Genomic DNA, 57,671 nt, shown 5'->3' with positions numbered 1-57,671 from the left:
ACAATTCGATTTTCATGGCCGGTGACGGCGACAGCGAGTGTCCGGTTCTGGACGACGTCATTGCGGACGACCAAGTCCAGGTCACGGCGACATCTCTTGGATCATTCACCTACGACACTCAAATTGGCGGATCGACCACCGTGCCGATGTTCCAGGTCGAACGGATTGCCGTGGTCGAGTAGCGGCGCCACTGAGACCCGACACGCTAGCGTGATCGCATGGAGCGGCACCAGCAACGGAATGCTATCGGGACCGGTGCAGCACCTGCGGAGCCCGACGCGCACTCCAGCCTGTCCTGGGAGGGTGCCGTCAACGCGCACCACGTCGCCGGCGGACTGTACCGGATGGGCCGCAGCGAGTGGCTCACCCCGGCCGGGTGGCAGCAGATGCAGGATGACGGCGTCCGGACGGTCCTCGACCTCCGCAATCCGGGGGAGCGCTCGCGCCGTCCCACCGACCCCGAGCTGCCGGAGGGCTGGGAGCCTCGGATCGCCGTCGTCAACTGTCCGACCGAGGACCAGACCAATGCGGAGTTCATGGCCCAGGTGGGCGCGTACCTGAGCGACCCCGCCTACTACGCCGCCAACGTCCGGCTGTTCCCCGACAGGATCGCCGACGTCTTCCGGCACGTCGGCGCGGCGGCGGAGCGCGGTGCGGTGGTGATCCACTGCTCCGCCGGCCGCGACCGGACCGGGCTCATCGTCAGCCTCGCGCTGCAGCTGGCGGGACGGACGGATCTGATCGAGGAGCAGTACGCCGTGGCGCTGCGCGGCATCAACGCGTGGCACGCGGTCAGCTCGGTCAAGCACCCCTACGAATCGCACTTGGAACCCGCCGAGCTGGCCCGGATCCTGGATGCCAAACTCGGACGGCTGCGCGAGTTCCTCGACGCCATGGATGTGGAGGCCCTGCTGCGCCGGCCCGGTGGGGATCCCGCCGCCGGGCTCGGGGACGCCGAGATCGAGGCCGTCCGGCGCCTCCTCGGCTGAGGACGCCGTCGGCCCCTTCGATCCACCACCCTCTCGGGCTACCCGTCCCGTGCGGCCCGCGACCAGGCGCCCGTGGACAGGAAGTCGTCGATGACGCCGTCGAACGGCTCTGGATCGATGCCCCTGCCGGCCAGCCAGGCGGGGTCGCGGTAGCTGCGGAGGTAGCGGTTCCCGCTGTCGCAGAGCAGGGTGACGACGCTGCCGCGTTCGCCCCGCTGCAGCATGTCGGCGATTAACTGCCAGGTCAGCCACAGGTTGGTGCCCGTCGACGGGCCGGCGCTCAGGCCGAACCGCCGCTCCAGATGGCGCATCGCGGCCACCGACGCGCCGTCCGGCACGCGGGTCACGACGTCGATCACCGACGGGACGAAGCTCGGCTCGGGCCGGGCCCGCCCGATGCCCTCGATCCGGCTCGGCGAGCCGACGACGGCGGCCGGGTCGTCGCCGTCGTGCCAGGCCTCCCACGCCGGCAGGAACGCCGATCCCTCCGGATCGGCCACCGCCAGCCGGCTGCTGTGGCGGTGGTACCGGGCGTAGCGGCCGATCGTGGCGCTGGTGCCCCCGGTGCCGGCGCCGACGACGATCCAGGCCGGCACGGGGTGCCGCTCGGCGGAGAGCTGCTCGTAGATGGACTCGGCAATGTTGTTGTTGCCGCGCCAGTCGGTGGCCCGCTCCGCGTAGGTGAACTGGTCCATGTAATGGCCGCCGGTCTCCGCGGCGATGCGCTCGGCGACCGAGTAGACGGCGCCGGGATCGTCCACCAGCTGGCAGCGGCCGCCGAACTGCTCGATGAGCTCGATCTTCTCCGCGCTCGTGCTGGCGGCCATCACGGCGACGAAGTCCAGCCCGAGCAGCTGGGCGAAGTACGCCTCGGAGACGGCCGTGCTGCCGCTGGAGGCCTCGACGATCGTGGTGCCCTCCGTGATCCAGCCGTTGACCAAGCCGTAGAGGAACAGCGAGCGGGCGAGCCGGTGCTTGAGGCTGCCGGTGCGGTGGGTCGATTCGTCCTTGAGGTAGAGGTCGATACCCCACGACGCCGGGAGACTGAGCCGGTGCAGGTGCGTGTCGGCGCTGCGGGTCGCGTCGGCCTCGATCTCCTGGACGGCGGCGTCGACCCAGGTGCTCCTGGACTGAGAACGTGGAAAGCCAGTCTTCATCCGTCCAGCTTATGGGTCGACCGCGGCCCTCGCGTGGCGGGCCCGGAGACCCCGCGCCCGGGACGCGGGCCTCTGTCCTGGGACAACGGGTCCCGCGTCCCTCCGCGCCACCTATGATGAGGCATCTGATGCACGAGGCCTGGGGGAGAGATGACCGCTGAAACAGGGATCGCCGGGGCTGTCCGGACCGTCCGAGTGGAACCGCTCGGACCGCTGCAGACGAGCTTGATCTTCGGCGTGGGTGCCCGAGACGAGAGCTGCGTGACCGCAGGGATCACCCACGTCATCGAGCACCTGGCCCTGGACGGGCTGCCCGAGCCGGTGTACCCGACTAACGGCTGCGTCGAGTCGCGCACCACGAGGTTCGAGTTCTCCGGACCGGGCGACGTCGTCGGGGAGAGCCTGACCGGACTGGCCGGGTCGCTGCGGAGGATCGCCGACGGCCGGGTCTCGGCCGCGGAGCTGGCCAGCGCGGTGGCCGTGATCCGGGCCGAGGGCGAGGCGTCCCCGGTCCACCCCGTCGCCGCGGAGGCCGCGATGAACTCGATGGGTCTCCGGGGCGCCGGCCTGAACAGCGCTGACTCGGACTGGCTCGAGCTGCTGACCGTCGAGGAGATCGCCCGGTACGCGAGCACCTACTTCGTGCGGGAGAACGCCGTCCTGCTCTGGGCCGGGGAACCGCCCCTGACGGCAGACCTCTCCGCGCTCCCGTCCGGCGACCGGAACCTGCCCCCGGTCGCAGCGCCGGTGGTCGTAGAGGGCCCGTGCGAGTATCTCTCGGGCGGGCGCCAGGCGAGTCTGTCCTTCAGGACGGTCAGCGCGTCCAGCGGACTCGACGCCCTGGTGAGCGGCGTCCTGATGTGTCTGGAGCGCCGGCTGATCCGGGAACTGAGGCGGCGGGCCGCGCTGATCTATGGCGCCGAGACCCACCGTCTCCAGCTCGCACGCGAGACCGATCTCGTGACGATCGCGTTCGACGCCCGTCCCGCGCACGCCGTCGAGATCGCGCAGACGGCACTCCGTCTCCTGCGCGAGACCCGGGACCGGGGACTGCCGCCGCAGGACGTCGACGCGGTTCTGGCGGCCCTAGCCCACGAGCGCCTCGAGCCGGGACTCCGGATCGAGTACGGCTACGCGCAGGTGAACTCGCTGCTGTTCGACGAGCCGCCAGCCGGGCCGGAGGCCGTGGAGGCGGCCCTGACCGGTGCGACGCCGGAGGACGTCCGCCGCTGCCTCGAGTCCCTGGAGTCGACGCTGCTGGTCGGTCTCCCCGAGGACGCGCTCGACGAGTCTGTGGATCCGGCCGTCGGCCATGTCGCCCCGGTCCGCCGCCCCCGGCCGGCACCGCCGATCGACGGCAGGGCCTTCGGCCGCTCGATGCTGGCGACGGTCACCCGGGAGCCCCGCTCGACGCGCCTCGTCATCGGCGACGACGGATTCCGGGCGACGCTGGACGACGAATCGATCCTCGTCCGGTGGACCGATATCGTCGCCCTGGAGGCGTACGACGACGATGTGCTCGACGGCGTGTCCGTCCAGACCGCGGACGGTTTCGAGATCCCGCTGCTCGCCGCGACGTTCCGAAAGGGCGAGGAGGCCATCCGCCTGATCCGCGAGCGGGTCCCGGCCCGCCTCCAAGTCCCCGCCGGCTACTCAGAGGGCTGACCGTCACCGAGGACAGGCGTGATCAGCCCGTGATCGGGTTCTTCAGGGTCCCCGCGTAGATGAGTCCGCCCGCCTGGTCGCCGAGGTCCAGCATCTGCCGGTTGTTCCGCAGCTGGAGCCGGTTGAGGCAGGACAGGGCGAACTCGTCGGCGAAGAGACCCAGCTCGTCGAACCGTGCGGCCAGGTCGGGGTTACGCTCGCGGTAGGCGCGGAGGCGCTCGCCGACTACACGCCAGAACTCGTGCTCGCCGATCAGGCCCTCCTCGGCCAGCAGGGGCGCGAGGAACCGGAAGAAGCAGTCGAACACGTCCGTGAAGATGGACAGCACGTGCTGGTCCGCCGGGACCTCGGCGCGGATCCGCGCGACCTCCTCCGGGAGGTCCACCCGCGTCTCGCTGCCGGCGTCGACGACGGCGACCTCCTCCGCCAGGTCCTTCATCAGCATGCGGTTCGGCACGCCGTCGCGCAGCACCAGGATGACGTTCTCACCGTGCGGCATGAACACCAGGTTGTACTTCACCAGGCAGTGGACCAGCGGGACCAGGTAGGCGTCGAAATAGCACTCGAGCCAGGAGGCGGCGTCCAGCCCGGACCGGCGGATCAGGGCCGCGGCCAGCGAGCGGCCCTGCCCGTCGACGTGCAGCAGCGCGGCCATGGTGGCCGGGCGCTCGCCGTCGCCCAGCCGCGCCACCGGCGACTCGCGCCACAGCGCGGCGAGCATCTTCCGGTGAGCCGACGTCTCGTCGGTCGCCGCCGTGTAGAGCGGGCTCGTGTAGCCGACGGCGGCGACCTCCCGCAGCAGCTCCACGCGCCGCTCGTGCAGCTCGGCGTCCGCGCCCACCAGCTCCTCGAGCCACTCGTTGATCGCCGGGGTCGACTCCATGTACTTGGCGCTCAGGCCGCGCAGGAAGCCCATGTTCACTACGGACAGGGCCGTCTTGACATAGTGCCGGTCCGGGCGGGAGCGGTTGAAGAACGTCCGGATGGACTGCTGCGGCTGGTAGAGGTCCTCGCTGCTGCCCAGGTGCACCATGTGCCGGGTGGCGACGTCCGGCGCGAAGGTCACGGCGAGCCGGTGCTCCCACTGCCACGGGTGCACCGGCAGGTAGAGGAATTCGGCCGCGTCCAGGCCGGTCCCGGCGACGGCGGTGGCCACCGCGGCGTCGAACCGCGCCAGCGTCGCCGCGCCGAGCTCGTCGCGGAGCAGCGTGCGGTGGTCCAGCCCTGCCACGGCGGAGTACTTGGCCCGGCTGGCGTGCAGGGCCACCCACTCGAGCGAGGCGGCGGCCCCGGTCTCCGGGGCGTACTCCAGGTAGTCCTGCGCACCGAGGCCGAGCCGCCCGTTGTTGGCGACGAAGCACGGGTGGCCCTCGGTCATCGCGGCCTCGAGGCGCTGGAAGTCCGCGATCGCGTCCCCGGTCCCGGCCGCGAGCTCCGCCGCGGTGGCATCCGAGTGCAGCTGCTTGTAGCAGTGGCTCGCGAGCGTGGAACCGAGCTCCTCGATGTAGACGGGCAGCTGCGCGGCGCTCAGGCCCAGCGGCTCGCGGAAGGCCACCACGAATTCCTGGGCGTCCACGCCGGCCGGCTCGCCGTCCGCGAGATGCTCCAGCGAGTCCGGGTCCACCCGCCAGTGGTTGAGCAGGTGCCGCGTCGCGGCGAAGCGGTACTCGTGCGCGACGCCGTCGCTCACCGCCCGGACGCCGTACACGGCGGACTCGGGGTCGGGCTGCTGGGAGTCGGCCCGGCCCGGCGCGATGGGCTCGGGGGCGATGTGCTCCGGCTCGAGCAGGCGCTCGTGCGCGAACTCGCCGAGGGCCTTCGCCAGCACGTGCCGGTGCGCGGCCTTCCAGCGGACCGGGTCCAGGTGGGCCGCGATGCTGCTGGGGCGCCCGGTGGCCCGTGCGAAGTCCTTCCGCTCCAAGAAGGACAGCAGTGCGCGCTTGGCGGGCTCGCCGTCGTGCTCGGGGAGATCCACCCGCCCGGCCGGGCGGAACCCGACGCGCGAGTTGAGCGCGTGCACCGCGGTGTTGCGGGCGTCGGGCTCCACGACGATCCGTGCCGCCGCCGGGTCCGCGAAGACGTGGTCCACCGCGGCCTCCATGGCGGCCTGGCTGAAGCCGGGCACCGGGGCGCCCTCGGGCTCCGGCAGGAGCAGGTGCAGCCCGGCGTCCCCGGGGCGCCAGGCGTACTGCCCGGCGAGCTGCGAGTGCCGGGGGTCGTAGACCTCGAGGAGGAAAGCGGGGCCGGTCTCGGTCTCGGCGATCAGGGCGTGGTGGTGCGGGGAGCCGCCCAGCCGCGCGTACTCGGCGCGGACCTCCTCCGGTGTGGCGTCCGGCATGCCCCAGAAACGGGCGTGCTCGGTGGCGATCCAGCGCTGCAGGGTCTGCGCGTCGGCCCCCGCGTCCACGGGCCGGAAGGAGAAGGTCCGGCCGGGCACCGCGGAGGTCGCGCCGGCGTCGTGCACGGTGGGGCCGGCGTCGGGCGCGGCCTCCGGACCCGCGGTGGTGGCGAGTGCGGCGGAGAGCGCGGCGGCGGGCGTTCCGGCAGCGGTGTCGAGGGTCTCGGTGGTCATCGGGCGGCCTCCTGGAGGGTGTGGGCGGGGGTGGGGGCGGGCTGGGGCGTGCCGAACTCCTGGAACGCGATGCGGCGCTCCACCGGGTAGACCTCGCGGCCGGCCAGGCGGTTGACGATCACGGAGTTCCGGTAGGCGCCCATGCCGAGGTCGGGGGCCGTGAAGCCATGGGTGTGCAGCTCGGCGTTCTGCACCAGGATGTCGCCGTGGACGCCGGCGGAGTACTCGCGGTCGACGTCGAGTCGGCCGTCCGGCAGTCGGCGGATCCGCTCGGCGACGCCGGCGAGGAAGTCGGGCTCGGCGTAGCGGTACCCGGTGGCGAGCACGACGGCGTCGGTGTCCAGCCGGTGCGCGCCGCCGTCCTCCTCGTGGGAGAGCAGCAGACCGACCCGGCCTCCGGTGGTGGTCTCCGCGGCCTCCAGCGCGGTGGAGGTCAGGAGCCGCACGCGGTCCGGCGACCACCCCGGCTCGAGGCTGCGCTGGTACAGCAGCTCGTGCAGGTGGTCGATCAGGTCGGCGTTGATGCCCTTGTAGAGGCCCTTCTGCTCCGCCGAGAGGCGGTCCCGCGCGGACTGGGGCAGGCCGTGGAAGTGGTCGATGTAGTCCGGCGACGTCATCTCGAGGGTCAGCTTGGTGTACTCGAGCGGGAAGAACCGTGGGGAGCGGGTGGCCCACACGAGCTCCTGCTCCGTGCCGTCCGGCAGGGTGCCCAGGTTCTCTAGCAGGTCCGCGACCACTTCGGCCGCGGACTGCCCGCTGCCGATGACGGCGATCCGCCGCGGCGGCGTCGCGGCCTGCGGTCCGGCCGCCGCCGCGGCGCTCGCTGCACCGGCCCCACCGGCGAGCAGCTCCGGCCGCCGGCGCGTGTACTCGCTGGTGTGGAAGACGGCTCCGGAGGCCAGCGCCACCGGATCCACGGTGTCCGGCACGTACGGCTGCGTCCCTGTGCCGAGCACCAGGTGCCGGGCGCGCACGGTGAGCGGGCCCTCGGGCGAGCGGACGGTCAGGACGTAGGCGTCGCCGTCGTGCCGGCAGTCCGTGACCGCGTGGCCGAACCGGACGGACGGCAGCTGCTCCGCCGCCCAGGAGAGGTACGCGTTGTACTCGGCGCGGAGGGCGTAGAAGTCCTCGCGGATGTAGAACGGGTAGATCCGGCCGTGGCGCTTGAGATAGTTCAGGAAGGAGAGCGGGTGCGTGGGGTCCGCCAGGGTGACGAGGTCGGCCATGAAGGGCACCTGCAGGTGCGTGCCCGGCAGCATCATGCCGGGGTGCCAGGCGAAGGACTCGTTCGCGTCGAACACGGCGACGTCCAGCCCGGTGCTCTGCGCCAGGGCCGCGAAGCCGAGGTTGAAGGGCCCGGCGCCGACGCCCACGGCGTCGTAGACGACGTCGGACGGGCGGGATGCGGGGGTGTGACGGGCGGGCTGCACCGCGGTCATCGGGCGCCTCCTTCGGCTCGGGCGGGCTCGCTGGCAGCGGGCTCGCCGGGAGTGGGCTGGCTGGGAACGGGCTGGCTGGGAACGGGCTGGTGGGGCACCCCGGTGGCGAGCAGGCGTTCGCCGTGGCGCACGACGGCGGCGAGCACCTGCTCCACGTCGGCCAGGGTGGTGCGCGGGTTGAGCAGGGTGAGCTTGAGGTGGCGGGCCCCGTGGCCGGCCGCTGCCTCGGTGCCGGCGGCCGCGGAGGCGGTGGCGGTGGCGCCGCGGACCGTGGTCGCGGCGACCATCGCCCGGCCGGAGGCGTACAGCTCCGCGCGGATGGCGTCCTGCAGGGCGTCCAGGCGGGCGGAGTCCAGCTTCGCGTGCCGGGGGACGTAGCGGAACACCACGGTGCTCAGCTGCACCTCGGCGGCGAGCTCGAGGTCCGGGTGCCGACGGACGGAGTCGCCCGCGGCGGTGGCCAGGTCGATCAGCTCGTCGAACATCGCGCCGATCGCGTCGGCCCCCATCGAGCGCAGCGTGACCCACAGCTTCAGGGCGTCGAAGCGGCGCGTGGTCTGGAGGGACTTGTCCACCTGGTTCGGGACGGTGCCGGCCTGCGCCGCCGGGTTGAGGTAGTCCGCGTAGTGCGTGACGTGGCCGAACAGCCCGCCGTCGCGCAGGAGCAGGGCGCTGGAGCCGATGGGCTGGAAGAAGGATTTGTGGAAGTCGACCGTCACCGAGTCAGCGTGCTCGATCCCGTCCAGCAGGCCCCGGTGGCCGGGGGAGACCAGCAGGCCGCAGCCGTACGCGGCGTCGACGTGGAACCAGGCGCCGTACCGGTCGGCGAGGCGGCGCAGCCCCGGCAGCGGGTCGATCGCCCCGAAGTCGGTGGTGCCGGCGGTGGCGACGATCGCCATCGGGCGGGTCCCGGCGGCGGCGCCCTCGGCGAGCCGGGCGGCGAGGGCGTCGGCGTCCAGTCGGTGGGCGGCATCCGTGGCGACGGGGACGACGGCGTCCTTGCCCAGCCCCAGCATCGCCGCGGCGTTGGCGATGCTGAAGTGGGACTCGGTGCTCGCGTAGATCCGCAGGTCGGCGAGCCGGGAGGGCAGCGGCCCCGGGCGCCCGGCCACCGCGTGATTGCGGGCGATGAGCATCGCCTGCAGGTTGGACTGCGTTCCGCCGGAGGTGAAGATGCCGTCCGGGGAGGTGCCGGCGCCGGTCCCGGCGCGGGCGCCGGGACGGTCGCCGTCGACCGCGGCGGGGCCGGCTCCCGGGAACCCGATCAGCCCGGCCGTCCACTCCACCAGCCGGCGCTCGATCAGCGTGGCACCGGCGCTCTGGTCCCACGTGTCCAGGGAGCTGTTCACGCTCGTCACCAGGGCCTCGGCGGCGACGGCCGGGATGGCGACCGGGCAGTTCAGGTGGGCCATGTAGCCGGGGTGGTGGAAATACACCGCGTCCCGCAGGTACAGGTCCGCCGCCTCGGCGAGGGCCGCCTCGGTGCTGCCGAGCGGGGAGGACAGGTCGACGGCGTCGACCCGGCCGGCCAGTTCCGCGACCCGCGGCCCGGTGCTGGGCCCGGACGCCGTCGCGACCGCGTTGGCGGCCACGAGGGTGGCGGCGCCGGCCTCGGCGACGAAGCGTTGGACGGTCTCGCCGGCGAGCAGCTGGTCGGCGGCCGTGAGCGAGTGCGGGCCGACGGCGTCGGCGAGCGTCGGGGTACCCAGAGGCGGCATCGATGTCTCCTGATCTGTGAGTGCGGTCTGCACTTGAGCCCTAAAGTAAGGCTCACCTAATGCGAGGACATTAACGACATACGAGTGGTGCGGAATTCAAGTCCTCGATGCGACACGCCAGGTCAGCAGTCCTTGGGGAAACGGCGGCGGGCCCGGAACTCCGGGGACGCGGCGGGTCATTGTGATGTAGAACACCTTCGTGAATCGGTCCGCGCAGCGGGCGAGATGTGGGGAAGGAAACGTTCTACGCAATGTAGAAGTGGAGTATTCTACTGAGCGTAGATGTAGTTCTACGACGCGTAGAACTATCCCCCGCAACCCCCTCAGGTTGGAGCGGCAATGGATTTCCTGGCCTCGGTCCTCGATGCGGACCCGCTGATCATCGCCCGGTGGCAGTTCGGCATCACCACGGTCTACCACTTCCTCATGGTGCCGCTGACGATCGGCCTCGGCCTGTTGGTCGCGGTCTTCCAGACGATCTGGGTACGCACGGGGCGGGAGCACTGGCTGCGCATGACCAAGTTCTGGGGCAAGCTCTTCCTGATCAACTTCATCATGGGCGTCGCCACCGGCATCGTGCAGGAATTCCAGTTCGGCATGGCCTGGAGCGAGTACAGCCGATTCGTCGGCGATGTCTTCGGCGCCCCGCTCGCGATGGAGGCGCTGCTGGCCTTCTTCGTCGAGTCGACCTTCCTGGGCCTGTGGATCTTCGGCTGGGACCGCCTGCCGCAGCGGATCCACCTCGCCACCATCTGGTGCGCGTCCCTAGCCACCATCCTCTCCGCCTACTTCATCCTGGTGGCCAACTCCTGGATGCAGCACCCCGTCGGCACCGAGATCGTCGACGGGCGCGCCGTCATGACGGACGTCTGGGCCGTCTTCACGAACAACACCGCGCTCGTCACCTTCCCGCACACCATCGCCGGCGCCTTCGCCGTCGCGGGCGGGTTCCTGCTGGGCATCTCCTGGTACCACCTGCACAAGCGGCGCGCCGCCGGGATCGACACGGTGGACGACGCCGGGCGCGTCGTCGTCGGCGAGGACCCGTCCCACGGCCGCGGCCGGGACCGGACCGACTACCGGGTCTGGATCACGTCGCTGCGCGTCGGTGCGGCCGTCGCCGTCGTCGCGTTCCTGGGCACCGCGTTCACGGGCCACGAGCAGGCCCAGCTGATGTTCGAGCAGCAGCCCATGAAGATGGCCGCCGCCGAGGCGGCCTGCCACGACGGGACGGGCTTCTCGGTCCTCTCGGTCGGCGACCTCTCCAGTGACGGGGCCACCACGTGCGACGACGTCGTGGGCGTCTACGAGCTGCCCGGCCTGCTGTCCTACCTGGCCAACGGCGACTTCACCACGGAGATCAAGGGCGTCAACACGCTGCTGCCCGAGTACCAGGAGAAGTACGGGACTCACCTGCCGGACGATCCGATGTACGGCGACCGTGCCGGCCAGGAGATCAACTACCTCCCGCTCATGGAGGTCACCTACTGGGGCTTCCGCCTGATGATCACCTTCGGCGGCATGGCGGCGTTCGCCGCGGCGGTCGCGCTCTGGCTCACGCGGAAGGGCACGGTGCCGGGCGGGAAGTGGGTCTCCCGGCTCGCGGTGCTCGGCATCGCCGCGCCGTTCGCGGCGAACTCGGCCGGGTGGATCTTCACGGAGATGGGCCGTCAGCCGTTCGTGGTGGCGCCGAACCCGGACTTCGACGGCGTCGACCAGGTCTTCATGTTCACCGCAGCCGCCGTGTCGCCGGGCGTGGGGGCAGGCGAGCTGCTGTTCTCGACCATCGCGCTGACCAGCGTCTACGCGGTCCTCGCCGTGGTCGAGGTGGTCCTGCTGACCCGGTTCGTCAACGGCGGCGTCGGGTCCGCGATGCCGGAGCTGGGCCCGGAGCCGGACCCGGCCGCTGGGCGATCGGACGGCCACGGGCCCGGGGGCGATCGCCCCCACGGCGACCCCGGCTCGCCGGGCGCGGGGAACGACGACGTCCTCGCGTTCGCCTACTGACGGCCCCGGCCGACTGATCCCTGCTCTCCTGACGAAAGACGGACACCATGGAATTCCTCCCGACGCTCTGGTTCATCCTGATCGCGGTCCTCTGGGCGGGCTACCTCTTCCTCGAGGGATTCGACCTCGGCGTCGGCATGCTCCTGCGCGGTTTCGCCCGCCGCGAGGACCAGCGCCGCGTCCTCATCAACACGATCGGCCCCGTCTGGGACGGCAACGAGGTCTGGCTGCTCACGGCCGGCGGCGCGACGTTCGCCGCCTTCCCGTACTGGTACGCCTCGCTCTTCTCCGCGCTGTACGTGCCGCTGGTGCTGGTCCTGCTGGCCCTCATCTTCCGCGCCGTGGCGTTAGAGTACCGCGGCAAGGCGCACACGGATCTTGCCCGCAGCCTCTGGACCTGGGCACTCTGCGCCGGCAGCTACGTCGCCGCGTTCGGCATCGGCGCGATGCTGACCCTGACGACGACGGGTCTGCCGCTGAACGCCAACGGCGACCGGGTGGGCGGCGCGTTCGCGTGGTTCAACGGCTACGCCGTCCTGGGCGGTCTCGGCGCCGTCGGCTTCTGCCTGGTCCACGCGCTCGCGTTCCTGTCCCTGAAGACCGACGGCGACATCCGCCGCCGCACCGGGCGCGTCCTGCGGCGTGCGCTGCCCGCCTTCGCGGTGCCCCTGGCCGCCTGGGCCGCCGTCGTGGTCGCCGGGCACGGCAAGCCGGTCGGCTGGGCGCTGCTCGCGACGGCCGTCGTCGTCCTGGCCGGCGCCTGGGCCGCCGCCCGGGCCGGGCGGGAGGGCTGGACGTTCATCGGCCTCGGCGCGTTCCTGCTCTCCGGCATCGCCGCGATCTTCGTCTCCGCGTACCCGGTGGTGCTGCCGTCGACGCTGGACCCGGCCTTCGACCTGACCGTGCAGAACGCGTCCTCCACGCCCTACACGCTCGGGGTGATGAGCGTGGTCGCGGCGTTCGGGATCCCCCTGGTGCTGGCCTACCAGGCGTGGACGTACTGGGTGTTCCGCCGGCGGCTGAGCGAGCGGCACATCCCGGCGCCGCACCCGGTGCGGACGATCGTCCGATGAGGCCCGAGCTGCCGGACGCGCCGGGGACGCGGCGCGTCCTCGCCGGTCTGGCGGGCCTGGCGGCGCTCAAGGCGATCGGGCTGATCCTCATCGCCGAGGCGGTCGCGGGCGGGATCGCCGCGCTGGCCGCCGGGGGAGGGCTGGACGTGCCCCGCACGCTGTGGCTCGGGCTGGTCGGCGCGGTGCTGCGGGCAGGAGCCGTCTGGGCGGGCCAGGCCCTCGCCGGCCGGGCCGGTCTCGGCGCCAAGGAGCGGCTGCGCGCCGACCTGCTGGCCGTCGGCCTGCGCGGCGGGACCGCCGCGGGCCGGGGCCCCGCTGCTGGCGTCTCCGCTGCCCGCACCCCGGCTGGCAGCGGCTCCGGTAGGGCCCCCGGTCCCGCAGATTCCACCCAGCTCCCGTCTACCCAGCTCCCATCCGGCGAGCTCGCTGGCCTGGCCACGCGCGGGCTCGACGGGCTCGACGGCTACTACGCCAAGTTCCTCCCGGCCCTGGCGGCGGCGCCGGTGGTCCCGCTGGTCGTCGGCATCCGGATTCTCTTCGCCGACTGGGTCTCGGCGCTCGTGATCGTCCTGACCATCCCGCTCATCCCGGTCTTCATGATCCTCATCGGGCTGCACACCCAGGACCGCATCGCCACGGCCGCCGACGGCCTGGCCCGGCTCAGCGCCCACCTGCTGGAGCTGGCCCAGGGCCTGCCGGCGCTCATCGGCCTCCGCCGCGCCTCCGGCCGCGGCGGCGCGCTCGGGAAGGTCTCCGACGACTACCGCCGCGCCACCCTCGGCACCCTGCGCACCGCGTTCCTCTCCGGCCTTGCGCTGGAGCTCATCGCCACGCTCTCCGTGGCCCTCGTCGCCGTGTTCATCGGCGTCCGCCTCGTCCACGGCGACATGGCACTCGAGGCCGGCCTGCTCGCGCTGATCCTCGCACCCGAGTGCTACCTGCCGCTGCGCGAGGTCGGCAACGCCTTCCACGCATCCGAGGACGGCGCGGAGGCCCTGCGCCGGGCCAGGGTGCTCGTGGACGCCTCCGGCCCGGGCACCGGCAGGGAGACCGGCACGCCCTCCGGCGCAGGCCCCGCCATCGTGCCGGGCCGTTCCGGCGATGCAGCCGCCCCCGGTGGCGGGGCGGCCACGCACGGCGGTCCCGTGGACGCCGTCGTGCTCTCGGGACTGGAGATCCGGTACGACGGCGGCGCCACCGTCGCCGCACCCGACCTGCGCCTGCGCGCCGGCGACGTGCGCGTGCTGGACTCGGCCAGCGGGTCGGGGAAGTCCACGATCCTGAAGGCCGTCCTGGGGCTGCTGCCGCCCGGCGCCGCGATGGCCGGGGTACTCGAGCGCTCCGTGCCCGCGGCCTACATCCCGCAGCACCCGCGCTTCACCGAGCCGACCGTGGCGGCCGAGCTCGAGCTCGCTGCCGGCCGCCCGCTGGAGCCCGGGCCGGCGGCCCGGCTGCTGGAGCGCGTCCGGCTGGAGGGGTACGGCGAGCGGGCGCCGCAGACCATGAGTCCGGGGGAGCTGCGCCGGCTGGCGGTGGCCCGGGCGCTGGCCCGGATCGAGTGGGCCCGCACCGACGCGGAGAAGGGCACGGCGAGCCTCGTCGGGCGGGGCTCCGGCGAGAGTGACACCGCCGAGGGATCCAGGCCGGGGAGGCCCTCCGGGGCGGACGCATGGCTCTTGGTTGCCGACGAGCCAACGGCGCATCTCGATGCCGAGTCGGCCCGGGCCGTCCGCGCCGCGCTCGCCGGTCTGGCCGCGCCGCCCGCCGGCTCGACCGCGGGGCCCACCGGACGCACCGTCGTGTCCCCGGGCAGGCGTCCACGGGTCGCCCTCCTGGTCGCGACGCACGACCGCACCCTCGCAGCGCAGCTGCGCGACCGGCGCGCCGGGGCCGACGATCCCGGGAGCGCAGCGGCGCCCAGGGTCGAGCCGACGGGCACACCCGACGCAGAGCCGACGGGTGTGCCCGCGGTCGAGTACGTGTCGGCTGCGGCGGACGATCCCGAGGCATCCTTCGTCGTCACGCTCTCCGGCACCCGTGACATGCCGCGCCAGCACGGGCCCGTACGCGAGGTTTCACATCAACACCGCTTGATGCGCGAGATGTCGATTCAGCACGAGCCCGTGCGCGAGGTTCCACTCCAGCACGAGGCCGACCCCGTTCCAGGTGCTCAGTTGGCATCTCGCGGCGGCGACCGTGCTCGAATGACCCCTGGCGGCCGCGACGGTGCTCGACCGACACCTCGCGAGGCCGCCGCTACCGGAGCAGCGCGCCGCAGGCCTCGCCCGTGGCGGACCGTGCTGCGGGGGCTCCCGTGGCTCGGCCGCTGGGGCATGGCCACTGGCCTCCTCTACGCCGCCGCGGCGGTCGCCTTCGGGGCGGCGCTCAGCGGCGTCTCCGGCTGGCTGATCGTCAACGCGAGCTACCAGCCGCCGATGCTTCACCTGATGGTCGCCGTGGTCGGTGTGCGGTTCTTCGGCATCGGCCGGGCGCTGCTGCACTACCTGGAGCAGCTCGCCGTTCACGACGCCCTCCTGGGGTGGGCCGGCCGGCTGCGCGAACGCCTCTGGGAGGCGCTCGCCGCCGACCCGCGCTGGTGGGGGCCGATCACCCGCGGCGGCGGCGCCCTCGCCCTGCTGGTCCAGCGGGTCGACGACGTGCGCGACTCCCTGCCGCGCGTCGTCGTGCCGCCCGTCGCCGCCGTGGTCACCTGGCTGCTGGCCTGCGGTGCCTTCGCGCTCTGGGTGCCCTCCGCCCTCGGCGTCGCGCTGGCCCTGGGCATCGTGGGCTTCGTCGTCCTGCCGCTGGCCGTCGTGGCGTCCGAGCGCAGCACCGGGTCCCGCATCGCCGCGCATCAGGCGTGGCTGGGGGACCGCGTGCCGCGCCTGCTGCGGGCCGCCGACGACCTCGCCGGGAACGCCACGCGGGAGCGCGCCATCGCCGACTTCGCTGAGCTGGATCGCCGGCAGACGCTCCGGCTCCGCGCCTCCGCCCGCACCGGCGGGCTCGCCGTCGGCGGTGCGGCCCTGATCAGTTCTACGGCGGCCGTCCTGGCGCTCGTGCTCCCGGCTCTCGGCGGGGCGCCCTCCACCGGCGAGCAGGCCGCCATCGCCGCCCTCCTGCTGCTTGCCCTCGGCGAGCCCATCGCTCAAGCGGCCTCCTCCGCGCAGCGGGCCCGTCAGCTCGGCGACGGCCTCGACCGGCTGGGCGACGTCCTCGCCGGCTCGTCCGCCCGCTCCGAAGCGCCGGTCCGGTCGGTCGGGCCATGTACCGGAACCGGCTCCGAAAGCGAGGCCGACGCGGAGCGGCTCGGAGGCCTCCGCCTCCGCGGCGCGACCCTCGGCTGGGAGCCCGGGACCGCCGTCGTCGAGGACCTCGACCTCCAGGCGACGCCCGGGCGGTGGGCCGTCCTGCAGGGGCCCTCGGGATCCGGGAAGTCGACGGTGCTCGCCGCGCTCCTCGGCGCCCTCCCGCTGTGGTCCGGCCAGCTCGAGGTGAGCGAGCCCGATGCCGGCTGGCGGGCGGCCACGCCGGAGGACCTGGACCGGGTCGCGTGGTGCCCCCAGGAGGCACACCTCTTCGACTCCACCGTGCGCCGGAACCTCGGTCTGGGCCGCGATCTCCGCGACCAGCCCACCGCTGCGGAGCTGACGGAGGTGCTGGACCGGGTCGGTCTGGGGGAGTGGCTCAGCGCGCAGCCCGCCGGCCTCGACGCGACCATCGGCTCGGGCGGCCACCGGCTCTCCGGCGGGCAGCGCCAGCGCCTCGCCGTGGCCCGGGCGCTGCTGGCACGGGCCGACGTCGTGCTCCTCGACGAGCCCACCGCGCACCTCGGCCAGGACGAGGCATCCGAGCTGATCCGCGATCTGGAGACGGCGCTCGCCGACCGGGCGGTCGTCCTGGTCACGCACGTCGCCGGCGTCCTCACCGCGGCGACGCGCGCCCCGCTGCGCGTGGGCTGAGCGCGGCCCCGGCCCGGGGAGCGCCTCGCGATTCACCCATTGACATATCCCAATGACTCGAATGATACTGGTCCGGACCTGTCCCCGACGTGAGGAACCGAAAGTGGATCCTGCCCGCTCCCTCCGCTGAGCGCCACGGAACCCCGATGGCGCATCTTCTTCCCTCAGGAGCGCCATGCAGAATCCACGCCACACCTCCGTCCACACCTCCGTCCACGACGCCGTCCCACACCGCGCCGTCCCACACCGCGCCGGCCCGCCGCGATCGGCCGGGCCTGCCGTCGTCCTGAACCGGCTGTCCTTCGGCTGGCCCGACGGTCGGCGGCTCTTCGACCAGATCACCGCCACCCTGACCGGCCGCGTCGGGATCGTCGGCCCCAACGGCACCGGCAAGACCGCACTGCTGCGCCTGATCGTCGGCGAGCTCCGCCCCAGCGGCGGGCATATCGCCCGCTCGGACGCGCCCGGCGAGACCGGACGCGCCGACGGCTCGAGCCCAGCGCTCTACCTCCCGCAGTCCCTGACACTGGACACCGGCCGGACCGTCGCCTCGTTGCTGGGCATCGAGCGTCGGCTGACCGCGCTGCGGGCCGTCCTCGCCGGACGGGAGGAGCGGCTCGCTGAGAACCTGGAGACGATCGGCGACGACTGGGACCTCGAGGAGCGCGCCGGTGCGTTCCTCGCCGGATACGGGCTGCCCGCCGACGCGCCGGCCTTCCTCGACCGCACCGTCGGGACCCTCTCCGGTGGCGAGGCCATGATCGTCGGGCTGGCCGGCATCGAGTTCGGGGCCGGCCCGGACGCGCTCGCCGTCGTGGATGAGCCGACCAACAATCTGGACCGCGTCGCCCGCCACCGTTTCCACGAGGCCGTGGACCGTTGGCCGGGCACACTGCTGGTGGTGAGCTACGACGTCGCGCTCCTCCGGCGTGTCGACGCCATCGCCGAGCTCCGGGCCGTCGAGGTCCGTGGCGGGACTGCGGGCCGGGCCGATCTGCGCCTCCACGGTGGGGCATGGGACGGCTATGCCGCCGCGGTCGAGGCGGAGCGCGCTCTCGCCGAGCGGAGGGTCCGCGAGGCGGCGGCGCGGGCGTCCGCCGAGAGGCGTCAGCGCATCGAGGACCAGACCAAGCTCGCCCGGCGCGCCCGTCAGGGCCGCGCTGCCGCCGACTCGATGCCGAAGATCCTCGCGAACCACCTCCGCAACCGGGCCGAGGAGAACGCGGGTCGGCAGCGGAGCCAGCGCGCCGCGCGGGAGGTGACCGCCCGCGAGCGGCTCGAGGACGCCCGTGAGTCTCTCCCCGCGGACCTGGCCATCGCCATCGATCTCCCCGGCACCGAGGTCCCGGCCGGCCGGACGCTGGTCGAGCTTTCGCCGCGGCTGCCGGCCGGGATCGTCGTGCACGACGACGGGGTGCCGGTGGGGCCTGCGGATCTCCCGGCCGGAACAGCCGGGGCTGCGGAGCAGGTGTCCGAATCGAGCGTGTCGATCCGCGGCCCGGAGCGGATCGCGGTCGCCGGTCGCAACGGGTCGGGCAAGACGACGCTGCTGCATCAGGTCGCCGACGCCGCCGTCGTCCCCGTGGGGTACCTGCACCAGCGCCTGACGGGTGAGCGGGGCGACGGGGCTGGAATTGAGAGGGCTGGATCCGAGTGGGTGGGATCCGGTGGGGCGGGTTCCGACGGGGTGGCGCTCGACGAGGCGGCCACCGTGCTCGAGAACGTGCGGTCCGCGGCGCCCGGGGCGGCGCCCGGCGCCGTCCGCGCGGGTCTGGCCCGTTTCCACTTCCGCGGGGGACGGGCGGACCAGCCGGTGGGGCAGCTCTCCGGCGGGGAGCGCTTCCGGGTGGCCCTGGCCCGCATCCTGCTGGCCGACCCGGCCCCGCGGCTGCTGCTGCTCGACGAGCCCACCAACAACCTCGACCTGGAGTCGGTGGACCAGCTCATCGGGGCGCTGGAGGCCTACGCGGGCGGGCTGGTGGTGGTCAGCCACGACGACGACTTCCTCGCGAGGCTGCGGACCACGCGATCCTGGGAGCTGGCGCACCGGACGCCGGGCGCCCGGCCCTGACGCACGGAAGTCCCCGCGTGCCGGGGCGCGCGGGGACTTCTGTGAGCGGTCGGTCGCCCTTCCGCGGGGCCGCCGCCGGGCCCGGTGACGGACTCGCTGGCGGCCCCTGGACCGCTAGGAGAGGGCAGCGGTCAGTGCGGCCTGGACGTCCGCGACGACCTCGAGATCGATGTCGGTGTCGAGGTCCGCGTCGGCGGTCGCCGCCGCATCGACGTCGGCCTCGACGCCCGACTCGAGATTGGCTTCCACCGCGGCGTCGACGCTGGCATCGGCGACGAGCTCGGCGTAGACCGTGGATTCGACGTCGGCTGCCGCGTCCGCGGCGATGTCCGCGGCCGCAGCGGCGTCCAGCACATCGGAGTCGACGAGGGCATCGAGCTGTGCCGTGACGTCCGCCTGGGCCTCCGCGGCGACCGTGGCGGCCACCTCGGCTGCCACCTCGGTGTCCACCGAGGTGTTCAGCGTGGTGGCCGCGGCGCCGGTGGCGCCCGCCAGGGACAGGGAGGCGACGGCCGCGAGGGCTGCCGCGTTGCGGGTGATGTTCTTCATGGGAGTGATCAGGTTCTTCACGTTTCGTACTCCTTCGCGATCCACCCGGCGCCGTCCGCCGGGTGGATTTCCCACGCTAAGAGTTACTGACTAGTAGGAATACGCTTCCAAGCAGGGCGTCAGGAAGAGTTAGCCCACGATTAAGGTTAACGAACCACAAGTATCGTAATTGTGACCCGCGGTGCACTTTGCCCAGTCGCTGGTCAGTCCGGGGTCAGTGTCGCGAGGGCCCCCGGCCGGGCGCCGAGGACCCGCTCCACGAGTTCGCCGAGGACGGCCGGGCGCGAGGCGGGACGCCAGTGGACGAGCGTCTGGGCACTGAGGCCGTCGATGAGGCCAAGCAGGTGCCAGGCCGCTTCGTTCGGCGCGGTGACCCGGAAGTCGCCGGACTCCGCGCCGGCGGCGACAATGTCGCTCAGCGTGGCATGCCAGGCGTCCATCACCTCGCGGACGCTCGCGGCCAGTGCCTCGTTGGCCCGTCCCAGGGTCCAGGCCTCGACCCAGACCAGCGAGACGTCCTCGCGCTCGCCGTCGAACACGGTGGCGAGGAGTTCGGCGAGGCTTCCGGCCGGCGTCGAGGCAGCCAGGACGATCTCCCGGACCTCCTCCAGCTCCGCGCGCGTGATCCGCTCGAAGGCGGTCGCGACTAGCGCGTCCATGCTCGGGACGTAGTGGGCGACGAGGCCGGGTGCCACGGCCGCAGCCGCTGCGACCGAGCGTAGCTTGACCGCTGACAGCCCCTCCCGCCGGGCCAGCGCGACGGCGGCGTCGACGATCTCGGCGGAGCGCTCGGCGGGGGATTTGCGGACGGTCGTGGCGCGCGAGGATCTTGACATGGTCCCCCCAGTGTAGTTACGGTCACATTCGTTGTTGATCAAGCGATCAATAAGTCGACGACGGCTGAGGACATCCCATGACCGAGCAGGCAGCACCGCCCCGGACCGACGCCGCGAGCGCCAACGCGCCTGGCCATGTCGAGCGCCACGGCATCGACTTCATCGCCCCCGAGGAGCGGGGCGGCTCCTCGTTCTCGCTCTTCTGGATCTGGATGAGCGCGAACGTCCTGTACCTGTACTTCGTGATCGGCGGGGGCCTGGTCCTCCTGGGCCTCTCGGTGGTCGAGGCCCTCGCCGTCACCGTGGTGGGCAACCTCTGGTGGGCCGTCGTCGGCTGGCTCGCCGTGAGCGGCCCGTCCGCCGGCGCTCCGAGCGTGACGATCATGCGCGCCATGTTCGGCATCCGCGGCAACCGCATCTTCGGCGGCGCCCTCGGCGTGCTGATCGGCCTCTTCTACGAGATCATCAACATTGCCGTCGGCACGTTCGCCGCCCTCGCCCTCCTGCCGCACCTCGGCGTCGAGCTCGGCATGGCCGGCGAATGGAGCGTCCTGCTCGTCGTGGCCTTCCTGAGCTTCGTCTTCAGCGTCTACGGGCACGGGACCATCATGGCGCTCTCCCCGTACTTCTCGGGGGCGTTGGCACTCGCCTTCGTGGTCCTCGGCTACTTCGTGCTCACGGCCGCCGACTTCGGCTACACCGCTCCGGAGCTGCCCACCGGCGAGCGCTGGGCGATGATCGCCCTCGGCTACGCGATCGTGGCCTCCGGACCGCTGTCCTGGGGGACCGGTGCGGACTACTCCCGGTACCTCCCGGAGCGGACGCCACGGCGCGGCATCATCTGGTGGACCGCCCTGGGCGGATTCATCCCCGCCGTCCTCATCGGCGGCCTCGGCGTCCTGGCAGCGACCGCCATCGACATGACGGACCCACAGCAGACGATCGGCGAGATCGTCCCGGCCTGGTTCACGCCCGTCTTCCTCTTCGTCGTCTTCCTCGGGACGGTCACCAACAACGTCCTGGTCGCGTACTCCACGGGCCTCTACGCCCAGGGCCTCGGCATCCGACTCCCCCGCGCCACCACGGTGGTCGTCACCGGGACGGTCGCCACCGTGCTCGGCGGCTGGCTGGTCTTCGGCGCCCCCAGCTTCCTCGACACGCTGAACGCGGCGCTCGAGCTGAGCGTCTGCATCCTCGGGCCCCTCGTCGCGATCTACGCCGTGGACATCGTCCTGCGCCGCAACCGCTACGACGGGCGCGCGCTCAACGACGAGCGGCCCGGCAGCGAGTTCTGGTACCGCCACGGCTACTTCGCCCCGGGCGTCGTGGCGATGGTGGTCGGCGCCGTCGTCTCGCTGCTCTTCGTGAACTCGACCCTCTTCGTGGGACCGGTGGCCGCGGCCCTGGGCGGCGCGGACCTCTCGGCGCTGCTGGCCCCGGTGGTCGGCGGCCTGGTCTACGCGATCCTGTGGCGCTACACCGCCCCCTACAACGACCCCGCACGCCGCCCCGGCGCGACCGCGCCGCGGCCAGAACGAATGGAGACCGCCGCATGAGCTGGCGCATGCCCGCAGAGACCATCGAGCACGAGCGCACCTGGATGGCGTTCCCCCGGCCGGGCGTCACGCTCGGCGACGACGCCGCCTCGGCCGACGAGGCGTACGCCGCCTGGACCGCCGTCGCGCACGCCGTCGCGGAGTTCGAGCCCGTGACCATGGTGGTCGACCCGTGCGAGACGGCACGGGCCCGGAACCTCCTCGGCAGCGGCATCGAGCTCCTGGAGGCTCCCCTGGACGAGTTCTGGATGCGCGATGTCGGACCGACGTTCGTGGTCGACGACGAGCGGCCCGGCGTTCTCGGCGCCGTCGACTGGATCTTCAACGGCTGGGGCGCCCCCGCTTGGGCCGAGTGGGACAAGTCGGCGCGGATCGGCGCGTTCGTCGCGGAGGCGTCCGGCGCGGAGCGGATCCCGTCGCTGCTGGTCAACGAGGGCGGGGCCATCCACGTCGACGGCGCCGGCACGGTGCTCGTCACGGAGACCGTCCAGTTGGACGCGGGCCGCAACCCCTACGCGACCCGCGAGCTGGTCGAGGCCGAGCTGGCCCGCACGCTCGGGACCACCAACACGATATGGTTCCCGCGCGGGCTGACCCGCGACTACGAGGACTTCGGGACGCGCGGCCACGTAGACATGATCGCCACGCTGCCTCAGCCGGGCCGGATCCTCCTGCACCACCAGACGAACCCCGAGCACCCCGACTTCGAGGTCTCGCGCCAGCTGCGCGAATTCCTCGCCGGGCAGACGGACGCCTCCGGGAGGCCGTTCGAGATCGTCGACGTCCCGGCGCCGGCGACCCTGCGCGACGACGACGGCTTCGTGGACTGGTCCTACGTCAACCACCTGGTGGTCAACGGCGGCGTGATCGCCTGCGGGTACGACGACGAGCGCGCCGACGCCGTGGCCGCCGAGATCCTGGCGGACGCCTACCCCGGCCGGCGCGTCGTCACCGTGCCCGTCCGGCCCGTCATCGACCGCGGCGGAGCGATCCACTGCATCACCCAGCAGCAGCCGCGCGTGGGCGCCTGACCAGCGGCGCCGCAGGAGGAGAACCATGAGCCATTATCCCGTCGTCGAGGCGTCCATCGCCCGGCTGCGCGCAGATCTGGAGGCCGGCGTCGTCACCTCGGTGGGCCTGGTCGAGGCCTATCTGGCCCGCATCGACGCGTACGACGCCGCCGGACCCCGGCTGAACGCCGTCGTCGTCCGCAACGACCGGGCGCTCGAGGAGGCGGCCGCCTCCGACGAGCGCCGCACCCGCGGCGAGACGCTCGGTCCGCTGGACGGCATCCCGTACACCGCCAAGGACTCCTACATGGCCCGGGGTCTCACCGTCGCCTCGGGCTCCCCGGCCTTCGAGCACCTCGTCGCGCAGCGGGACGCATTCACGATCGGGCGCCTGCGCGCCGGAGGCGCGATCCTCCTCGGGCTGACCAACATGCCGCCGATGGCCAATGGCGGCATGCAGCGCGGCGTGTACGGCCGGGCCGAGAGCCCCTACAGCGCCGACTGGCTGACCTCCGCGTTCGGCTCCGGATCCTCCAACGGGTCCGGCACGGCGACGGCGGCGAGCCTCGCCGCGTTCGGGCTCGGGGAGGAGACCTGGTCCTCCGGCCGGGCGCCGGCGTCCAACAACGCGCTCTGCGCCTACACGCCCTCCCGCGGCGTCATCTCGATGCGCGGGAACTGGCCGCTCGTGCCCACCATGGACGTCGTCGTGCCGCACACCCGCACCATGGCGGATCTGCTGGAGGTGCTCGACGTGATCGTCGCGGACGACGCCGAGACGCGCGGCGACTTCTGGCGGTGCCAGCCGTGGGTCGAGATCCCCGCCGCCTCCGCCGTCCGGCCGGCCTCCTATCCGGGCCTCGCGGCCGGCGCGGCGACAGGATCGAGGAAGGGGCACGACGGCGGCGCGTACACCGGGTCGGTCTCGCCCCTGGCGGACGGCGGCGCGTCCACCGGGTCGGTCTCGCCCCTGGCGGGCCGGACCATCGGCGTGCCCGCCATGTACATCAACCAGGACGACGCCGCCGGGACGGGTCCGCTGTTCCGCGGCCTCGAAGGGGTGCGCGGCATCGGCGGCTCCACCGGCCAGCCGATCGAGACCCGGCAGAGCATCATCGACCTCTGGGAGGCCGCGCGCGCGGATCTGGAGGCGGCGGGTGCGACCGTCGTCGTCGTGGACTTCCCGGCCGTCACGAACTACGAGGGCGACCGGCCCGGCGCGCCGAACATCGCCACGCGCGGACTCGTCGGCGCGGAGTACCTCCGGCGGGAGATCGTCGACCTGTCCGTCTTCGCGTGGGACGACTTCCTGCGCGCTAACGGCGACCCGGCTCTGAACCGCCTGGCGGACGTGGACGGAGAGCGCATCTTCCCGCATCCCGCCGGCGCCCTGCCGGACCGTTACACCGGGTTCGACGACGACATCGCCGCCTACCCGCGGCACGCCGCCGAGCACCCGGTGGCGGACCTGACCGAGATCCCGGAGCTGGAGGCGGGGGTGCGGGGCCTCGAGGAGACCCGGCGCCGCGACCTGGAGGAGTGGATGGACGCCCGCGGGCTGGACGCCGTGGTGTTCCCGGCCGTCGCCGACGTGGGGCCGGCGGACATGGATGTGAACCCGGCATCCGCCGACGCGGGCTGGCGCAACGGGGTGTGGGTCGCGAACGGCAACCTGGTTCCGCGGCACCTGGGCATCCCCACGGTGACCGTGCCGATGGGGACGATGGCCGACACCGGCATGCCCGTCGGCCTGACGTTCGCGGGCCGCGCCTACGACGACAACGAACTGCTGACGCTGGCGGCGGCCTTCGAGGCGACGGGGGAGCGGCGCACCGTCCCGCCGCGCACGCCCGAACTCGGCTGAGTCCCGGCCGGGCTGGGTCCCGGCCGGACTGGGTCCGGGTCCGCCGGGGACGACATCAGGGGAGGCCGCCAGCACGCGCTGGCGGCCTTCCCTTCTCGTCTCCGGTGTCGAGCGGACCGCCCCGCCGATCAGGTCTCGTGGCGAACTAGACCCCGGCACGCTCCGCCGTGTGGACCTCGCGGCCGTCCACGAAGGTCGCGGCTACGCCCGTGTCCAGCAGGGCCTCCGGACCGTCGGCGAACGGGTCGTCGGCGAGGACGGCGAAGTCGGCCGCGTATCCGGGGGCGAGCCGGCCGCGGGTCGCGCCGTCGCCCACGGAGGCGGCGGCGTCGCGGGTGGCGTGGCCGATGGCGCTGCCCAGGGAGAGGGCGAACTGCGGCTCCACCGCGGCCAGCGACCGGTCCAGCGCCGACCGCCGCGTGGTGGCCACGTACATGTTCGCCAGCGCCTCGTGCGGGGCCGTGGGTGCGTCGGTGGAGAAGGCCAGGAGCGCGCCGGCGGCCTCGTACTCCGGCCAGGCGAATCCACGGGCGGCGCGATCGGCGCCGAGCATCGCGTCCCAGTTCGCCCGGACGGCGGGATCGGTGTGGACGGGCTGCATCGAAGCCGTCAGCCCCAGCGCCGCGAGCCGTTCCGCGGTGCCCTCCGCGGCGTACTCCAGGTGCTCGATTCGGTGCCGGCGGTCCCACGAGGGGTTCCCGGCGGCGGCCGCCTCCAGCGCGTCGAGGGCGTTGGAGCTGGCCGCGTCGCCGATGGCGTGGATCGCGATCTGCAGCCGCAGCCGGTCCGCCTCCAGCACCGCTGGCCGCAGATCGTCCGCCGGCCAGATCGGGTCGGCGTTGGACCCGTCCGTGTACGGCGCTCCGAGCGCGGCGGTGCAGGCGTCGATGACGCCGTCGGAGATGAACTTGACCCCGACCACGCGGAACGAGCCGCCGAAGTCCCGTCCGGCGAGTTCGGCGGCCCGCCGGAGCTGGGTGCTGTTCTGCTCCGCGTCGCCGTGGTTGTCGATGAGCCAGTGCGCGGCGAGCCGGATCGGGAGCCGGCCGCCGTGCCGGTCGATCGCGCGCTCGACGGCGGCGAGGTCGGCCTCGCCGAACGCCATGTCCACCGCGCCGGTGACCCCGGCGGCGAGGTAGGCCTCGAAGGCCCGCTCGAGTGCGGCGTCGCGGTCCTCGTCGGTGGTGCGGGACTCCAGCAGCGGCCAGACGGTCTGCGTGGCGGCGGTCTCCAGGAGCAGGCCGGTCGCGTGCCCGTCGGCGTCGCGGACGATCCGGCCACCGAGGGGGTCGGGTGTCTCGTCCGTGATGCCCAGCTCCGCCAGCGCGGCGCTGTTGACCCAGCACGAGTGGAGGTCGTTCGCGTCCAGGTAGACCGGCACGTCCGGTACGGCGGCGTCGAGCATCGCCGCGGTGGGCGCCCCGCCCGGGATCGAGTCGAAGAGCCATCCCCGGCCGAGCAGGCGCTCCGCCGACGGGTGCTCCCCGCGGGCCGCGGCCAGGCGGCGCTGGATCTCCTCCACGGTGCGCGCCGAGGTCAATTCCACCTTGCCCAGAGCCTCGCCCATCATCATGAGGTGCGTGTGGGCGTCGACGAAGCCGGGGACCACCACGCGTCCGCCGAGGTCGATGGTCCGGGTGGGGGCTCCGGTGCCGGCACGCCCGGCGATCGCCGCCTCAGCGCCGACGGCCACGATGCGGCCGTCCTGGACCAACATGGCATCCGCCGTCGGACGGTCGGCCCCTGGCTCGGCGGTGAAGATCCTGGCATTGCGGTAGAGGGTCGGTTCCATCGTTTCCTTTCGGATGGGTGCCCCCGGGGAGGCTCCCGTGGGCCGGGAGCGTCTGCGGTCGGGCGGCTCGGCGCGGCGGCTACGGGGTGGCACGGGTGGGACGGGATAGGTGGGTAGTGCGGGTAGGGGACAGTAGGGAGAAGTAGGTGGGGAGGTCTCGGGTGGGCGGGTCGATCGACGGCGTCGCGTGCAACGGTCGTCGAGCGGACCGAGCGCCGGCCGGCCGGAGGCCGGACCCTTCAGACGGTCGGGTTGGCGGGGACCCGCTCCGGTTCGACGGCCGGGACCGGTGCCTCATCGGCTCGGCGGCGATCGCCCCGGGTCGAGCGGTGGGCCACGGCGACGGTGGGCACCGCCAGGACGAGGCTGGTCAGACCGAGGACGGTCGTGAATCCCTGCGGGCCGAGCTGCTCGAGGAGGAAGGCGCCGATCACCGGCGTGAGAGCGGAGCCGACGAGGTAGGTCGCCAGCAGCGGTCCCGACCAGCGGCCGTCGGAGGACAGGGCGGCGGCGACCGCGACGAAGTACATGAACGTCAACGCGTAGACCGTGTTCCAGGCGATGAAGACGACGATGAAGGCGGTCGGCGTCGCAACGAGGGCCGTGGCGACCTTCAGCGCGCTGCCCACCACGAGGAGGACGGCCAGTGGCACTGCCCGGCCCAGACGGTCGCCGATGATCATCAGGGCGATCGAGCCGAGGAGGCCGCCGGCCGTGGCCCCGCTCAGGGCGATGCCGAGCCCGGCCGGGCCGAGCCCGGTCTGCATCTCGCCGACGGCGCCGGCCATGGCCCACAGCGAGTCCTCGCTGACGGCCCAGAGTGTGAAGACGACGAGCAGCAGCAGGCCCGAGGCGAGGAGCCGGCGGTCGGCGGCCGTGGCGGGGCCGCGCCGGCGCAGGGGCACGGCCTCGGCGACGCCCGAGCCGGCCGAGGCCGCCGGAGCGGGTGCATCGGGCAGCCTCGGCACCAGGGCGAGCCCGATGAGGCAGAAGAGGGCGAGGGAGCCGAAGACGTTGATCGGCGCGACGCCGAGGACCGGGATGACCGCAAGCACGACCGTGATGACGCCGCGGTTCGCGAGCCCGTTGAGCCCCGCGATCCGATCCGGGTCGCGGAACGCTGCGAAGGCCGCGCCGGAGGCCGCGACCGCGCAGCCGACTCCGGCGCCGCCGACCAGCAGCCCCGCGACGATCACCACGCCGTTCGGGACGACGGCGGCCGCCCCGAACGTGACGAGGCCGACGGATAGGCCGCTGACCGCCACGGCGCGGCGACGCGGGCCGGCGCAGAGCGGCGCCACGGCCAGCCCGACGAAGGCCGTCGCCAGTAGGACCCCGGTGACGACCCACCCCGCGGACAGGAAAGGCAGGCCGGTGGCGTCCTGCAGGGCCGAGATCATGTAGGGCGAGAGATTGACGCCGAGGTAGCCGGCGATGCCGATGAGAAAGGTCGCCGAGGTGGTGCCGAGGCGCAGCGGCAGGCGCGTGTCGGTGGATGGGGTGATCATGGCTTCTCCGTAACTAATACCGTTAGTTTATGCGAGTATGACGCACCTCACCAAAAATGGGAAGCATTCATTTTGCCGGCGAGGGGTCGTGGTCGCCGCCGGTCGTCGAGTCGGTAGCCTAGGAGGCGCGCAGGGAGGGCCTGCGATGGACCCACGGAGGAGGCTGCATGGCCAGGGCCGAGAGGTCGCGACTCTCGCCGCGGACGATCGCCGACGCCGCGATCGATCTCATCGATTCGGGTGAGCCGTTCGGCCTCAATGCCGTGGCCCGGCGGCTCGGAGTCAAGCCGCCCTCGCTCTACAACCACGTGAACGGCCTGGACGGGATCATCGAACTGGTCCGCGGCCGCCTGTGGGCGCAGTACCAGGAGGAGATCGACGACGACGCCCCGTGGGACGCGGAGATCGAGGCCATGATGCGCGCGGAGCGGCGCATGTACACGGGGCATCCCCATGCCGTGCCGCTCATCGCGACCAGCACGGTGCGCGACGAGGGGGTCATCGGGTCCTACGACCGCAAGGCCACGATCCTCGTCCGCGCCGGCTTCCCCGAGGACGAGGTTCTCGTGCTGGTCCAGCTGCTCGACGCCTTCGCGCTCGGCTCAGGGCTCGACTACGCCGCGCCGGACGCGATCTGGGAGCCCACCGGGCCCACCGAGACGCTCGGGCGCCTGCTCGAGGCCGGCCCCGCGGGGCGGGTCCGCAACGAGCGGGCGTTCGAGCTGGGCCTCGCCCTCGTGATGGACGGCCTCCGCGAACGACTCTCCCGCACCCGCGTCTGAGCCCGCGGGCTCCCCGGCCCCGGCAGCGCCCGAGGGGGCCGTCGCCGGGACCGGCGGTCGCCTCCGGCCCGCCGGTGGTCCAGGACGTCTGGCGCGACTGACGGCGTCCGGCGCGCGTCGGGCACCGAGGAGAGGACGGAGGCCCCGCCGAGGGATCGGCGGGGCCTCCGTGATGCCGGCCGGCTGAGCGCTACGCGCCGGGCGCCGCGCTGCCGACGAGGACGCCGGCACCCGAGAGGACCTCCGTGGCCGCGAGCCGGCCCTGGCGGAGCGCGCCGTCGACGTGCTGGTAGCCTTCGGCCGCGAGGTCCGAGCAGGCCCAGCGGATCGGGCCCACGGGAGTGCGCTGGTGCGCCCCGTAGCGGTGCAGGCCGCCGAGGTCGTAGCTGGCGGCGTAGGCGCCCCGGGTCCACTCCTCGGATCCGAAGTCGGACTCGTAGTAGACCACCGGGGAGAGGGCCTCGTCGCCCAGGTAGTGGGCCAGCGACTCGAGGATCAGACGACGGCGCTCCTCGGCCGGGAGCGCGAAGACCGCGTCGGCCTTCTCGTCGGAGACAAACGCCACCAGGGTGCCGCGGGTGTCGCCGTGGTTCGTGTTGTCGTAGACCTCCTGGCACAGTTCCTGGGCCCCGAAGCCGGTGCCGGAGAGGCCGGCCTCGCGCCAGAACGGCGTCTCGTAGACCGCGTGGACCTTGATGACCAGGCCGAGGGACTGGTGCTGGTGCATCTGGTGCTGCAGCCGCGGCAGCGGCGGCTCGAACGAGATCCGCGAGTACAGGTTCGGCGGCACGGCCACCACCACGTCCTGCGCCACCACCGTCACGCGGTCGGACCAGACGGTCACCGGCGTGCCCGGCACGTACTCCGCGTACGTGTCCTCGGGCCCGCCCCAGCGGATCGTCCGCACCGGGGTGTTCAGGAAGACGACGTCGTCGCCCAGCTCCGCGGCCATGGCCTCGGACACGGACTGCATGCCGCCGACCACCCGGCGGTCGAGGATGAAGTCCTCGTCCACGAGGTTGGAGAACGAGCCCGCCGAGGCGGCCATCAGCACGGCCTGCAGGGTCGAGAACGAGTGCGCCGGCTTGGTCAGCATGCCGCCGGCGACGAAGATGCCGATGTTGTTGCAGGCGTCCTCGTCGGAGGACTGCTGGCGGAGCCAGTGGTGGAAGGAGACGGTGTCCAGTTCGCGCGCCTTCGGGTGGGCCCACGGCTCCGACGCGCCGATCTCCGCGACCAGGCCGTCGAGGATCCCGATCAGGCGTTCCATCTCCGCCACGGTTCCGGTATCCGCGGGGAACATGGACCCGGTGTAGGTCTGGCGCTGCCCGTCGGCGCCGATGTAGACGGACTCGCCCTCGCGGTAGCGCGGGTAGGTGTCCTTGCCGAGCTCCTCCAGCAGGCCCAGCAGCTCCGTCTGGTCCGGCGAGACCCACTGGCCTCCGATCTCCAGGAACGCGCCGTCGACGTCGCGCGACCAGGTGCGTCCGCCCACGCGGTCGCGGGCCTCCAGCACGGCGACGGACTTGCCGGCGGCCTTCAGCGTGCGCGCGGCCATCAGGCCCGCGGGTCCAGCGCCCACCACGACGACGTCGCGCTCGAGCGCCGTCTCGCTGCCGAGCTTCCGCTGGGAAGCCGTCGGTGCGCCTGCCGGCTGCGCGGCGCTCGACTGGTCGGGGTCGCTGGGGTTCGATGTGGCCGGTCCGGTCATGGGTTCTCCTCGAAAGTAAAATGAACTACATTCATTAGGCGACATGGCGAGGCGTTCCGTCAAGACCGGAACGTGGTCGGGTTCCCTCTAGACTCGACTGGACACGCCGCCAGCCCGGGCGCGAGCCGAATGGAGGCCCGCCCGGACGCCGACCGACCAGGAGGCCGACATGCCGTCCGCCCGCACCGCCCCTCGCCGTCGCGGACGCCCCTCCGAGCCGATCCTCTCCACCGAACGCATCACGGAGACGGCGATCGGCATCATCAGCTCCCGCGGATTCTCGGACCTGACCATGACGGCGCTGGCCCGCGAGCTGGGCGTCTCCGCCTCCGCGCTCTACAACCACATGCCGTCCAAGCGCGAGGTCCTCATCCGGGTCCAGGACCGGATCAACCAGGAGATCGACTGCTCGGCCTTCGCTCGCCTGCCGTGGGACCAGGCGCTGGAGCACTGGGCGCGCTCCTACCGGGACTGCTACGCGGAGCTGACGGCCCTGATCCCGGTGGTCGCCGTGCTCTCGGTCGCGGACTCGCCGCACACGCTGCGGATGTACGAGACGGTCGCGCGCAGCCTGAGCGCCGCCGGATGGGAGGGGGCGGAGGTCGTCGAGGTCATCGTCGCCGTCGAGTCCCTCGTCTTCGGCGCGGCCTACGACGCCACCGCCCCGGCCGACATCTTCGACGCCGGCGAGCACGCCGCCCTGGCCCCGACCTTCACCGCCGCGGTGGCGGCGCGCCCCGCGGAGGCCGGGGCCGCCGCGGACGCCGCCTTCGACGTCGCGCTCTCCGCCATGCTGGACGGGCTGCGGGCGCGGCTGACCGCCACGCGGGGCCGGCCGTGATCACCCTCGGCCGGATCCTCGCGCTCGAGCGGCTGTCGCTCGAGCCCGTGGTCCGCGGCGACGAGGGCCGCGCCGTCAGCTGGGTGGTCACCAGCGAGCTGCGGGACCCCACGCCCTACCTCAACGGAGGCGAAGTCGTCCTCTTCACCGGCGTCAACAGCCCCGGCGACGATCCCGCGGACGCGCCCGCGTGGGGGGAGTACGTCCAGCGCCTGGCCGACCGCGGCGTCGTCGCCCTCGGCCTGGGCATCGGCGAGCGGCTGAGCTGGCAGCGCGTCCCTGCCGCGCTGGTCGCCGCGGTGCGGGGCACCGGGCTGAGCCTGTTCGCCGTGCCGGAGCAGACGCCGTTCCTCGGCGTCATCCAGGTCGTGGCCGAGCACCGGGCCGCGGAGGAGCGCACCGAGCTCGAGGCCACGCTCGCCCACCAGCGCGCGCTCACCCGGGCGGCGACCGCCGTCGAGGGCACCGCGGAGATCCTGCGCACGCTCGGGGGGCTCCTCGGCGACGCGTGGGCCGGGATCTGCACCGACGACGGCGAGATCCTGGAGGCCTCCACGCGCCGGAGGCCGCCCCTGCCGGCCGGGCGCGGGCTCGGCGAGCTCGTCGACCGGCTCCGCCGGGCCGGGCTGCGCGGCTCCCTCGGCGAGTCGGGGCCGTGGGGCACCGTGGTGGTGCACCCCCTCGGCGTGCACGGCTCGCCGCACGGTTATCTCGTCGTATTCCTGCCCGGGCCCGCGGACCGGCAGTACACGGGCGCCATCGCGACGGCGGTCGCGCTCCTCTCGCTCCACGTCGAGCGGACGGCCGAGCAGGAGCTGTCCCGACGCCGGCTGCGCGCCAGCGCCGTCGATCTGGTGCTGGAGGGGCAGGGCCGGGCGGCCGAGGCGGTCCTCGGTGTCGCCGGCGGGCCCGGCTGGCTGCGGTCCGACGCGCGGGTCCGCGTGGTGCGGCTCCGGGGCGAGCCCGCAGGGGTGCGGCAGGCGCTCCGCCGCATCGAGGCGCATGCGGGGCGCTCGGGGCGTCCGCTGCTGCCCGCGTCCCCGGCGACCGCGGAGCCCGGCGCGCCGCGGGGAACCGCACAGGCTGGCAGCCCGGCCGACCAGGGGGCGGCGACGAGCGATCGGGGGGCGGCGACGGGCGATCGTCCGCAGGGCGAGGACGAGACCGCCGTGCTGATCCGCGACGACGAGCCGACCCTCGCGATCCTGCGGGAGATCGTCGAGGCGACCGGCGTCCGGGCCGGCGTCGGCGGCGCGGCGGCGCTCGGGGACGCTCCCGCCAGTCATCGCGAGGCCCGCGAGGCGCTCGAGCGCGCGAGCGCGTACCGGCCCGTCGAGTCGCGGGACGAGCTGGCCGCAGGCGGCGTCGCAGGCCTCCTCCCGCCGGACTCCGGGCGGGCGTGGGCTCGAGAGCTGCTGGAGCCGCTCGCCGGGAGGGGAGCGGAGGGGGCCCGTCTCCTCGGCACGCTGCGGACCTTCCTCGGGTACAACGGGAACCGCCGGCAGACGGCGGCCGAGCTCTCGGTCCACCGGAACACCCTGCTGCACCAGTTGCGGACCATCGAGGAGGCGCTCGGCGGCTCGCTCGACGACCCGCAGCTGCGCGCGGATCTCTGGATCGCCCTGCGGCTGGTGGGGGACACCGCCCGGGACTGAGCGCCGGGGAGCGCCCGTGTCCAGAGTGCACACCGCGACCCGGAAGTCTGTGCAACGTGTCGCGTGCGGCGGCGTTACCGTCGTATCAGCACACCGCGGCATCCCGCGGCCGGTACGGACCCGCTCCGTACGTCGAACTCGTACCGACGAAAGGAAGGCAGTCATGGCGCCCTCCCTCACCTCCTCCTCCGCACTCCCGGACCTCGAGACGCGGCTGCCCCAGCAGCGCAAGCTGGTCACCGAGGTCCCCGGCCCGCGCTCGCGCGAGCTCCAGCAGCGCCGTGCCGCCGTCGTCGCCGGCGGCGTCGGCTCCAGCATGCCCGTCTACGCCGCGGATGCCGACGGCGGCATCATCAACGACGTCGACGGCAACGCCTTCATCGACCTGGGCTCCGGCATCGCCGTGACCAACGTGGGCGCCTCCTCGCCCGCCGTCGCCGCCGCCGTGAGCGAGCAGGCCACGCACTTCACCCACACCTGCTTCATGGTCACCCCCTACGAGGGCTACATCCAGGTCGCCGAGGAACTGGCGCGCCTGACGCCGGGCGACCACGAGAAGCGCACCGTGCTGTTCAACTCGGGCGCCGAGGCCGTCGAGAACGCCGTCAAGGTTGCGCGCCTGGCCACCGGCCGCCAGGGCGTCGTGGTCTTCGACCATGCCTACCACGGCCGCACCAACCTCACGATGGGCCTGACGGCGAAGACCATGCCGTACAAGTCCAACTTCGGCCCGTTCGCGCCGGAGATCTACCGGGTGCCGATGAGCTACCCGTACCGCGAGGAGAACCCGCAGATCACCGGCGAGCAGGCGGCCCGCCGCGCGATCAGCCAGATCGAGAAGCAGCTCGGCGCCGAGTCCACGGCCGCCATCCTCATCGAGCCGATCCAGGGCGAGGGCGGCTTCATCGTCCCGGCGGAGGGCTTCCTGCCGACGCTCGCCGCCTGGGCGCGCGAGAACGGCGTCGTCTTCATCGCCGACGAGGTCCAGTCCGGCTTCTGCCGGACCGGCGCCTGGTTCGCCAGCGAGCACGAGGGCGTGGTGCCGGACCTGATCACCATGGCCAAGGGCATCGCCGGCGGCATGCCGCTCTCGGCCGTCACCGGCCGCGCCGACCTGCTCGACGCCGTCCACCCGGGCGGTCTCGGCGGCACGTATGGCGGCAACCCGGTGGCCTGCGCCGCGGCCATCGCCACGCTGGACGTGATGCGCGAGCTCGACCTGGCCGGCCGCGCCCGCGCCATCGAGGGCGTCGTCGTGCCGCGCCTGCGCGCGCTGGCCGAGGAGCTCGGCGGCTCCGAGGGCCCGATCGGCGACATCCGCGGCCGCGGTGCCATGCTCGCCGTCGAACTGGTCAAGCCGGGCACCACCGAGCCGGACCCGGAGGCCACCAAGGCGATCGCCGCCGCGTGCCTCGCCGAGGGCGTCCTGATCCTCACCTGCGGCACCTACGGCAACATCATCCGCCTGCTGCCGCCGCTGGTCATCGGCGAGCAGCTGCTCGACGACGCGCTGACCGTGCTCGAGAACGCGATCCGCGCCGCCCGCTGACGCGGCTCGACCCGACGCCCCTGTGGCTGGCCCCCGCGGCCGAACCGGCACCGTCCGGTCCGGCCGCGGGGGCCTCTCGCTGTCCGGGCACCTCTGGGCCGGTCCTGTGATCCCTGCTACTGTGGTCATGATTACTGACCGATCGTTCAGGAAGGACTCGCCGAGGATGACAACACAGACGGCCGCCGCGCCGGAGACCACGGGAGCAGCGCCGATCGTGCCCAGCTACGTCCGGGACGCGTGGTGGACACCCGCGGACGACGTCGCCGGCACGGAGGTGCGGGACGCCAACACCGGCGAGGTCCTCGCCCGCGTCAGCACGGAGGGCCTGGACCTCCCCGCCGTCGTCGAGCACGCCCGCACGGTCGGCCAGCGCGAGCTCTCCCGGCTCACCCTCCACGAGCGGGCCCTGAAGCTGAAGGAGCTGGCGCAGTTCCTCAACGCCCGCCGCGAGGAGCTCTACGCAATCTCCTACCGGACCGGCGCCACCAAGATCGACTCGATGGTCGACATCGATGGCGGCATCGGCGTCCTCTTCACGTTCAGCTCCAAGGGCCGGCGCGAGCTGCCCAACTCCAACGTCATCCTCGACGGCCCGGCGGAGACGCTCTCGCGCGACGGCTCGTTCCTGGGCACGCACGTCTACACGCCGATCCCCGGTGTCGCGGTGCAGATCAACGCCTTCAACTTCCCGGTCTGGGGCATGCTGGAGAAGTTCGCGCCGGCCTTCATCGCGGGCGTGCCGACCATCGTGAAGCCGGCGACCCCGACCGGCCACCTCACCGAGGCCTGCGTCCGCCTCATGGTCGAGTCCGGCATCCTGCCCGCCGGCTCGCTGCAGCTGGTCTCCGGCTCGGCGCGCGAGCTCCTCGACGCGCTGGACTACCGCGACATGGTCTCCTTCACCGGGTCCGCCGAGACGGCCGACCGCCTGAAGTCCCACGCCAACGTGGTCAGCGGCGGCGTCCGCTTCACCTCGGAGACCGACTCGCTCAACGCGGCCATCCTCGGCCCCGACGCCGAGCCGGGCACCCCGGAGTTCGACGCGTTCGTCAAGGCCGTCGTCACCGAGATGACCGTCAAGGCCGGGCAGAAGTGTACGGCCATCCGCCGCACCATCGTCCCGAGGGGCCGGGAGCAGGCCGTGGTCGAGGCGATCTCGGCGCGGCTGGCGCAGCGCGCCGTCGTCGGAGATCCGCGCGCCGAGGGCGTCACCATGGGCGCCCTCGCCTCCCTCGAGCAGCTCCGCGACGTCCGCGGCGCCGTCGAGTCCATGCTCGCTGCCGGCGGCGAGCTCGCCTATGGCACGCTGGACGCGCCGGTGGTCCGGACCGCCGACGGTACGGAGTCCACGGTCGACGGCGGTGCCTTCATGTCGCCGCTGCTCCTGACCTGGGACGACGTCGAGGCCGAGGCCGTCCACTCGCGCGAGGCCTTCGGCCCGGTCAGCTCCGTGCTCGGCTACGCCGACCTGGACGACGCCGTCCGGCTCGCCGCCCGCGGCTCGGGCTCGCTGGTCGCGACCGTCTGCACCGACGACCCCGACGCCGCTCGGCGGCTGACGCTCGGGATCGCCGGGCACCACGGCCGCGTGCACATCCTCAACCGGGAGACCGCCAAGAGCTCCACCGGCCACGGCTCACCCGTGCCGCATCTGGTCCACGGCGGCCCGGGCCGCGCCGGAGGCGGCGAGGAGCTCGGCGGCGTCCGCGCCGTGAAGCACCACATGCAGCGGACGGCCGTCCAGGGCTCGCCGAACCTGCTGACGGCCGTGACCGGCGTCTGGCACACCGGCGCGGACCGCCGTCTCGCCGGCGCCGAGGAGTTCGGTGGCAGCGCCGAGAACACGCACCCGTTCCGGAAATCGCTGGCCGAGCTGCGGGTCGGCGACGGCTTCGCCTCCGGGCTGCGCACGGTGGCGCTGGAGGACATCCTGGACTTCGCGGAGAGGACCGGCGACACCTTCTACGCGCACACGGATGCCGCCGCAGCCGAGGCGAACCCGTTCTTCCCGGGCCAGGTGGCCCACGGCTACCTCCTGGTCTCCTGGGCGGCGGGACTGTTCGTCGAGCCCGCGCCGGGGCCCGTCCTGGCCAACTACGGGCTCGAGAACCTGCGCTTCATCACGCCCGTCGCGGCGGGTGACTCGGTGCGTGTGACGCTCACCGCCAAGCGGATCACGCCCCGCGTCACCGACGAGTACGGAGAGGTCGCGTGGGACGCCGTCCTGCACAACCAGGACGACGAGATCGTGGCGACCTACGACGTGCTCACCCTCGTCGAGAAGGAGAACACCACCTACAAGAACTGGGTCTGACTCGCCCGGTACCCGGTCCCGGATCCGTGGGACCCAGTTCCACGGATCCGGGCCGGGGAGGTGGAGATGAGCGCCGGATGCCGTTACGTTGGCAGGGAACCAGCGTTCTGACAACCGATTTCCGAGGTGACGACCCATGACTGCGCTGTCGAGACTGGCCGACCGGTGGGGGCTGCGCACCAGCTCCTTCCTCTTCTTCATATCCGCCGCGATCGTGGTCGTGTTCGCGGTGCTGACCATCGTGTTCGTCGAACCCATGGGCGCCCTGTTCGAGCAGGCGTCCGGCTGGCTGCTCACCAATCTCGGCTGGTTCTACATCTTCGGCGTCACGGTCTTCCTCTTCTTCCTCGTCTACATGGCCATGAGCCGGTGGGGCCGGGTGCGGCTCAGCGACGAGGACCAGGGGCCCGAGCACTCGGACAAGGCCTGGTTCGCCATGCTCTTCGCGGCGGGAATCGGCACCATCCTGATGTTCTGGGCCGTGGCCGAGCCCGTCTCCCACTTCGCGAACCCGCCGCGCGCCGGCGTCGAGCCCGGGAGCATCGAGGCCGCCCAGGAGGCGATGGGCTTCACGCTGTACCACTTCGGCCTCCACACGTGGACGATCTTCACGCTGCCGGCTCTCGCGTTCGCCTACTTCATCCACAAGCGACGGCTGCCGCCGCGCGTCAGCTCCATGTTCCAGCCGTTCCTCGGCGAGCGGATCCACGGTCCGATCGGCCGCGCCATCGACACCGTCGCGATCGTGGGCACCGTGCTCGGCGTGGCGGTCTCGATCGGACTCGGCACGCTGCAGATCAACGCGGGCCTGTCCCAGCTGACGGGCATCAGCGAGTCGGCCGTCGCCCAGATGATCATCATCGCCGTCGTCACGGGCGTCGCGATCGTCTCCGTCGCCGCCGGTCTGAACCGCGGCATCAAGGTCCTCTCCAACGCCAACATCCTGGTCGCCATCGGCCTGCTCGTCTTCGTCCTCGTCACGGGCCCCACGCTGGTGATGGTCAAGGGCACGGTGGAGAGCGCCGGAACGTACCTCCACATGCTCCCGGAGCTGATGTTCTGGAACGACACCTTCCACGACACGGGCTGGCAGAACAGCTGGACCATCTTCTACTGGGCCTGGACCATCACCTGGTCCCCGTTCGTCGGGATCTTCATCGCCAAGATCTCCAAGGGCCGCACCATCCGCCAGTTCGTCATGGGCGTCCTCGGGCTGCCCACGCTCTTCACGATCGTCTGGTTCGGCATCTTCGGCATGGGCGTCTTCGACATCGAGATGAACGGCGACGGCGGCCTGGTGGACCGCGTCGTCGACCAGGGCGACATCCCCGGGGCCATGTTCGAGTTCCTGACCAACTTCCCGCTGGCGAGCTTGACCTCCTGGATCGCCATCGTCCTCGTCGGCGTCTTCTTCATCACCTCCATGGACTCGGCAGGGCTCGTGCTGGACACCATGACCAATGGACACGAGGACCCCGCCCCGACCAAGCAGCGCGTCTTCTGGACGTTCTCGGTCGGCCTGGTCGCGGCGGCGCTGCTGCTCGCGTCGGGCGACCAGGGTCTCGCCGTCCTGCAGAACTTCATCACGGTCGTGGGCCTGCCATTCTTCGTCCTGGGCTTCCTCATGATGGGCAACATGCTGCGCGCCCTGAAGGAGGACGCCGGCGAGCTGCCGCCGCTGCAGACGCGCCGCTGGCTGCGCGTGCTGCCGCCGGAGGAATGGGTACGACGCCGCAGGGCCGGCACTGCTGGCGACGCCGTCATGGTGCCGGAGTCCGTGCCGGGCACCGAGCCGGAGTACACCGACGAGCCGTTCGACCTCGCGTACGACCCGGAGGCCGAGGGGGAGGGTGAACCGGTCGAGGCTCCGGGCCGGAGTAGCTGAGACCTTCCTGCGGGATCGCTGGGAGGGGGCTGATGCGGCGGCTCGCCGTCGGCTCGGGCGTCTAGACTGACGGAATCTCCAGCTCCTTGAGAAAGGCTGCTCTCATGAAGTTTCCTCCGGTCCGCGGAGCGGTCAGCTCCGCACTCCTCGACGTCCTCGCCTCGGCGCCCCACGGCGGTGCGGCTCCCACCCACGGCACGGCCCCGGCCGCCGCCGGCGAGCCGCTGCGCCGACTGGAGGACGCCGTCGTCGGCGCGTTGGCCGGGACGGCCGGCCTGGTGGCGGACGACGACGTGCAGCTGGCGCTCTACTGCCTCTACGAGCTGCACTACCGGGGCCTCGACGGGGTCGACCCGCGCTGGGAGTGGGACCCCGAGCTGCTGCGCGTGCGCGCGATCATCGAGTCGGCCTTCGAGGCCGAGTTGCGCCGGCTGGCGGCCGGCGTCGACCTCCCCGGTGCCGCCGGCTCGGCTCAGGACGGCGACACGCCGGACGGCGGCGCAGCGCCCCGGGACGCCGGCACGGTGGCCGAAGACATCGCCCGGACCCTCTTCGCCTTGGTCGCCGCCGACGACGGGCCCAGCGTCTCCCGGTACATCGGGGGCAAGGCGGCGGGCTGGCAGCTCCAGGAGTTCCTCGTCCACAAGTCGGTGTACCAGCTCAAGGAGGCCGACCCCCACACCTGGGCGATCCCGCGGCTGAGCGGGCGCGCCAAGGCCGCGATGGTCGAGATCCAGGCCGACGAGTACGGCGGGGGCCGCCCGGACCGGATGCACAGCGCCCTCTTCGCCGGCACCATGCGCGCGGCCGGGCTGGACGACGCCTTCGGCGCGTACGTCGGCCATGTCCCGGGCCGGACGCTGGCCGGAGTGAACATGATGTCGCTCTTCGGCCTGCACCGGCGGCTCCGCGGCGCCATCTGCGGCCATCTGGCCGTCTACGAGATGACGTCGTCGATCCCCAACAAGCACTACGCGCGAGGCTTCCGCAAGCACGGGTACGACGACGCCGCCGTCGACTACTTCGACGAGCACGTCGAGGCCGACGCCGTGCACGAGCAGATCGCCGGCCGCGACCTCGCCGGCGGCCTGGTGGCGGCCGAGCCCGAGCTGCTCGACGACGTGCTCTTCGGCGCGAGGGCAGCCCTCGCCGTCGACGCGCTGCAGGGGAGCGCGAATCTGGAGGCCTGGCGGCGCGGCGAGAGCTCCCTGCTGGTGCCGCTGCCGGAGGCCGAGCTGCTTCCGGCCCCCGCGTGATCCCGGACGCCCGGTACGTCCTGCCGCTGCGCTGGCGGGACGACGCCGGTCTGCCCGAGCTCGTCTCCTACCTGCGGCAGCTGGTGGAGTGGATCCCCGTCACGGTCGTGGACGGATCCGCACCAGAGCTCTTCCGCGCCCACGCCGCCGCCCTGCCCGCCGGCGTGGTCCACCTGCCGCCCGAGCCCTGGCCGGGCGGGAACGGCAAGGTCGCCGGCGTCATGACCGGCGTGACGCACGCCCGCGAGGAGCGGCTGATCCTGGCGGACGACGATGTCCGCTACGGGGCCGAGGCGCTGCACCGGGTCGTCGCGCTGCTCGCCGGGGCCGACCTGGTGCGCCCGCAGAACTACTTTGCGCCCCTGCCCTGGCACGCGCGCTGGGACACCGGGCGGACCCTGCTCAACCGCGCCTTCGGTGCCGACTACCCGGGGACGCTCGGCGTGCGACGCTCCCGCCTCCTGGCCGCGGGCGGATACGACGGCGATGTCCTCTTCGAGAATCTGGAGCTGATCCGCACCATCCGCGCCGCCGGGGGCCGCGAGGTGATCGCCCGGGATCTCTGCGTGCCCCGCCTGCCGCCGACGGTGCGCCACTTCGTCGGGCAGCGCATCCGGCAGGCCTACGACGACTTCGCCCAGCCGGGCCGCCTGGCCGCCGAGCTGTCGCTGGCCCCATTGCTCCTCTGGGCCGCCCGTCGGCCGCCGCGTCTGCTCGTGCTCGTCCTCGCCGCGATCGGGGCCGCCTGCTGGGGCCGCCGCGGCGCCGAGGGGGCGTTCGACCGGTCCGCGCCGCTGTGGGCTCCGGTCTGGCTGCTCGAACGTGCGGTCTGCATCTGGCTGGCCGTCGGCTACCGCCTGCGCGGCGGCGTGCCCTACGCGGGCTCGCGCCTGAGGACCGCAGCGCACTCGAGGCACGAGCTGCAGCAGCGGCACGCCGGCGGGGCCGCTCCCCGCGTCGCCGGGGCAACCGCGCCCGCAACGGGGGCCGACGATGCCTGATGCCACGCCCGATCGGCGCCGGGAGGACCGCCACGAGGCCCCGCCCCAAGGCGACGAACCGCGCCCCGACCAGCCCGGGGCTGCGGTCCACGGCACCGGAGCCCACGTACCCGCAGAACACGGAACCGCAGAACACGGAACCGCAGAACACGGAACCGCAGAACACGGAGCCGCTGTCCACGGACCAGGAGTCCGCGGCAGCAGGGACCACGACGCCGGCGCGCCTGAGGGCGCCGACGCGGCCCGCGCCGGGCCGGACATCGTCCTGTGCCCGAACGGGCCGCTGCTGGTCCGGGGCGACTTCCAGCTCGTCGACGCGACGGGGAGTCCTGTCCCGGCGAACCGCCGGACCGTCGCGCTCTGCCGCTGCGGCGGATCGGCGATCAAGCCGTTCTGCGATGGGACGCACAAGCTCAACGGATTCGACAGCGGCGACTTGTAGCGGGCCCGCTCGCCTCGCCCCGGGTTCGGTCCGCGCTGACGCGCCGCGTTCAGTACGCCGTGCCGCGCTGCACTCAGCAGGCCTCGGCGCGCCGCGCTCGATACGCCGTGACGCGCTGCACTCAGTAGGCCTTGACGCGCTGCTCCACGATCAGGTGGATGAGCGCGAAGCTGCCCTCCGCAGTCGCCGCCAGGGCGGCGTCGACGGCCGCCGGCACGTCGCCGTCGTGCTCGACGCGCACCCCGAAACCTCCGAAGGCCCGGGCCATGAGCGCGAAGTCCGGGTTCTTCAGCTGTGTGCCGGAGACGCGCTCGGGGTAGTCGCGCTCCTGGTGGGTGCGGATGGTCCCGTATTCCTGGTTGTCCATGACCACCACCAGGGGAGTGGCGCCGTACTGGGCCGCCGTGGCCAGCTCCTGGCCGTTCATGAGGAACTCGCCGTCGCCGGCGATGGTGACCACCGTCCGGTCCGGGTAGCGCAGCGATGCCGCCACGGCCGACGGCACGGAGTAGCCCATCGAGCCATTGCGCGCCGAGAGCATCGACGCGTACCCGTTGGTCGGGAAGTAGCGGTGCGCCCAGTTGGTGTGCTCGCCGGCTCCGAAGGTCACCATGGCGTCCTCGGGCAGCCGCGGCACCAGATTGGCCATCAGCGTGTCCATGCGCGCCGGCCCGTCCGTCGGGTCGGCGGAGGGCAGCGCCGCGAACTTCTCCTGCTCGCCGCGCATCCGCGAGGTCCACTCGACCCACTCCTCCTTCACCGGCAGGTCCATGCGGACCAGGTCCCGCACGAACACGTCCGGCTTCGCGACGATCTGGTGCGTGACGGGCCCGGAGCGTCCGCGCAGCGACGGGTCCATGGTGATGAGGAAGTTCTTCTGGTCCCAGTTCTGGCGGACGTTGAAGCCGTCGGTGATCACATCGCCGGGCACGGTGCCGACGAAGACCAGCAGATCCGTCTCCTCGAGCAGGTCGTAGGTCGGCTTCGGGCGACCGTAGCCGATCGGCCCCACGTACGACGGCGAGGCGAACGGAACCGTGCCCTCGCACCGCCACTCCGCGGCGGCCGGGAGGTGGTGATCCTCGAGCCATCGGGTGAACGCCTCGGCGCCTTCGGGGGTCCAGTCGTTGCCTCCGAAGACGAACAGCGGCTTCTCCGCCTCCTCGAGCGCGTCCTTGAGCGCCTTCCAATCGGTGACGGTCATGCCGCCGGTTGCAACGGGGATCGGCGGGTGCAGGGCCGAAGGGATCTCGCGCTTGATGATGTCCTCCGGCAGCCCGACCACGACGGGTCCCGGCCGGCCGGAGACGGCCGCGAACATGGCCTCGGCGACGATCTCCGAGGCCCGCTCGGCGTGGTCCAGGACCATCACGCGCTTGGCGCCGGAGCTGAACCAGGCCTTGGGGGAGAACTCCTGGAACGCCTCGCGGTCGCGATGCTCGAACGGGATGAGCCCGACGAACAGCACCATCGGCGTCGAGTCCTGCCAGGCGGTGTGCAGGCCGACGTGTGCGTTGGCCGCGCCCGGGCCGCGGGTCACCATGGCGACGCCCGGGACCTCCTGCATCTTGCCGTCCGCCTCGGCCATGTAGGCGGCGCCGCCCTCGTGGCGGCAGACCACCGTGTCGATGACGGACTCGTGGAGCCCGTCCAGCACGTCCAGATAGCTCTCGCCGGGGACCACATACGTGCGCTTCACGCCGTGGGCGACGAGTGTGTCGACGATGACGTGTCCGGCCGACTTGGTGGTGTGGGCGCCCGTCTGGGTGTCGGACTCGTGTGCGGGTGCGGTCAGGGTCATAGTTCCTCTTTCGCCGTTGAAAGGGTGGTCGTGTCAACTACGGGATAACGCTTTCCCGGGCGGATTCTTGCCGGTCTCCGCCTACAGTGAATCTAGCGGAGCCGCGGCTCGAATCGAACCCGGGCCGTCACGACGGCGCAACAGAGGTCCCCGCCGGGGTCGCGCTCCGGCGGGTCGGCGGGGTGGAGTCAGCTCGAGGCCGGAGCGTCCCGGTAGGGGTGCGGCGGGTAGTCGCCGGCGCTCTCCCCGTCGGGCAGCGTCCCGCTCCCGCGGACGTCGGCGTGCTCGTCGGGAGCCGGCAGCGCTCCCCACACGAACCATCCGTAGCCGGCGGCCAGAGCGAGCAGGACCAGGGAGAACAGCGTCCCCAGGGCCGGGTCGCCGCCGGCCACCAGCACCCCGACGTTCACGGCTCCAGCGGCCGCGGCCGCCAGCCAGGCCCACCGCACGCCGTTGGCGATCCCGACCAGTGCCGCGCCGATCACGGCCGCGCAACCGTAGGCGATCCAGATGCTGGCGGTGCCGGACTGGAACACGAACCCGCTGGTGAGCATCTGGCCCAGCCCCAGCGCGGTCAGCAGCACGGCCAGCACGAGGCCCCAGCCGAACTGACGCGGGCGGAGCGGTGCCCGGAGCGCGTTCCGCGTGAAGCGGCCACGGAGCGCGAACCGGCTGAAACGCCACAGCCCGTAGGCCGCCACGGCCAGCGAGGGAACGGCGGAGAGCAGGCCCTCGTAGCCGAAGGTGAGCGCGATGATGAGCGGTCCGGCGAACACCGCCACGATCTGCACCCACCAGCCGAGGTCGTTGCGGTGGGCCAGTAGCATCAGCGCCACGGCCGTCAGCAGGGTGCTCAGAGCGGACAGGGCGACCTGGAGGGCGGAGTCGCTGCCGAGGGGCTGATTGAAGAGTGTCGAGAAGATCTGATCCACGGCGGTTCATCCTACCGGCCGGGGCTGGGTGGCGGCTCCGCGCGGCGAGACCCTGGCGGCGGCCGGCCCGGGGCCGAGCGGCGCCGAGGAACGAACGGCCCAGCGGTGCTCGCGGTCCCGCCGGAGGGGCCTGCACTCGACGCGGCGGCTCAGAGGTTTCGCGTGTGCAGTCCGTCGAGCATCATCGCGATGGCGTTGTCCTCGACCTGCCGCGCGTCGGCCGGCCCGTCGGGGCGGTACCACTCCACCATGGAGTTGATGGTGCCGAACAGCAGTCGGGTGGTGGTGCGAGGATCGATGTCCTCGCGCAGCGTCCCCTCGCGCTGGGCCTCCACCACGAGGTCGGCGACCTTCCGGTCCACGGCACGACGGCGTTCCAGCGCCGTCCGCTCGACCTCCGTGTTCCCGCGCAGGCGCAGCAGCAGGGTCACGTAGGGCTGGCGTTCGATCAGCACGCGGATGGTGCTGCGCAGGAAGAACTCCAGCCGTTCCTCGGCCGTCCCCGTCCGGGCGCGCTCGTGCTCGGAGATCGCCTCGAGCGGCACCAGCGCCTGGTCCAGCGCCAGGCGCAGTAGGTCGCCCTTCGACGGGACGTGGTGGTAGATGGCCGACTTGCTGATGCCGAGGTTCTCGGCCAGCAGGCCCATCGACGTCGCGTCGTAGCCGTGTTTGTTGAACACCTGCACGGCGACGTTCAGGACCGAGTCCTGGTCGTAGCCGGGGCGGCCGCGCTTGGCGCCCGGGGAGAGCGCGTCGGAGTCGGCTTCGGCGGTGTGGGGCATGGAAGCCATTCTTTCACGCTCTCGGTGGCGGTGGCGGTGGCGGTGGCGGTGGCGGTGGCGGTTGCGGTTGCGGTTGCGGTTGCGGTTGCGGTTGCGGGCCGGGCCCGTGGGCTACTTGTCGCGGAGGTCGTAGATGCGCTTCAGCTTGCCCACGGACCGGGGGAGGGACTCGGGGTCGACGACGTCGATCCGGCAGCTGGAGCCGATGTGGATCTTGATCAGCTTCTGCAGCTCCCCGGCGGCCGCCCGGGCCCGGTCGGAGGTGCAGTCCTCCCGCCGCTCGACCTTGACGGTAAGCTCGTCCATGCGGTTCGGCCGGGTGATCTCGAGCTGGAAGTGCGGCGAGAGGCCGGAGACCTTGAGGATCAGCTCCTCGATCTGGGTGGGGAAGAGGTTCACTCCGCGCAGGATGATCATGTCGTCGCTGCGGCCGGTGATGCGGCCCATGCGGCGATGCCCCGGCCGGGCGGTGCCCGGGAGGAGCCGGGTCAGGTCGTGGGTGCGGTAGCGGATGATGGGCAGCGCCTGCTTGGTGAGCGAGGTGAAGACCAGCTCGCCGTGCTCGCCGTCGCGCAGCACGCGGGTCTCGTCGAACGCGTCGACGATCTCCGGACGGAAGTGGTCCTCCCAGATGTGGGAGCCGTCCTTGCCCTCGTTGGACTCGCCGGCCACGCCCGGACCCATGACCTCGGAGAGGCCGTAGATGTCGCAGGCGTCGATGTCGAACATCTCCTCGAGCTCGTGGCGCATCTCCTCGGTCCACGGCTCCGCGCCGAGCACCGCGACCTTCAGCGACGTCGACCGCGGGTCGATTCCGGTGTGCTGCATGGCGTCGCCGATCGTCAGCAGGTAGGTGGGGGTGCAGAGGATCGCCTCCGGCTGGAAGTCCTGGATGAGCGTGATCTGCTTCTCCGTCTGCCCGCCGGACATCGGGATGACCGTGGTGCCCAGCTTCTCGGCGGCGGCGTGCGCGCCGAGGCCGCCGGTGAAGAGACCGTAACCGTAGGCATTGTGGACCCGCCAGCCCGGCTTGACGCCGGAGAGCCGCAGGCAGCGCGCGCCGAGCCCGGCCCAGTTGTCCAGGTCCGTGGCCGTGTATCCGACGACGGTCGGCCGGCCGGTGGTGCCCGACGACGCGTGGATGCGGGCCACCTCCTCGCGCGGCACCGCGAACATGCCGAACGGGTAGGTCCGCCGCAGGTCCTCCTTCTCCGTGAAGGGGAACTTCGCGAGGTCGGCCAGTTCCTTCAGGTCGCTGGGGTGGACGCCGGCGTCGTCGTACTTCTGCTTGTACAGGGGCACCCGGTTGTAGGCGTACGCGACCGTCTCCTTGAGCCGCTCCAGCTGGATCGACTCGATCTGGTCGCGACTCATGGTCTCCTCCGGATCCAGCGGATTGCGGAGCGGGGAGCCGGGGGTTGCGGGTGCTTGCGTCATTGCGGCCTGCCTGAGGGGAGTGGGGGCGGGAGAGCGGGCGGAGCGCGACGGATGCCGGCCCGCCGCGGGGACTAGCGTTTCGGGACGGTGCGCGAGCGGCCGCGGAACTCCGCGATGACCTCGTCCTCGCCGCCCGGGACCGATTGAAGGATCTGCACGTCGTAGAGGCCGCTGCGCCCGGTCTGGGCACGGCGGTCGGCGATCGCCGTGAGGGTGCGCCCCGGGATGCCGGAGCGCAGGAAGTTGACGTCGACGCCGGAGGCCACGGTGATGGTGTCGGCGCTGCCGAGATGCGGGTTGCACGCGAGGGCGAAGGTGGTGTCCGCGAAGGCGAAGATCATGCCGCCGTGGGCGATGCCGAAGCCGTTCAGCATCTCCTCGCGAAGCGTCATGGTGGTGGTGGCGTGGCCGTCCGCGAGGCGGAGGACCTTCAACCCCAGCCAGGCGGCGGTGCGGTCGTCGGCCAGGATCGGATGGTCGAGCGTCTCCGGCGTGCTGCCGAGTTCCTCGGCGGTGGCCTCAGTCATCGGCGGACCTCCTGTTTTATTTACCGAACGATCATTAGGTAATACCGGAAGTGTGACCCGCGTCAAGTATGCGTCGCATCGAGGTTTCGCCGATGTCGGTTCCGCGCCGCGCGTCTTGAGTCGGCCCGGCTCGCTCTGTGCGCTATTTGGCATACCAAATTCGGGGTACGATGTAACGAACGACACTCCGTCCGTGAAAGGGCTGGCTCCATGACCTTGATCCTGAACGCCTCGTCTCTGCAGGCTGCCATCGACATGCCGTCGACCGTGGAGGCCGTGGAGCGCGTCTTCGCCGACTCCGCTCGCGGCTCCGCGGCCCAGCCGACGCCCGTGGCCATGGGCGTCCCGCCGGTGGACTCGAGCTTCATCGTCATGCCCGGCATCGCCGCGGGGGAGGCCATGGCGTCGGTGAAGCTGCTCGCCGACATCCCCTCCAATGCGGAACGGGGGCTGCCGACGCAGCGCTCGACCATCATGCTGACCAACCACGTCACCGGTGAGGCGCTCGCGATCCTGGACGGGCGCGTGCCCACGCGGATCCGCACGGCCGCGGCCAGCGCGGTGGCGAGCCGGCACCTGGCGCGCCCCGACTCCCGGGTGCTCGGTCTAGTCGGGGCGGGGGCGCTCGCCGTGGCCCATGTCGAGGCGATGCTGTGCGTGCTGCCGATCGAACGGATCGTCGTCTGGTCCCGCACCAGCGAGCGAGTGGAGGAGTTCCGGGCCGCGGTGGCGCACCACGGCCTGGAGATCGTCGCGGCCGAGAGCATCGAGGCCGTCTTCACCGGGAGCGACGTCGTCTGCACGCTGACGCCGTCCGTCGAGCCGATCGTGCGCGGCGAATGGTTCCGCCCGGGGCAACACATCAATGCCGTGGGGGCGCGGCCGAGGCCGGGGGAGCGGGAGATCGACTCCGCCGGCATGGCGCGGGCGCGCGTAATCGTGGACCACCGGGGAACGGCTGCGGCGAAGTCCGGGGAGTACCTGCTGGCCCTCTCGGAGGGCGTCATCGTGGAGACCGACATCGTCGGCGAGCTCGGGCAGGTGATCAGCGGCGAGGTCGTCGGGCGGACGAGCGGCGAGGACATCACGCTCTTCAACTCCGTCGGCATCGGCCTGCAGGACCTGGCCGTGGGACGGCTCGCGTACGACCGCGCCCTGGAGCTCGGCCTCGGGTACGACGTCGACATGTCCAGCTAGGGCGCGGGTGCCGATACCCTAGGATCTCGAAAGGCGGTCCCGTGGGCCGACGAATGACGGTGGAGGGCGGAGCATGTCGGGTCGAGCGGAGTTCAAGCCGGAATCGGTCCGTGTCACCGAGCAGATCCGCAACGAGATCATCGACGGGGTCCGCGCCCCGGGCAGCAAGCTCGTCGAGCGGGACCTGGCGGAGGAACTCGGCGTCAGCCGACTCCCCGTCCGCGAGGCGCTTCAGGCCCTCGTCGGCGAGGGCCTCGTCACCCCACGTCCGCGGAGCTGGGCCATCGTCCGCGAATTCACCGCCTCGGACATCGCTGACCTGATCGAGGTGCGCGCCGCACTCGAGGTCCTCACCTTCAAGCTGGCCGCCCAGCGCCGCTCGCGTGCCGCGCTGGAGGAGCTGCACCAGGCGCTGCAGGAGGAGCTGGAGGCCGCCCAGGCCGGCGAGGCGGTCGCCGCCCGCCGGGCCGGGGTGCGCTTCCACGAGATCGTGACGCGGATGGCCGGCAACGACCTCCTCCTGGAGGTCCAGGGCTCCCTCTCCGCCCGGATGCGCTGGTTGCTCTCGCAGCACCACGACCTCGAGGGGATCGCACGCGAGCACGTCGGACTCTACGACGCCCTCGCCCGTCGCGACGCGAGCGTCATGGAGTCCCTGGTCGTCCAGCACCTGGAGACCAGCAGGATCAACGCGGCGGAGGCCACGGGGCAGCGCCTGGCCTGAGCCGCGCCGGGAGCGACCCTGACAACCAGTGCGTCTGGTATACAGTTCTCACGTCGCCCACATCACGTTTCGGGAGGAAGCCCATGCTCATCAGTAATGTCCGGCCGTGGGCCGGAGAAGCCAGTGACGTCCTCCTCGAGGGCGACCGCATCACGGCAGTCACCGCCCATGATCCGGCCCGGGAGCTCGGTCCATCCGACGTCGAGGGCCGCGGACGCATCCTGATCCCCTCCTTCTCGGATGTGCACGTCCATCTCGACTCGACGCGAATCGGGCTGCCGTTCCGCGAGCACACGGGCGGGCCCGGAGTCTGGACCATGATGATGAACGACCGGGAGAACTGGCGCCACGCGGAGATCGATCTGCCCGAGCGCGTGGCGGGCACCCTGGAGCGCATGATCGCGCGGGGCGCCACCCGGGTGCGCACCTTCGCGCAGGTCGACGTCGACTGCAGGCTCGAGAAGTACGAGGCGGTCGTCGCGGCGAAGGAGAAGTTCGCGAGCGAGGCCGACGTGCAGGTCATGGTCTTCCCCCAGGCCGGCATCTTCCGGGAGCCCGGAACCGAGAAATACCTCGATGACGCGCTCCGGGCCGGCGCCGACGTCATGGGCGGGATCGACCCGTGCCAGTTGGACCGCGACCCCGCTCGCCACCTCGACACCGTCTTCGCCCTGGCGGAGAAGCATCAGGTGGAGGTGGACATCCACCTCCACGAGATGGGCACGATGGGCGTGTTCTCCACCGAGCTGATCGCCGAGCGCACCCGCGCCCTGGGGATGCAGGGCAAGGTCAACATCTCCCACGCGTTCGGGCTCGGCGGCGTCGACGAGGCGACGACGCGCCGGCTGGTCGAGCTCTTCGCCGAGCTGGACATCTCGTGGACCACGGTGGCGCCGAGCATCACCGATCACCTCCCGATCGCCGAGCTGACGCGCGCCGGCGTCCGGATCGGCTTGGGCGAGGACGGCCAGCGCGACTACTGGAGCCCCTACGGCAACTGCGATCTCCTCGACCGCACGTGGCAGCTGGCCTTCGTCAACGGCTTCCGCCGGGACGAGCTGATCGGGCACGCACTGGCCATCGCGACCATCGGCGGCGCGTCCATCATGAGCCACGACGTCCCGCGCCTGGCGTCACTGTCGGACCGGCCCGGCGTCGCCGTCGGCGACCGCGCGGACCTGGTGCTGGTCGACGGCGAGACCATCGCCTCCACCGTCATGGACCGCGGCACCGACCGCACCGTGATCCACGACGGCCGGGTGGTCGCGGACGGATTGAAGGTTCTCTCCGTCGCCGAGAGCTACTGAGCCCGGCGACGCAGCCGCACCGCACGAAACGAAACGAGGCGGCACCGGATCGATCGATCCGGTGCCGCCTCGTTCTCGTCGGGCCGTCGGCCGGCCGTCAGGAATTCGCCAGCTCGGTGGCAACCTCCGCTGACTGCGCGGCCGGGTAGGTGGCGGGGAACAGCTCCTCCGTGCCGCGCCGGCGGTAGTCGCGTTCGGAGTAGGCGGCGACCATCTGGTCGAAGAGCGCCTGCCCCTCGGCCCGCAGCTCCTCCAGGTCGATGCCGGGCAGCCCGCCGTCGACGACCACTGGCTGTCCGGCGACGAAGGTGTCGGTGACGTTGCGGGCCGAGCCGTTGAGGATCAGCGTGCGCAGCGGGTCCTCGACCGCACCGTCGCGGAAGTCCGTCAGCGAGGCGATCGTCAGGTCGGCCTGCGCACCCGGGGCGATCCGCCCCAGATCGGGGCGTCCGAGCGCTGCTGCGCCGCCGAGGGTCGCGGCATCGAAGAAATCGGAGATCCGGCCGGCGTCCAGCCGCTCCTCGACGAGCCGGGCCAGGTGCGTTCCGACGTCGATGCCCTTGATGAGGTCCGGCGGGAAGGAGTCGGTGCCCAGGCACATGTTGACTCCGGCCGCCTTGAAGGCATCGAAGGACCGGAGGGCCTTGGAGTAGTGGAAACTCGTCAGCGGGCAGTGAATGATGCTCACGTCGTTCCGGGCCAGGACGCCCAGGGGTCCGTCGTCCGCGGCGGCCCCGGGCTCCAGGGCATCGATGACGATGCCGTGCGGGACCAGGAGCCGCGCGTCGAGGAGCCCCGTGTCGACCAACTGCTCCAACGTCGTGCGGCCGACCCGCTCCGCCAGGAAGCCATCCTCCGCGGGTGACTGCAGGCAATGCAGGCGGACCAGCGCATCCCGTTCGACGGCGGCGCGCGCCGTGGCGCGCATGAGCTCGTCCGAGAGCGTCTCGATGCGGCAGGGGAGCAGCACCCCGGTGACCAGTGGGTGGTCGAGCTCCGCCGCATAGTCGAGGAAGCGCAGCGCGTCGGCCAGGCCCCGGTGGCCCTCCTCCTCGTCGAAGAGGACCACGCGCTCGCCGTCGTCGTCGGTGACGTTGATGCCGGAACGGTAGGCCGGTCCGAGGAAACCGCGCAGCCCGATCTGCAGGCTGGTCTCGGTCATGCCGGCGAGCTCGTCGAACGTCTCCGCCCACGTGCTGTGGATCTCCGAGGCGATCGGCATGTAGGTGGTGACGCCGTGGAGGGCCAGCTGGGCGAGGGCGAACCTGCGGACGGCCTGGCGCTGCTCGGGGGTGAAGACGTCGTGGCGGCGGTTCTCGAAGTAGTCCCGGGACCACTGCAGGCCGGGCGCCGTCTCCGGTGTGGGCCAGGAGTCGATGATCATGTGATCGATGTCGGTCAATGCGTCGAGGTCGATCAGGCCGGGCATGATCAGGCTCTGCCCGTAGTCTCGACGCTCGTCGACGGGGTCGTCGTAGTCGGTGCCGACGTACAGGACCTTGTCGTCCTCGACGACGACGTGCCCGTCGGTGATCAGCACGTGTCGTGTCCCGTCGAATCCGAGTATGTACCGTGCGCTGAGCTGCGTGATCAAGATTCCTCCAAGCCTGAACTTCTGTATGCCAAATTTGCTCCGGTGCCGCCTGTGACCCCGTGGACCTCTCGCATCCCCTGCCAAAGAAGGCGAAACATGTGACACCGTCCCTTGTTGGGTGGCGTGATCCAGCTTACACTCGTGTATACCAAATTGAGAGCGTTGGTTGACGACGACCAATATCTGCGAGAGGCAAGACTATGGAGAACCAATCCACCAGCAAGGTGGACGCGGCGACCGCCGTCGACGAACCCGTGTCCACCGGGTCGGACCTGTTCACACCCAGGGCACGGCAGTGGACGGGAATGATCTTCCTATCGACCGCGATCTGCGTCGTGGCGATCATGCTCGGAACGCACAAGATCGAGGTCGGGAATGCGGCGATCGTCCTCATGCCGATCCTGTGGGCCGTCCTGCTGGGTGCGATCATCGGCGTGCAGCGGCTCAAGCCTCTCTCCGGCCAGAGCCGCGCCGTCTCCTCCGTGCTGCTCGACATCAGCATCGTCCTCTTCTTGGCCGCGCTGGGCGTGAACGTGGGCCCGGCTCTCAGCCAGCTGACCGACATCGGCCCGGCCATCCTGCTCCAGGAAGTCGGCCACATCTTCGGTACCGTGCTCCTCGCGCTGCCGGTGGCCGTGGGCCTGGGGCTCGGACGCGTCGCGATCGGTGCCACGTGGGCCATCGACCGCGAGTCCTACCTCGCCTACGCACTGCAGAAGTTCGGCGTGAAGCACCCGATCTACCGCGGCGTGTTCTCTGTCTGGCTGCTGGGCAGCGTGTTCGGCGCCGTCTTCGTCTCCCTGCTGGCGGGCCTGCTCGGTGGAACAGGCATCTTCGACCCCCGTTCCCTGGCGCTCGGACTCGGCCTCGGATCCGGATCGATGATGATGGGCGGCGTCGCGGCCCTGTCGATCCTCTACCCGGAGAGCGCCACGGAGATCCTGGCCCTCGCCGCGCTGTCGAACCTCGTCACCAACCTGGTCGGCTTCTACGCGGGCGTGTTCCTCTCGCTGCCGCTGGCGCAGCGGCTGTACAAGTTCTGGGCGAAGGTCTTCGGCCGGGACGACGAGGGCCGCAGCGTGCGGAGCAAGCGGGGGGCTGCCGCCCGCCAGCGCGATCAAGACGTCGACGTGACGGCGGTAGTGGCAGACCCGGAAGTGAGGATGACGCCGAGGACCTGGGTCTTCGCCTTCGCCGTCACGCTGGCCGTGGGCCTCCTCCTCAACTTCGTCGGCACCAGGAGCATCAGCTGGGCCGACGCCGGGGGCATCATCATCCTCGGGGCACTGACCGCCGTGGCGTTCGTGCTGGCCCGGAAGTTCCGCTCGGTGCCGCCGAGCGTCTGGGTCCTGGCGCTGGCCACGCTCGTGTCCGCACCATTCATGCCCACGGCACCGACCGTCATCGCAGCCACCCAGCACCTGGACGCGCTGTTCGTCGGCCTCGCCTCGATCGCCCTCCTGGGTCTGAACCTCGGACGGGATGTCAAGGCACTGAAGACGCTGAACTGGAAGATCGTGATCGTCGCCATGGTGACGTTCTCGTCGACCTTCATCGCAGCCGTCCTCCTGGCGGAGAGCGTCATCAACCTCTGAGGGTCGCCTGCCCCTTACCCCGCAGGCAAGCGGCCCGGCGGCACCTCACGTGCCGCCGGGCCGCTTCCGCGTCCGGGGAACCCTGCCGGGTCCAGCTCGTACGTTCGGGCCGCTCCTATCGGACGCGAGCGCCGTCCAGCGGTTCGACCTCCGCCACCCGTTCGACGGCGCCGAGCGCGTCGAGCACGAACGCGTAGTCCCAGGCGCGGTCTTTCCAGCCTTCGTAGCGGCCGGAGGCGCCGCCATGTCCGCCGTCCATCTCGATCTTCATGACGATCGGCTCGTCGCCGGTCGTGACGTCGCGGAGCTTCTGCACCCACTTGGCCGGTTCGACGTAGAGGACGCGCGTGTCATTGAAGCTCGTCACGGCGGCGATCCGTGGGTACGGCACTGGTGCGATGTTCTCGTAGGGCGAGTAGGACTTCATGTACTCGTAGACCTCGCGGTCTTCGATCGGATTGCCCCACTCCTCCCATTCGAGTGCGGAGAGCGGCAGCTCCGGATCAAGGATGGACGTGAGCGCATCCACGAAGGGGACTTGGGCGACCACGGCCCGGTAGAGCTGCGGGGCGAGGTTCACCACGGCCCCCATCAGCAGGCCACCAGCGGATCCACCCATGGCCGCGATGCGATCCGGTGCGGCCCAGCCGCGCTCGATCACGTGCTCCGTGACCGAAACGAAGTCCGTGAACGAGTGCTTCTTCGCGAGCTTCTTTCCGTCCTCGTACCACCGGCGCCCCAGCTCGCCGCCGCCGCGCACATGCGCGATCACGAAGACCACGCCCCGGTCCAGCACGCTGAGCCGCGGAATCCCGAAGGCGGGGTCCATGCTGATCTCGTAGCTGCCGTAGCCGTAGACGAGCGCCGGATTGGTGCCGTCCGGCTGGACCGAGCGGTGGCGGATGACTGTGATCGGGATCCGCGTGCCGTCGGCAGCCGTGGCCCAGTCCCGCTCGGCGACGTACTGAGCGCGGTCGTAGTGGTGGACCGTCGTCTCCTTCCGAAGCTCCAGGGCACCGCTGGCGAGAACGTAGTCGTAGACGGACGACGGGGTGAGGAAGGACGTGTAGACCAACCGGATGACCGGCGACTCGAACTCGGCCCCGGCGAGGGCGCAGGTGTACAGCGCCTCGTCGAACTCCGGCTCCACGGGTTCGGTCTGCTCGGGGGTCCCCAGCCCGGAGAGCGGCAGGATCTGGACGCGCTCGGTCGTGTCCTTGCGCACCGAGACGATCAGGTGCGTGCGGGTCACGGCGGTGCCCTCGACCTTGACGTCGTCGCGGTGCTCCACGACGGTCTGCCATGTCTGCTCGACGAACGGCTTCTCGAACTCGACGGAGGGGACCAGGGAGACCATGTTGTTGACGGCGTCGTCCGTGGCCGGGCCCCGGTTGTGGGTCACCACATAGTGTCGCTCGCCGTTCAGGCTGATGGGATCCATGCTGTGGAGGACCCGCGCCTCGCGGGAGAGGAGCAGCCGCGGCTTCGCCTCGTTGTCGGTCATATCGAGCGAGAGCGACTCCGAGTACTCGGAGTTCCCGACGCCGATCACCAGCTCGGTGCGGTCGGGGGAGACATCGAAGCCGGTCCACATGCCCGGATCGTCCTCCTCGAACAGCACAACGTCTGCCGCCGCATCGGTGCCGAGGACGTGGACCTTGATCTGGTGCGGACGCCACGAGTCGTCGACGACCGTGTAGTAGACACGTCGACCGTCGGGCGAGAACGCCAGTCCGTAGAACACGTTCTCCACGATGTCGGGTAGCAAGTCTCCGGTCCGCAGGTCCTTGATCCGCAGCGTGAACCGTTCGTCCCCGGCGTTGTCGACGGCGTACGCCAGCAGGTGCCCATCCTCCGAGACGGCCATACCGCCCAGCGAGAAGAAGGGCTGCCCCTCGGCCTCGGCGTTGCCGTCGAGGAGGATCTGTTCACCGGCGAAGGGCTCTCCGGGCTCGATCGTCGGGGGAGTCCAATCGGCGGCCAGGTCGCCTGTCTCCTGGGCCGCCACGCGGCAGTGGACCGGGTACTGCTGGCCTTCCTCCGTGCGCACGAAGTACCACCAGCCGCGCTTGCGGGAGGGCACGGAGAGATCGGTTTCCTCGGTCCGGACCTTGATCTCATTGAAGATCGCGTCCCGCAGTGGCTGCTGTCCGACCGTGACGGCCTCGGCGTAGTCGTTCTCTGATTTCAAGTGAGCGACGACCTCCGGATCCTCCTTATCGCGGAGCCACTCGTAATCATCGACGAATGTGTCCCCGTGATGGTTGCGCTCCACTGGCGCCTTCCGGGCCACGGGCGGCGTCGGGCGGTGCGGTGCTGCTGTCGCGAGCGCGGAGTTGCTCGGTGCCGGCTCGGTCGGGTCTGCTGCGGCCCTAGGGGCCGTGCCTGCGGTATCGGTCATACGCTCCATTCAACTCCACGTTCGGACCCGTCGCACGAACGAGGCGCCTTGTTCGCGGTCGGCTGTTTCAGCCGGGTAGTGAATCCTGAGTGTGACTGGACCAACGATGTCGCGATGGCGCCCCACTGCCTAGAAGGGGATGGGTGTCGGTTCGGGTGGGTCGAGCGGCAGGAGTGCTGTCTGGTCGGCCGTTTCGGGGTGGAAGTAGGGGTTGCGCATCAGGGGTCTCTGCGGGTCGACGGTCGCCGGTGGCCTCCAGAGTGGGATGCCGGTGCTGGTGTCGATGTCCCAGGTGCTGTTGTCGGCCAGGGTGTGGTGGAACAGGCAGCACAGGGCCCCGTTGGACAGGTCGGTGGTCCCGCCTTGGTGCCAGGGGATGACGTGGTGGGCCTCGCACCAGGTCGCCGGGACCGTGCAGCCGGGGAACGTGCAGCCCCGGTCGCGGATGGTCAGGGCGCGGCGTTGGGCGGCAGTGAAGGTCCGTTGGGCGCGTCCGAGGTCCAGGACCTGGCCCTGGTCGCCGAGCACGGCCGGCAGCACCGCCGCGTCGCAGGCCAGTTCCCGCAGCTGCGCCGGCGGCATCATCGGCGTGTAGACGCCCCGGCTGAGGGGCAGCCGCCACGACGAACCACCCGACGGCTCATCCGGTAGGCCTCCCAGGGGGCCGTCGTCCCGGCCACCCGGTGGGTGTGCCGACCGGCCGGGCCCTCCGGGCCGATCGGAGTGCCCTGGAGGACTGGCCGTCTGGTCGTGCGGGCCGCTGGATGCATCGGTTCCGTTCGTCTGGTGCAGCAGGGTCTGGTGGTCGATGGTGACCATGACGACGGGGCGCTGGCCGCCGGTGGAGGGCAGCCGGTCCGTGGCCAACGCGATGTTCAGGGCGGCGAGGATCCCGTCGAGCTCCTGCTGCGCCCGCGACCGCTCATCCGCGAGCGCGGCCCCGGGCTCGGGCAGGAACGCCACCGGAACCGCCGAAGCACCGGGACCCGGACCGGGATCAGGGCCAGCGCCGGCGGCGATGCCGCCGCCGGCGGTCGTTCCCGCCCCGCCGGCCGCGGAACCGCCATGATCCTTCTCGCGCTCGTGCTCACGCCCGTGCTCGTGTCCGTTGGCGTCGACGCCGACGCCGCTCCTCGTGCCCGTCCGGGCCGTCTTCTCCGTGGCGGCCGCGAAGTCGCCATGATCCTTCTCGTGCTCGTGCTCGTGCTCGTGCTCGTCTCCGTTGGCGTCCACGCCGCCACCGGCGTCCGTTCCCGCCCCGCCGGCCACGGAGCCAATAGGGCCCGCATCGGCGGCCGCGCCGGATAGCGGTCCGTCTGCTCCCGGCCCGTCCCGCCCGTCGGCGGCCACGCCGGAGAGCGGGCCGTCTGCTCCCGGCCGGTCCGTATCGGCGGCGGGCCCGCCGGCGGCAGATCCCTTCGCTCCGGTCGCCTCGTCGTTGATGTCGTTGTTGGTGCGGGGGTTGGTGGCGGCGCCGGTGACGGTGCGGAGGATCTCGAACTGCGCGGTCGTGACGTTCAGATGGAACCGGTGCAATCCCTGCCGCCGGCCCTTGTAGAACAGTCCCTGCTGGGACTGCTTGACCGCCGCGGAGGGCTCGAGGCCGTCCTGGTCGATCGCGACCTCCCACTGCTGGGCCACGGCCTCGACAGTGCGCGGATCGAAACGCCGGGCCGCCTGCGCGAGGTTCTCCTCCATCGCCTCCCACATCCGCACCGCGTCCGGGCCGAGCTGGACGGCCCGCGGGGCCACCCGGTCCAGGCAGCGCACCGCGATCACCGCGGCCTCCGCGGAGACCTCCCCGGCAGCAGCAGCCTCACCCAGATGCGGGTACCTCGGCACCAACGCCTCACCAGTGAGCGCACGGCGGGGCAGCAACGACCCGGCCAGGTTCAGGCGCCGGTTCGTCTCGGTGGTCGTGACGCGTTCGGCGTGCCGGTACCAGTCCGCGGTGCTCTTGAACTCCGACAATCCCCGGCCCGTCCCGCCGGCACCGGCCCCGGCGAGATCGGCCTCCTCGGCGACCCGCGCCCCGAGGACCCGCCCGAAGTCCGTGCCCCGGCCCACGCCCTCGAGCAGGTGCACCAGCCGGGCCGCCGGCCCCGGATCCCACGGACCTTCGCAGACCGCCTCGGCCGTCTCCGCGAGAAGCTCCCGGACCACCACA

40 protein-coding genes (1 of these 40 running past the window's edge) are annotated in these 57,671 nt (G+C 72.0%); 23 read left to right on the top strand and 17 right to left on the bottom strand.

Features of this window, described 5'->3' with window-relative positions:
- Both RIN46_RS09885 and RIN46_RS09880 read left to right on the top strand, forming a co-directional pair.
- Positions 1-182, top strand: the 3' end of a protein-coding gene (locus RIN46_RS09885; protein ID WP_309081032.1) for a hypothetical protein. Its footprint begins 472 nt before the window's first position; 182 of the gene's 654 nt are visible here — the last part of the coding sequence; its start codon lies off the left edge, out of view; the stop codon is at positions 180-182.
- 36 nt (positions 183-218) lie between these two features.
- Positions 219-989, top strand: coding sequence for a tyrosine-protein phosphatase (locus RIN46_RS09880; protein WP_309081033.1), 771 nt, complete (start codon positions 219-221; stop codon positions 987-989).
- 38 nt (positions 990-1,027) lie between these two features.
- On the opposite strand, the gene RIN46_RS09875 is transcribed toward RIN46_RS09880, so the two are convergent.
- A complete protein-coding gene (locus RIN46_RS09875; protein ID WP_309081034.1) occupies positions 1,028-2,146 on the bottom strand; it encodes a PLP-dependent cysteine synthase family protein in 1,119 nt (372 codons plus the stop codon).
- A 150-nt stretch (positions 2,147-2,296) separates the two neighbouring features.
- Here RIN46_RS09875 and RIN46_RS09870 point away from each other — a divergent pair, with 150 nt between their 5' ends.
- A complete protein-coding gene (locus RIN46_RS09870; RefSeq protein ID WP_309081035.1) occupies positions 2,297-3,811 on the top strand; it encodes an insulinase family protein in 1,515 nt (504 codons plus the stop codon).
- A gap of 22 nt (positions 3,812-3,833) precedes the next feature.
- Here RIN46_RS09870 and RIN46_RS09865 read toward each other — a convergent pair whose 3' ends face one another.
- The 3 genes from RIN46_RS09865 to RIN46_RS09855 are packed head-to-tail and all read right to left on the bottom strand — an operon-like array spanning position 3,834 to position 9,540.
- Entirely contained in the window at positions 3,834-6,383 is a 2,550-nt protein-coding gene (locus RIN46_RS09865; RefSeq protein WP_309081036.1) for a GNAT family N-acetyltransferase, read from the bottom strand.
- Positions 6,380-7,822, bottom strand: coding sequence for a SidA/IucD/PvdA family monooxygenase (locus tag RIN46_RS09860; protein ID WP_309081037.1), 1,443 nt, complete (start codon positions 7,820-7,822; stop codon positions 6,380-6,382). The genes RIN46_RS09865 and RIN46_RS09860 overlap by 4 nt, the downstream gene beginning before the upstream one ends.
- A complete protein-coding gene (locus RIN46_RS09855) occupies positions 7,819-9,540 on the bottom strand; it encodes a pyridoxal-dependent decarboxylase (RefSeq protein WP_309081038.1) in 1,722 nt (573 codons plus the stop codon). The genes RIN46_RS09860 and RIN46_RS09855 overlap by 4 nt, the downstream gene beginning before the upstream one ends.
- 339 nt (positions 9,541-9,879) lie before the next feature.
- Between RIN46_RS09855 and RIN46_RS09850 the strand changes: the two genes are divergently transcribed.
- The 4 genes from RIN46_RS09850 to RIN46_RS09835 all read left to right on the top strand — a co-directional run bounded on the left by RIN46_RS09850 (position 9,880) and on the right by RIN46_RS09835 (position 18,653).
- Positions 9,880-11,547: a cytochrome ubiquinol oxidase subunit I gene (locus RIN46_RS09850; protein ID WP_309081039.1), complete on the top strand. Its 1,668-nt coding sequence runs from the start codon at positions 9,880-9,882 to the stop codon at positions 11,545-11,547.
- A 47-nt stretch (positions 11,548-11,594) separates the two neighbouring features.
- Positions 11,595-12,620 (top strand): cytochrome d ubiquinol oxidase subunit II, encoded by a 1,026-nt coding sequence (gene cydB, locus RIN46_RS09845; RefSeq protein WP_309081040.1) that lies wholly within the window; start codon positions 11,595-11,597, stop codon positions 12,618-12,620.
- On the top strand, positions 12,617-16,582 hold the full coding sequence (gene cydC, locus RIN46_RS09840) for a thiol reductant ABC exporter subunit CydC (protein WP_309081041.1): 3,966 nt from the start codon (positions 12,617-12,619) through the stop codon (positions 16,580-16,582). The genes cydB and cydC overlap by 4 nt, the downstream gene beginning before the upstream one ends.
- Positions 16,583-16,757: 175 nt before the next feature.
- The gene (locus RIN46_RS09835; protein WP_309081042.1) at positions 16,758-18,653 is read left to right on the top strand and encodes an ATP-binding cassette domain-containing protein; all 1,896 of its coding nucleotides are present in this window, start codon (positions 16,758-16,760) and stop codon (positions 18,651-18,653) included.
- 114 nt (positions 18,654-18,767) lie between these two features.
- On the opposite strand, the gene RIN46_RS09830 is transcribed toward RIN46_RS09835, so the two are convergent.
- A complete protein-coding gene (locus RIN46_RS09830) occupies positions 18,768-19,223 on the bottom strand; it encodes a hypothetical protein (RefSeq protein ID WP_309081043.1) in 456 nt (151 codons plus the stop codon).
- Positions 19,224-19,405: 182 nt separating this feature from the next.
- Positions 19,406-20,038, bottom strand: coding sequence for a TetR family transcriptional regulator C-terminal domain-containing protein (locus RIN46_RS09825; RefSeq protein ID WP_309081044.1), 633 nt, complete (start codon positions 20,036-20,038; stop codon positions 19,406-19,408).
- A gap of 77 nt (positions 20,039-20,115) precedes the next feature.
- Between RIN46_RS09825 and RIN46_RS09820 the strand changes: the two genes are divergently transcribed.
- Genes RIN46_RS09820 through RIN46_RS09810 form a run of 3 tightly spaced genes read left to right on the top strand, consistent with a single transcriptional unit; the run spans position 20,116 to position 24,468 of the window.
- Positions 20,116-21,594: a cytosine permease gene (locus RIN46_RS09820; protein WP_309081045.1), complete on the top strand. Its 1,479-nt coding sequence runs from the start codon at positions 20,116-20,118 to the stop codon at positions 21,592-21,594.
- On the top strand, positions 21,591-22,625 hold the full coding sequence (locus tag RIN46_RS09815; RefSeq protein ID WP_309109460.1) for an agmatine deiminase family protein: 1,035 nt from the start codon (positions 21,591-21,593) through the stop codon (positions 22,623-22,625). The genes RIN46_RS09820 and RIN46_RS09815 overlap by 4 nt, the downstream gene beginning before the upstream one ends.
- Before the next feature lie 25 nt (positions 22,626-22,650).
- Positions 22,651-24,468 (top strand): amidase, encoded by a 1,818-nt coding sequence (locus RIN46_RS09810; RefSeq protein WP_309082220.1) that lies wholly within the window; start codon positions 22,651-22,653, stop codon positions 24,466-24,468.
- 145 nt (positions 24,469-24,613) lie between these two features.
- Here the strand turns inward: RIN46_RS09810 and RIN46_RS09805 are convergent, their stop codons facing one another.
- Positions 24,614-26,260 (bottom strand): amidohydrolase, encoded by a 1,647-nt coding sequence (locus RIN46_RS09805; protein ID WP_309082221.1) that lies wholly within the window; start codon positions 26,258-26,260, stop codon positions 24,614-24,616.
- Between the two features lie 239 nt (positions 26,261-26,499).
- A complete protein-coding gene (locus tag RIN46_RS09800) occupies positions 26,500-27,768 on the bottom strand; it encodes an MFS transporter (RefSeq protein WP_309082222.1) in 1,269 nt (422 codons plus the stop codon).
- A 167-nt stretch (positions 27,769-27,935) separates the two neighbouring features.
- Between RIN46_RS09800 and RIN46_RS09795 the strand changes: the two genes are divergently transcribed.
- Positions 27,936-28,550: a TetR/AcrR family transcriptional regulator C-terminal domain-containing protein gene (locus tag RIN46_RS09795; protein ID WP_309082223.1), complete on the top strand. Its 615-nt coding sequence runs from the start codon at positions 27,936-27,938 to the stop codon at positions 28,548-28,550.
- 190 nt (positions 28,551-28,740) lie between these two features.
- On the opposite strand, the gene RIN46_RS09790 is transcribed toward RIN46_RS09795, so the two are convergent.
- The gene (locus tag RIN46_RS09790; RefSeq protein ID WP_309082224.1) at positions 28,741-30,261 is read right to left on the bottom strand and encodes an FAD-dependent oxidoreductase; all 1,521 of its coding nucleotides are present in this window, start codon (positions 30,259-30,261) and stop codon (positions 28,741-28,743) included.
- A gap of 169 nt (positions 30,262-30,430) precedes the next feature.
- On the opposite strand from RIN46_RS09790, the gene RIN46_RS09785 reads away from it, so the two are divergent.
- From RIN46_RS09785 to RIN46_RS09750, 8 genes are all read left to right on the top strand, one after another.
- Positions 30,431-31,102 (top strand): helix-turn-helix domain-containing protein, encoded by a 672-nt coding sequence (locus tag RIN46_RS09785; RefSeq protein WP_309082225.1) that lies wholly within the window; start codon positions 30,431-30,433, stop codon positions 31,100-31,102.
- Entirely contained in the window at positions 31,099-32,757 is a 1,659-nt protein-coding gene (locus RIN46_RS09780) for a PucR family transcriptional regulator (protein ID WP_309082226.1), read from the top strand. Before RIN46_RS09785 ends, RIN46_RS09780 begins: the two co-directional genes overlap by 4 nt.
- A gap of 163 nt (positions 32,758-32,920) precedes the next feature.
- A complete protein-coding gene (gene gabT / locus RIN46_RS09775) occupies positions 32,921-34,306 on the top strand; it encodes a 4-aminobutyrate--2-oxoglutarate transaminase (protein WP_309082227.1) in 1,386 nt (461 codons plus the stop codon).
- A 166-nt stretch (positions 34,307-34,472) separates the two neighbouring features.
- Complete coding sequence (gene paaZ / locus RIN46_RS09770; protein ID WP_309082228.1) at positions 34,473-36,623, top strand: phenylacetic acid degradation bifunctional protein PaaZ; 2,151 nt, start codon at positions 34,473-34,475, stop codon at positions 36,621-36,623.
- A gap of 136 nt (positions 36,624-36,759) precedes the next feature.
- On the top strand, positions 36,760-38,508 hold the full coding sequence (locus tag RIN46_RS09765; protein WP_309082229.1) for a BCCT family transporter: 1,749 nt from the start codon (positions 36,760-36,762) through the stop codon (positions 38,506-38,508).
- Between the two features lie 104 nt (positions 38,509-38,612).
- Positions 38,613-39,764: an iron-containing redox enzyme family protein gene (locus RIN46_RS09760; RefSeq protein ID WP_309082230.1), complete on the top strand. Its 1,152-nt coding sequence runs from the start codon at positions 38,613-38,615 to the stop codon at positions 39,762-39,764.
- On the top strand, positions 39,761-40,765 hold the full coding sequence (locus RIN46_RS09755; protein WP_309082231.1) for a glycosyltransferase family 2 protein: 1,005 nt from the start codon (positions 39,761-39,763) through the stop codon (positions 40,763-40,765). The genes RIN46_RS09760 and RIN46_RS09755 overlap by 4 nt, the downstream gene beginning before the upstream one ends.
- Positions 40,758-41,207, top strand: a complete 450-nt coding sequence (locus RIN46_RS09750; protein WP_309082232.1) for a CDGSH iron-sulfur domain-containing protein — start codon at positions 40,758-40,760, stop codon at positions 41,205-41,207. Before RIN46_RS09755 ends, RIN46_RS09750 begins: the two co-directional genes overlap by 8 nt.
- 121 nt (positions 41,208-41,328) lie before the next feature.
- Here RIN46_RS09750 and RIN46_RS09745 read toward each other — a convergent pair whose 3' ends face one another.
- The 5 genes from RIN46_RS09745 to RIN46_RS09725 form a co-directional block, all read right to left on the bottom strand.
- Positions 41,329-43,008: a thiamine pyrophosphate-dependent enzyme gene (locus tag RIN46_RS09745; RefSeq protein ID WP_309082233.1), complete on the bottom strand. Its 1,680-nt coding sequence runs from the start codon at positions 43,006-43,008 to the stop codon at positions 41,329-41,331.
- Between the two features lie 188 nt (positions 43,009-43,196).
- Positions 43,197-43,940, bottom strand: a complete 744-nt coding sequence (locus RIN46_RS09740; protein WP_309082234.1) for a nicotinamide mononucleotide transporter — start codon at positions 43,938-43,940, stop codon at positions 43,197-43,199.
- A 149-nt stretch (positions 43,941-44,089) separates the two neighbouring features.
- The gene (locus RIN46_RS09735) at positions 44,090-44,722 is read right to left on the bottom strand and encodes a TetR/AcrR family transcriptional regulator (protein WP_309082235.1); all 633 of its coding nucleotides are present in this window, start codon (positions 44,720-44,722) and stop codon (positions 44,090-44,092) included.
- 111 nt (positions 44,723-44,833) lie between these two features.
- Positions 44,834-46,159 (bottom strand): AMP-binding protein, encoded by a 1,326-nt coding sequence (locus RIN46_RS09730; protein WP_309082236.1) that lies wholly within the window; start codon positions 46,157-46,159, stop codon positions 44,834-44,836.
- A 71-nt stretch (positions 46,160-46,230) separates the two neighbouring features.
- Positions 46,231-46,686 carry a hotdog fold thioesterase gene (locus tag RIN46_RS09725; protein ID WP_309082237.1) on the bottom strand — a complete coding sequence of 152 codons (456 nt, stop codon included), beginning with the start codon at positions 46,684-46,686 and terminating at the stop codon, positions 46,231-46,233.
- A gap of 210 nt (positions 46,687-46,896) precedes the next feature.
- Between RIN46_RS09725 and RIN46_RS09720 the strand changes: the two genes are divergently transcribed.
- From RIN46_RS09720 to RIN46_RS09710, 3 genes are all read left to right on the top strand, one after another.
- Entirely contained in the window at positions 46,897-47,883 is a 987-nt protein-coding gene (locus tag RIN46_RS09720; protein ID WP_309082238.1) for an ornithine cyclodeaminase family protein, read from the top strand.
- Positions 47,884-47,956: 73 nt separating this feature from the next.
- Complete coding sequence (locus tag RIN46_RS09715; protein WP_309082239.1) at positions 47,957-48,607, top strand: GntR family transcriptional regulator; 651 nt, start codon at positions 47,957-47,959, stop codon at positions 48,605-48,607.
- Between the two features lie 83 nt (positions 48,608-48,690).
- Complete coding sequence (locus tag RIN46_RS09710; RefSeq protein WP_309082240.1) at positions 48,691-49,914, top strand: amidohydrolase family protein; 1,224 nt, start codon at positions 48,691-48,693, stop codon at positions 49,912-49,914.
- A 97-nt stretch (positions 49,915-50,011) separates the two neighbouring features.
- Here RIN46_RS09710 and RIN46_RS09705 read toward each other — a convergent pair whose 3' ends face one another.
- Positions 50,012-51,508, bottom strand: coding sequence for a chlorohydrolase family protein (locus RIN46_RS09705; RefSeq protein ID WP_309082241.1), 1,497 nt, complete (start codon positions 51,506-51,508; stop codon positions 50,012-50,014).
- 200 nt (positions 51,509-51,708) lie between these two features.
- Here RIN46_RS09705 and RIN46_RS09700 point away from each other — a divergent pair, with 200 nt between their 5' ends.
- Positions 51,709-53,103, top strand: coding sequence for a DUF3100 domain-containing protein (locus RIN46_RS09700; protein ID WP_309082242.1), 1,395 nt, complete (start codon positions 51,709-51,711; stop codon positions 53,101-53,103).
- Positions 53,104-53,218: 115 nt separating this feature from the next.
- On the opposite strand, the gene RIN46_RS09695 is transcribed toward RIN46_RS09700, so the two are convergent.
- Both RIN46_RS09695 and RIN46_RS09690 read right to left on the bottom strand, forming a co-directional pair.
- Positions 53,219-55,504, bottom strand: coding sequence for a S9 family peptidase (locus tag RIN46_RS09695; RefSeq protein WP_309082243.1), 2,286 nt, complete (start codon positions 55,502-55,504; stop codon positions 53,219-53,221).
- 129 nt (positions 55,505-55,633) lie between these two features.
- Positions 55,634-57,671: DUF222 domain-containing protein (locus tag RIN46_RS09690; RefSeq protein ID WP_309109459.1), on the bottom strand; the 2,038-nt coding region annotated here is incomplete at its 5' end.

This window comes from Zhihengliuella sp., from assembly GCF_031178195.1.
GTDB lineage: Bacteria > Actinomycetota > Actinomycetes > Actinomycetales > Micrococcaceae > Zhihengliuella.
The sequence above is the reverse complement of the archived record's forward strand: the minus strand, read 5'-3'. Positions and strand labels throughout refer to the sequence as shown.

What these genes read in the sequence shown, in the direction of transcription:
- RIN46_RS09720 (WP_309082238.1), top strand. Translation starts at nt 46,897, where the DNA reads ATGACCTTGATCCTGAACGCCTCGTCTCTGCAGGCTGCCATCGACATG.
- RIN46_RS09730 (WP_309082236.1), bottom strand. Translation starts at nt 46,159, where the DNA reads ATGACGCAAGCACCCGCAACCCCCGGCTCCCCGCTCCGCAATCCGCTG.
- RIN46_RS09760 (WP_309082230.1), top strand. Translation starts at nt 38,613, where the DNA reads ATGAAGTTTCCTCCGGTCCGCGGAGCGGTCAGCTCCGCACTCCTCGAC.
- RIN46_RS09865 (WP_309081036.1), bottom strand. Translation starts at nt 6,383, where the DNA reads ATGACCACCGAGACCCTCGACACCGCTGCCGGAACGCCCGCCGCCGCG.
- RIN46_RS09820 (WP_309081045.1), top strand. Translation starts at nt 20,116, where the DNA reads ATGACCGAGCAGGCAGCACCGCCCCGGACCGACGCCGCGAGCGCCAAC.
- RIN46_RS09860 (WP_309081037.1), bottom strand. Translation starts at nt 7,822, where the DNA reads ATGACCGCGGTGCAGCCCGCCCGTCACACCCCCGCATCCCGCCCGTCC.
- RIN46_RS09790 (WP_309082224.1), bottom strand. Translation starts at nt 30,261, where the DNA reads ATGACCGGACCGGCCACATCGAACCCCAGCGACCCCGACCAGTCGAGC.
- gabT (WP_309082227.1), top strand. Translation starts at nt 32,921, where the DNA reads ATGGCGCCCTCCCTCACCTCCTCCTCCGCACTCCCGGACCTCGAGACG.
- cydC (WP_309081041.1), top strand. Translation starts at nt 12,617, where the DNA reads ATGAGGCCCGAGCTGCCGGACGCGCCGGGGACGCGGCGCGTCCTCGCC.
- RIN46_RS09700 (WP_309082242.1), top strand. Translation starts at nt 51,709, where the DNA reads ATGGAGAACCAATCCACCAGCAAGGTGGACGCGGCGACCGCCGTCGAC.
- RIN46_RS09715 (WP_309082239.1), top strand. Translation starts at nt 47,957, where the DNA reads ATGTCGGGTCGAGCGGAGTTCAAGCCGGAATCGGTCCGTGTCACCGAG.
- RIN46_RS09745 (WP_309082233.1), bottom strand. Translation starts at nt 43,008, where the DNA reads ATGACCCTGACCGCACCCGCACACGAGTCCGACACCCAGACGGGCGCC.
- RIN46_RS09750 (WP_309082232.1), top strand. Translation starts at nt 40,758, where the DNA reads ATGCCTGATGCCACGCCCGATCGGCGCCGGGAGGACCGCCACGAGGCC.
- RIN46_RS09725 (WP_309082237.1), bottom strand. Translation starts at nt 46,686, where the DNA reads ATGACTGAGGCCACCGCCGAGGAACTCGGCAGCACGCCGGAGACGCTC.
- RIN46_RS09875 (WP_309081034.1), bottom strand. Translation starts at nt 2,146, where the DNA reads ATGAAGACTGGCTTTCCACGTTCTCAGTCCAGGAGCACCTGGGTCGAC.
- RIN46_RS09825 (WP_309081044.1), bottom strand. Translation starts at nt 20,038, where the DNA reads ATGTCAAGATCCTCGCGCGCCACGACCGTCCGCAAATCCCCCGCCGAG.
- RIN46_RS09870 (WP_309081035.1), top strand. Translation starts at nt 2,297, where the DNA reads ATGACCGCTGAAACAGGGATCGCCGGGGCTGTCCGGACCGTCCGAGTG.
- RIN46_RS09835 (WP_309081042.1), top strand. Translation starts at nt 16,758, where the DNA reads ATGCAGAATCCACGCCACACCTCCGTCCACACCTCCGTCCACGACGCC.
- RIN46_RS09765 (WP_309082229.1), top strand. Translation starts at nt 36,760, where the DNA reads ATGACTGCGCTGTCGAGACTGGCCGACCGGTGGGGGCTGCGCACCAGC.
- cydB (WP_309081040.1), top strand. Translation starts at nt 11,595, where the DNA reads ATGGAATTCCTCCCGACGCTCTGGTTCATCCTGATCGCGGTCCTCTGG.
- RIN46_RS09855 (WP_309081038.1), bottom strand. Translation starts at nt 9,540, where the DNA reads ATGCCGCCTCTGGGTACCCCGACGCTCGCCGACGCCGTCGGCCCGCAC.
- RIN46_RS09785 (WP_309082225.1), top strand. Translation starts at nt 30,431, where the DNA reads ATGCCGTCCGCCCGCACCGCCCCTCGCCGTCGCGGACGCCCCTCCGAG.
- RIN46_RS09695 (WP_309082243.1), bottom strand. Translation starts at nt 55,504, where the DNA reads ATGACCGATACCGCAGGCACGGCCCCTAGGGCCGCAGCAGACCCGACC.
- RIN46_RS09850 (WP_309081039.1), top strand. Translation starts at nt 9,880, where the DNA reads ATGGATTTCCTGGCCTCGGTCCTCGATGCGGACCCGCTGATCATCGCC.
- RIN46_RS09800 (WP_309082222.1), bottom strand. Translation starts at nt 27,768, where the DNA reads ATGATCACCCCATCCACCGACACGCGCCTGCCGCTGCGCCTCGGCACC.
- RIN46_RS09735 (WP_309082235.1), bottom strand. Translation starts at nt 44,722, where the DNA reads ATGCCCCACACCGCCGAAGCCGACTCCGACGCGCTCTCCCCGGGCGCC.
- paaZ (WP_309082228.1), top strand. Translation starts at nt 34,473, where the DNA reads ATGACAACACAGACGGCCGCCGCGCCGGAGACCACGGGAGCAGCGCCG.
- RIN46_RS09805 (WP_309082221.1), bottom strand. Translation starts at nt 26,260, where the DNA reads ATGGAACCGACCCTCTACCGCAATGCCAGGATCTTCACCGCCGAGCCA.
- RIN46_RS09710 (WP_309082240.1), top strand. Translation starts at nt 48,691, where the DNA reads ATGCTCATCAGTAATGTCCGGCCGTGGGCCGGAGAAGCCAGTGACGTC.
- RIN46_RS09815 (WP_309109460.1), top strand. Translation starts at nt 21,591, where the DNA reads ATGAGCTGGCGCATGCCCGCAGAGACCATCGAGCACGAGCGCACCTGG.
- RIN46_RS09795 (WP_309082223.1), top strand. Translation starts at nt 27,936, where the DNA reads ATGGCCAGGGCCGAGAGGTCGCGACTCTCGCCGCGGACGATCGCCGAC.
- RIN46_RS09810 (WP_309082220.1), top strand. Translation starts at nt 22,651, where the DNA reads ATGAGCCATTATCCCGTCGTCGAGGCGTCCATCGCCCGGCTGCGCGCA.
- RIN46_RS09880 (WP_309081033.1), top strand. Translation starts at nt 219, where the DNA reads ATGGAGCGGCACCAGCAACGGAATGCTATCGGGACCGGTGCAGCACCT.